Origin of the sequence: uncultured Abiotrophia sp., assembly GCF_963520105.1 — a bacterium.
In the GTDB taxonomy this organism is placed as follows: Bacteria; Bacillota; Bacilli; order Lactobacillales; family Aerococcaceae; genus Abiotrophia.
In genome coordinates this window covers 1-57671 of the sequence record NZ_CAUQPN010000004.1, presented here as the reverse complement: position 1 = coordinate 57671, position 57671 = coordinate 1, and the positions used below count along the sequence as shown (strand labels likewise).

General features: G+C 45.0%; 53 protein-coding genes (1 of these 53 running past the window's edge). 10 read left to right on the top strand and 43 right to left on the bottom strand.

Features of this window, described 5'->3' with window-relative positions:
* The 8 genes from RWO08_RS05635 to RWO08_RS05600 form a co-directional block, all read right to left on the bottom strand.
* Window positions 1-517 carry the 5' portion of a DUF624 domain-containing protein gene (locus RWO08_RS05635; protein ID WP_314211463.1) on the bottom strand. The gene continues 110 nt to the left of window position 1, outside the view, so only the first 517 of its 627 coding nucleotides appear in the window; its start codon is at window positions 515-517; its stop codon lies beyond the left edge, outside the window.
* Window positions 507-2789, bottom strand: a complete 2283-nt coding sequence (locus tag RWO08_RS05630) for a GH92 family glycosyl hydrolase (protein WP_314211462.1) — start codon at window positions 2787-2789, stop codon at window positions 507-509. The genes RWO08_RS05635 and RWO08_RS05630 overlap by 11 nt, the downstream gene beginning before the upstream one ends.
* 148 nt (window positions 2790-2937) lie before the next feature.
* A complete protein-coding gene (locus tag RWO08_RS05625; protein ID WP_291454054.1) occupies window positions 2938-4392 on the bottom strand; it encodes an ABC transporter substrate-binding protein in 1455 nt (484 codons plus the stop codon).
* Window positions 4393-4451: 59 nt separating this feature from the next.
* Window positions 4452-5372 carry a carbohydrate ABC transporter permease gene (locus RWO08_RS05620; protein ID WP_023391290.1) on the bottom strand — a complete coding sequence of 307 codons (921 nt, stop codon included), beginning with the start codon at window positions 5370-5372 and terminating at the stop codon, window positions 4452-4454.
* Between the two features lie 11 nt (window positions 5373-5383).
* Entirely contained in the window at window positions 5384-6340 is a 957-nt protein-coding gene (locus tag RWO08_RS05615) for an ABC transporter permease (protein ID WP_399495840.1), read from the bottom strand.
* Window positions 6341-6658: 318 nt separating this feature from the next.
* The gene (locus tag RWO08_RS05610; RefSeq protein ID WP_314211461.1) at window positions 6659-7519 is read right to left on the bottom strand and encodes an ROK family protein; all 861 of its coding nucleotides are present in this window, start codon (window positions 7517-7519) and stop codon (window positions 6659-6661) included.
* Window positions 7516-8925, bottom strand: coding sequence for a glycoside hydrolase family 1 protein (locus RWO08_RS05605; protein ID WP_314211460.1), 1410 nt, complete (start codon window positions 8923-8925; stop codon window positions 7516-7518). The genes RWO08_RS05610 and RWO08_RS05605 overlap by 4 nt, the downstream gene beginning before the upstream one ends.
* Window positions 8926-9134: 209 nt before the next feature.
* A complete protein-coding gene (locus tag RWO08_RS05600; RefSeq protein ID WP_070756232.1) occupies window positions 9135-9560 on the bottom strand; it encodes a MarR family winged helix-turn-helix transcriptional regulator in 426 nt (141 codons plus the stop codon).
* A 148-nt stretch (window positions 9561-9708) separates the two neighbouring features.
* Here RWO08_RS05600 and RWO08_RS05595 point away from each other — a divergent pair, with 148 nt between their 5' ends.
* Together RWO08_RS05595 and metA are read left to right on the top strand one after the other, a co-directional pair.
* Complete coding sequence (locus RWO08_RS05595) at window positions 9709-10047, top strand: helix-turn-helix domain-containing protein (RefSeq protein WP_070756231.1); 339 nt, start codon at window positions 9709-9711, stop codon at window positions 10045-10047.
* Window positions 10048-11106: 1059 nt separating this feature from the next.
* Complete coding sequence (metA, locus tag RWO08_RS05590; protein WP_314211459.1) at window positions 11107-12036, top strand: homoserine O-succinyltransferase; 930 nt, start codon at window positions 11107-11109, stop codon at window positions 12034-12036.
* A gap of 54 nt (window positions 12037-12090) precedes the next feature.
* Here the strand turns inward: metA and RWO08_RS05585 are convergent, their stop codons facing one another.
* The 3 genes from RWO08_RS05585 to RWO08_RS05575 all read right to left on the bottom strand — a co-directional run bounded on the left by RWO08_RS05585 (window position 12091) and on the right by RWO08_RS05575 (window position 15683).
* On the bottom strand, window positions 12091-13446 hold the full coding sequence (locus tag RWO08_RS05585; RefSeq protein WP_314211458.1) for a hypothetical protein: 1356 nt from the start codon (window positions 13444-13446) through the stop codon (window positions 12091-12093).
* Window positions 13447-13606: 160 nt separating this feature from the next.
* Window positions 13607-14734 carry a phosphotransferase gene (locus RWO08_RS05580; protein WP_314211457.1) on the bottom strand — a complete coding sequence of 376 codons (1128 nt, stop codon included), beginning with the start codon at window positions 14732-14734 and terminating at the stop codon, window positions 13607-13609.
* Between the two features lie 25 nt (window positions 14735-14759).
* Window positions 14760-15683 carry a sugar phosphate nucleotidyltransferase gene (locus RWO08_RS05575; RefSeq protein ID WP_314211456.1) on the bottom strand — a complete coding sequence of 308 codons (924 nt, stop codon included), beginning with the start codon at window positions 15681-15683 and terminating at the stop codon, window positions 14760-14762.
* 249 nt (window positions 15684-15932) lie between these two features.
* Between RWO08_RS05575 and RWO08_RS05570 the strand changes: the two genes are divergently transcribed.
* The gene (locus tag RWO08_RS05570; RefSeq protein WP_291427358.1) at window positions 15933-16880 is read left to right on the top strand and encodes a glycosyltransferase family 2 protein; all 948 of its coding nucleotides are present in this window, start codon (window positions 15933-15935) and stop codon (window positions 16878-16880) included.
* 30 nt (window positions 16881-16910) lie between these two features.
* Here RWO08_RS05570 and pcp read toward each other — a convergent pair whose 3' ends face one another.
* The 4 genes from pcp to RWO08_RS05550 form a co-directional block, all read right to left on the bottom strand.
* Window positions 16911-17558 carry a pyroglutamyl-peptidase I gene (gene pcp / locus RWO08_RS05565; RefSeq protein WP_306486189.1) on the bottom strand — a complete coding sequence of 216 codons (648 nt, stop codon included), beginning with the start codon at window positions 17556-17558 and terminating at the stop codon, window positions 16911-16913.
* A gap of 16 nt (window positions 17559-17574) precedes the next feature.
* Window positions 17575-18498 (bottom strand): DUF979 domain-containing protein, encoded by a 924-nt coding sequence (locus tag RWO08_RS05560; protein WP_143227688.1) that lies wholly within the window; start codon window positions 18496-18498, stop codon window positions 17575-17577.
* Between the two features lie 5 nt (window positions 18499-18503).
* On the bottom strand, window positions 18504-19178 hold the full coding sequence (locus RWO08_RS05555; RefSeq protein ID WP_070756223.1) for a 5-oxoproline transporter, DUF969 family subunit: 675 nt from the start codon (window positions 19176-19178) through the stop codon (window positions 18504-18506).
* Window positions 19179-19349: 171 nt separating this feature from the next.
* Complete coding sequence (locus RWO08_RS05550) at window positions 19350-20459, bottom strand: hypothetical protein (RefSeq protein WP_314211455.1); 1110 nt, start codon at window positions 20457-20459, stop codon at window positions 19350-19352.
* A 481-nt stretch (window positions 20460-20940) separates the two neighbouring features.
* Here RWO08_RS05550 and RWO08_RS05545 point away from each other — a divergent pair, with 481 nt between their 5' ends.
* Complete coding sequence (locus RWO08_RS05545) at window positions 20941-22026, top strand: aminotransferase class I/II-fold pyridoxal phosphate-dependent enzyme (RefSeq protein ID WP_298077901.1); 1086 nt, start codon at window positions 20941-20943, stop codon at window positions 22024-22026.
* Between the two features lie 36 nt (window positions 22027-22062).
* Here the strand turns inward: RWO08_RS05545 and RWO08_RS05540 are convergent, their stop codons facing one another.
* The 17 genes from RWO08_RS05540 to RWO08_RS05460 all read right to left on the bottom strand — a co-directional run bounded on the left by RWO08_RS05540 (window position 22063) and on the right by RWO08_RS05460 (window position 38922).
* The gene (locus RWO08_RS05540) at window positions 22063-23223 is read right to left on the bottom strand and encodes a low temperature requirement protein A (RefSeq protein ID WP_314211454.1); all 1161 of its coding nucleotides are present in this window, start codon (window positions 23221-23223) and stop codon (window positions 22063-22065) included.
* Window positions 23224-23296: 73 nt separating this feature from the next.
* Window positions 23297-24385 carry a D-alanine--D-alanine ligase gene (locus RWO08_RS05535; protein WP_314211453.1) on the bottom strand — a complete coding sequence of 363 codons (1089 nt, stop codon included), beginning with the start codon at window positions 24383-24385 and terminating at the stop codon, window positions 23297-23299.
* 20 nt (window positions 24386-24405) lie between these two features.
* Complete coding sequence (locus tag RWO08_RS05530) at window positions 24406-25155, bottom strand: hypothetical protein (protein WP_070756218.1); 750 nt, start codon at window positions 25153-25155, stop codon at window positions 24406-24408.
* Between the two features lie 60 nt (window positions 25156-25215).
* Window positions 25216-25788 carry a LemA family protein gene (locus RWO08_RS05525; RefSeq protein ID WP_070756217.1) on the bottom strand — a complete coding sequence of 191 codons (573 nt, stop codon included), beginning with the start codon at window positions 25786-25788 and terminating at the stop codon, window positions 25216-25218.
* A gap of 142 nt (window positions 25789-25930) precedes the next feature.
* Window positions 25931-26179: a type B 50S ribosomal protein L31 gene (locus tag RWO08_RS05520; RefSeq protein WP_023391311.1), complete on the bottom strand. Its 249-nt coding sequence runs from the start codon at window positions 26177-26179 to the stop codon at window positions 25931-25933.
* Window positions 26180-26333: 154 nt separating this feature from the next.
* Window positions 26334-26852 carry an acyl-CoA thioesterase gene (locus RWO08_RS05515; protein ID WP_314211452.1) on the bottom strand — a complete coding sequence of 173 codons (519 nt, stop codon included), beginning with the start codon at window positions 26850-26852 and terminating at the stop codon, window positions 26334-26336.
* Between the two features lie 17 nt (window positions 26853-26869).
* A complete protein-coding gene (proS, locus tag RWO08_RS05510; protein WP_314211451.1) occupies window positions 26870-28309 on the bottom strand; it encodes a proline--tRNA ligase in 1440 nt (479 codons plus the stop codon).
* A 337-nt stretch (window positions 28310-28646) separates the two neighbouring features.
* Window positions 28647-29249: a signal peptidase I gene (gene lepB / locus RWO08_RS05505; protein ID WP_311467381.1), complete on the bottom strand. Its 603-nt coding sequence runs from the start codon at window positions 29247-29249 to the stop codon at window positions 28647-28649.
* Window positions 29250-29385: 136 nt separating this feature from the next.
* Window positions 29386-30294 (bottom strand): hypothetical protein, encoded by a 909-nt coding sequence (locus tag RWO08_RS05500; RefSeq protein ID WP_311467382.1) that lies wholly within the window; start codon window positions 30292-30294, stop codon window positions 29386-29388.
* A gap of 202 nt (window positions 30295-30496) precedes the next feature.
* The gene (locus RWO08_RS05495) at window positions 30497-31369 is read right to left on the bottom strand and encodes a hypothetical protein (RefSeq protein ID WP_314211450.1); all 873 of its coding nucleotides are present in this window, start codon (window positions 31367-31369) and stop codon (window positions 30497-30499) included.
* A gap of 219 nt (window positions 31370-31588) precedes the next feature.
* Entirely contained in the window at window positions 31589-32566 is a 978-nt protein-coding gene (locus tag RWO08_RS05490; RefSeq protein WP_314211449.1) for a hypothetical protein, read from the bottom strand.
* 30 nt (window positions 32567-32596) lie between these two features.
* A complete protein-coding gene (locus RWO08_RS05485) occupies window positions 32597-33592 on the bottom strand; it encodes a ribose-phosphate diphosphokinase (RefSeq protein ID WP_291427367.1) in 996 nt (331 codons plus the stop codon).
* A gap of 18 nt (window positions 33593-33610) precedes the next feature.
* Complete coding sequence (glmU, locus tag RWO08_RS05480) at window positions 33611-34981, bottom strand: bifunctional UDP-N-acetylglucosamine diphosphorylase/glucosamine-1-phosphate N-acetyltransferase GlmU (RefSeq protein WP_314211448.1); 1371 nt, start codon at window positions 34979-34981, stop codon at window positions 33611-33613.
* A gap of 126 nt (window positions 34982-35107) precedes the next feature.
* Window positions 35108-35986, bottom strand: coding sequence for a pur operon repressor (gene purR / locus RWO08_RS05475; protein WP_314211447.1), 879 nt, complete (start codon window positions 35984-35986; stop codon window positions 35108-35110).
* A gap of 302 nt (window positions 35987-36288) precedes the next feature.
* The gene (locus tag RWO08_RS05470; RefSeq protein WP_291453719.1) at window positions 36289-37110 is read right to left on the bottom strand and encodes a metal ABC transporter permease; all 822 of its coding nucleotides are present in this window, start codon (window positions 37108-37110) and stop codon (window positions 36289-36291) included.
* Window positions 37068-37763 (bottom strand): metal ABC transporter ATP-binding protein, encoded by a 696-nt coding sequence (locus tag RWO08_RS05465; RefSeq protein WP_023391323.1) that lies wholly within the window; start codon window positions 37761-37763, stop codon window positions 37068-37070. Before RWO08_RS05465 ends, RWO08_RS05470 begins: the two co-directional genes overlap by 43 nt.
* A gap of 193 nt (window positions 37764-37956) precedes the next feature.
* The gene (locus RWO08_RS05460) at window positions 37957-38922 is read right to left on the bottom strand and encodes a metal ABC transporter solute-binding protein, Zn/Mn family (protein WP_291427371.1); all 966 of its coding nucleotides are present in this window, start codon (window positions 38920-38922) and stop codon (window positions 37957-37959) included.
* 194 nt (window positions 38923-39116) lie between these two features.
* On the opposite strand from RWO08_RS05460, the gene RWO08_RS05455 reads away from it, so the two are divergent.
* Window positions 39117-40049 carry an ABC transporter ATP-binding protein gene (locus RWO08_RS05455; RefSeq protein ID WP_314211446.1) on the top strand — a complete coding sequence of 311 codons (933 nt, stop codon included), beginning with the start codon at window positions 39117-39119 and terminating at the stop codon, window positions 40047-40049.
* A 1-nt stretch (window position 40050) separates the two neighbouring features.
* Complete coding sequence (locus RWO08_RS05450) at window positions 40051-40866, top strand: ABC transporter permease (protein WP_314211445.1); 816 nt, start codon at window positions 40051-40053, stop codon at window positions 40864-40866.
* A gap of 250 nt (window positions 40867-41116) precedes the next feature.
* Here the strand turns inward: RWO08_RS05450 and RWO08_RS05445 are convergent, their stop codons facing one another.
* From RWO08_RS05445 to RWO08_RS05425, 5 genes are all read right to left on the bottom strand, one after another.
* Complete coding sequence (locus tag RWO08_RS05445; RefSeq protein ID WP_314211444.1) at window positions 41117-42421, bottom strand: RNA polymerase subunit sigma-54; 1305 nt, start codon at window positions 42419-42421, stop codon at window positions 41117-41119.
* Window positions 42422-42555: 134 nt separating this feature from the next.
* On the bottom strand, window positions 42556-43029 hold the full coding sequence (gene ybaK / locus RWO08_RS05440) for a Cys-tRNA(Pro) deacylase (protein ID WP_314211443.1): 474 nt from the start codon (window positions 43027-43029) through the stop codon (window positions 42556-42558).
* Window positions 43030-43062: 33 nt separating this feature from the next.
* Window positions 43063-44340 carry a UDP-N-acetylglucosamine 1-carboxyvinyltransferase gene (locus tag RWO08_RS05435; protein ID WP_070756203.1) on the bottom strand — a complete coding sequence of 426 codons (1278 nt, stop codon included), beginning with the start codon at window positions 44338-44340 and terminating at the stop codon, window positions 43063-43065.
* Between the two features lie 178 nt (window positions 44341-44518).
* Window positions 44519-44866, bottom strand: coding sequence for a hypothetical protein (locus RWO08_RS05430; RefSeq protein ID WP_314211442.1), 348 nt, complete (start codon window positions 44864-44866; stop codon window positions 44519-44521).
* Window positions 44867-45021: 155 nt separating this feature from the next.
* Window positions 45022-45867, bottom strand: coding sequence for an AraC family transcriptional regulator (locus RWO08_RS05425; RefSeq protein ID WP_314211441.1), 846 nt, complete (start codon window positions 45865-45867; stop codon window positions 45022-45024).
* Window positions 45868-46172: 305 nt separating this feature from the next.
* On the opposite strand from RWO08_RS05425, the gene RWO08_RS05420 reads away from it, so the two are divergent.
* On the top strand, window positions 46173-46931 hold the full coding sequence (locus tag RWO08_RS05420) for a DUF4230 domain-containing protein (protein WP_314211440.1): 759 nt from the start codon (window positions 46173-46175) through the stop codon (window positions 46929-46931).
* Window positions 46932-46951: 20 nt separating this feature from the next.
* On the opposite strand, the gene RWO08_RS05415 is transcribed toward RWO08_RS05420, so the two are convergent.
* The gene (locus RWO08_RS05415) at window positions 46952-47263 is read right to left on the bottom strand and encodes a helix-turn-helix domain-containing protein (RefSeq protein WP_291453710.1); all 312 of its coding nucleotides are present in this window, start codon (window positions 47261-47263) and stop codon (window positions 46952-46954) included.
* Window positions 47217-47477 (bottom strand): hypothetical protein, encoded by a 261-nt coding sequence (locus RWO08_RS05410; RefSeq protein ID WP_314211439.1) that lies wholly within the window; start codon window positions 47475-47477, stop codon window positions 47217-47219. Before RWO08_RS05410 ends, RWO08_RS05415 begins: the two co-directional genes overlap by 47 nt.
* Window positions 47478-47727: 250 nt before the next feature.
* Here RWO08_RS05410 and RWO08_RS05405 point away from each other — a divergent pair, with 250 nt between their 5' ends.
* The 3 genes from RWO08_RS05405 to RWO08_RS05395 are packed head-to-tail and all read left to right on the top strand — an operon-like array spanning window position 47728 to window position 50019.
* Window positions 47728-48336, top strand: a complete 609-nt coding sequence (locus RWO08_RS05405; RefSeq protein ID WP_314211438.1) for a TetR/AcrR family transcriptional regulator — start codon at window positions 47728-47730, stop codon at window positions 48334-48336.
* A 4-nt stretch (window positions 48337-48340) separates the two neighbouring features.
* The gene (locus tag RWO08_RS05400) at window positions 48341-49228 is read left to right on the top strand and encodes an ABC transporter ATP-binding protein (RefSeq protein WP_314211437.1); all 888 of its coding nucleotides are present in this window, start codon (window positions 48341-48343) and stop codon (window positions 49226-49228) included.
* On the top strand, window positions 49225-50019 hold the full coding sequence (locus RWO08_RS05395; RefSeq protein WP_314211436.1) for an ABC transporter permease subunit: 795 nt from the start codon (window positions 49225-49227) through the stop codon (window positions 50017-50019). Before RWO08_RS05400 ends, RWO08_RS05395 begins: the two co-directional genes overlap by 4 nt.
* A gap of 114 nt (window positions 50020-50133) precedes the next feature.
* Here RWO08_RS05395 and RWO08_RS05390 read toward each other — a convergent pair whose 3' ends face one another.
* From RWO08_RS05390 to RWO08_RS05375, 4 genes are all read right to left on the bottom strand, one after another.
* Window positions 50134-52287 carry an AAA family ATPase gene (locus tag RWO08_RS05390; protein ID WP_314211435.1) on the bottom strand — a complete coding sequence of 718 codons (2154 nt, stop codon included), beginning with the start codon at window positions 52285-52287 and terminating at the stop codon, window positions 50134-50136.
* A 987-nt stretch (window positions 52288-53274) separates the two neighbouring features.
* Window positions 53275-54183 (bottom strand): hypothetical protein, encoded by a 909-nt coding sequence (locus tag RWO08_RS05385; RefSeq protein WP_314211434.1) that lies wholly within the window; start codon window positions 54181-54183, stop codon window positions 53275-53277.
* Window positions 54173-55768 carry an AAA family ATPase gene (locus tag RWO08_RS05380; RefSeq protein WP_314211433.1) on the bottom strand — a complete coding sequence of 532 codons (1596 nt, stop codon included), beginning with the start codon at window positions 55766-55768 and terminating at the stop codon, window positions 54173-54175. Before RWO08_RS05380 ends, RWO08_RS05385 begins: the two co-directional genes overlap by 11 nt.
* 954 nt (window positions 55769-56722) lie before the next feature.
* Window positions 56723-57670 (bottom strand): AEC family transporter, encoded by a 948-nt coding sequence (locus tag RWO08_RS05375; protein ID WP_314211432.1) that lies wholly within the window; start codon window positions 57668-57670, stop codon window positions 56723-56725.
* Window position 57671: the final 1 nt, after the last annotated feature.

Genomic DNA, 57671 nt, shown 5'->3' with positions numbered 1-57671 from the left:
AGGCCAAGGCTGGGAAGGTCATCACCACCCAGACAATAACCAAACTATAAACCAAGGTCAGAAGATTGGGACGTGGCGTCACCAAGAGTTGGAAGAAGCTAAACTTAATGAATTGGCTAGCTTCCCCCTGGTAGACAACCCGCATTTGACTCTCTGCCACTAAAGCTAGGTTCACTAAGACTAAAACGGTCACTTGGATGACAAGGGCCACCAAGAAAATCATGCCCCGCATTTGAGACGTAATAAAAATTAACCAGCACAGGAAAACAGACAAGAGGGTATAGAAGAGATTAAGGCCCCAGCTATCACGACGGTTGGCCTTATAGCTATCCCAAAAGCCAGAGAAAGTCAGCAGGTCTGCCCGCCACTTAGCGCTTTGGTGGGCTTCAGTTAAGGCCGTCAGACTAGCCATGGTGCCAAAAATGCCCAAGCCAGCCAACCAACCCAACCAGAAAAAGGCAGCTCCCTTCATCCAATAGTAGACTCGCATCATCATCTCAACAAGTTTAGTTTCCATGCGCTTCCTCCTCTATCTTACAATCAAGACTATTATACTCCCTTTGGCCATTTAGTGCTAGAGAAAACGGTCTTAAAGATGCTTCCAATGGCTTAAGAGAAGGCAAGAAACCCAGTTCTTGCTCTAATTGGCCACCCGCCATGATATCCTCATAAGTCAGGAAGTGAGCAGCATAATCTTGGCCATTTAATTGGCGGCTCAAAACCACATTGAGTACCTGGCTAGGATTCAGGGTAGTCCATTGGAAGTCCCGTCCCTCACTTAGGTTGAGACTGGCCTGGTCCCAGATGCTGATCCCTAAGACATATTGATTAGTCCCTGGGGTCACGGCATAAATTCCAAGAGAACTCAAAACAAACCAGGCTGATAAGGAGCCGTTGTCCTCGTCGCCAATATAGCCTTCTTCTTCCAACTTAAAGGCTTCTAGCATGAGCGATTTAAGCAATTGATGGGCCATATGTGGGTAGCCAGCATAGATTGGTAAGTAAGGCAAATGGAAGCTTGGCTGATTGGACAGGGCTAGCTGGCCCCAGTCACGACGGGCCATTTCTAACATTTCATGAATTTCATAGCCATAGCCATCCACCCGGTAGCTGGCCGGTTGATTAACTAAGGCCCGCAGCTGCTCGTAGAAGGCAGCATCTCCGCCATGTAGGGCCACTAAATCAGCCAAATTATGATAGACCGCGAAAGACTGCTGCCAGGCAGAGCCCTCGGTATAAGGGCCACCCCAGGCTTGGCTAACAAAGTCGCCTAAGAATTGGCCAGCTTGATCCTTAGCCCGCATCAGCCCAGTTTCGTCATCGAAAAGATGGCGGTAGTTGAGTGATTGTTGGCGGTAATACTTGGCTCGCTCGGAATCACCTAAAGCCTGAGCTACCTGACTAATACAGAAGTCACTATAGGCGTAGTCCAAACTTTTATTAACCGACTCGCCATAGCTTGCTGGCAAATAGCCCAAGCGACGATAATCGCTAGCTCCCTGGCGGCCTTCCAAGTGGTGAACACTCTCTGTCTCAGCCGTATAAAGCATGGCCTGATAAAGCTCCAGGGCCAAATCTGATGGGACTAGGTCCTTAACGACGGCATCCGCAATGACTGCATCCACCAAGGTCCCTGGCATAAGCCCCCGTTCGTCAGGAGACAACCATTTAGGCAAGAAGCCATCTTCTCGGGCAACTGCTAGAATGCCTTCTAGGAAGAGTGGCACCATTTCAGGCACAATTAAGGCATAGAGTGGGTAATTAGTCCGGAAGGTGTCCCAGTAGCCATTATTGGTCAAGAAGTAGCCAGGCTCCAACTTCCCCGTATAAGGCGATTGATGAATAGGCTCCCCGGTTTCCGACCACTCATAGGCCGCCTGAGGGAAAGTGGCCGTCCGATAGAGACAATGATAAAATCGATCGACAAGCTTGGCCTTTCGATGACTAACTGTCAAACGGCTTAGATAGTCCTCCCACGCTGCCTCTGTCTGTGCGCACTGCTGGTCCCAGGACTGGCCGAAGAAATAGGATTGCCGATAATTAAGCTCCAGCTGGGCTGGGCTAATATAAGAGGTCACCCATTCCAAATGCAAAGACTGGCTTGGGATAGTTTCAATGCCGTCCAAGTCTAGCCAAAGTTGGTGGAGACCCTCTCCCAAATCCACCACCTGGCACAGCTCAAAGGTTACCCCCTCGGGCGCTAGCATCCGGCTATATTGACCATATTGACCGTACTTAGATCCTGCTAGCTGGTTGGTGTAGAAAGTCAGCTGATGACCCTCTAGCTCATACCAACCACTTTGGTCCAAAACCAAGCTCATGACCCAATGCCCCTTAGGATAGCGCCGGTCAGGTGTCACCTTAAGGCTGGCCCCATCCCGCGTTGGACAACAAGCCACCTGCAAACCGTCCCGCAAACGTTGGTAGGACAAAAAGCCTGGTCGAAATTGAGCTAGATCACCGCGATAGCCAGAACTAGCCAATTCTCGACTGCCCTCAGCAGACAGAGGGCTCTTAAGTTGATTCCACTCCTTATCCGTTAGGCAGGCCACCTGCCAAGTCACCCAGGCAAAGTCCCCCATCCAGGGACTGGGTTGGTGGGTCAAACGAATCCCAAAGGCAGTCCCATCTTCCGGATGGAAAAATCGTGACTCTCCAGGCCGGGTTTCCAAAACAAAATGGTTCATGCCAAAGGGCACCCCAGTATAAGGCAGGGTGTTGCCCTGACCTAAGCGGTGACTATTCCGCGTCCCCCAACGGGTATCAATGGTTTGGTAAGGAGCTGACATCTCTTTTCTTCCTTTCTTTCAATCCTCAATCTTTGATACGAGGGAGTGCAAAAGCTCCCGCCTTCTGCTTTCGAGCCGCAAGGATTGAGCCGTCTTTTAACAACAAGAGGCTGGAACTGAGTCCCAGCCTCGCCTCATTCATTAGGCATTAGTTTTTGTTTTTCAAGAATTCGTCGTATTGACGTTGCATTTCTTCCTTGATCTTATCAATCCCTGCGTCTTTCAAAGCTTTGTTGAATTCAGGTAAGACTTTTTCAGGGTCAACTGTACCAGTGTGGAGACCTGCAACATATTCGTTAACGACATTGTTGACGTTAGCAATTTCGTCCGCTACAGGTTCTTGGTTGAAGTTGAAACCTAATAGTGGAGACTCTGTTGCTTCTTTCAAGCCTTTTTCAGAAGCGGCCAATTGTTCTGGTGTGATGCGTTCATCTTTGTAAAGCAAGGCAGCGTTCCCTGTGTTCCATGCAGACATGTGAGTTGCACCTTCGTTGTACTTAGGCAAGAGTTTGATCTTGTCTTCGCCAACTTTTTCCCAGTTCTCGCCTTCTAGACCGTAAACCAAGGTGTTCATGATTTCTGGTTTAGAGTTGATGTAGTTAAGCAATTTAACTGACTCTTCAACGTGATCAGAGTTTTGAGCGATAACGAAGTTAGACATACGTGCTTGAGCGTTAGTCTTGATGATGGTGTCGCCGTGAGGCACGATTTCTAAGTCTTTACCAGAAACAGCGCGGAGTAAGTAGTTACCGTAGTCACGTGGCCCTACTGTTTCACGACGCATGAACCAAGTATCAGCATCTAATGGGTAACCTTGGTCAGAAGTTGCAGCGTCTTTAGGTACGAAGCCTTTCTTGTAGAATTCGTGCATTACCTTGATTTCTGGAATGAAGGCATCTGTTTCTTCATAAGGGTTCACGATTTTGGCAGTATCGCCTTTGAGGTAAACCCCGAGTGGTACAGCATCCCCAATGACATAGTCAAAGTCATGCCCTACACGCCAGCCACGACCTGCAGCTAAAGGTGCTACACCAGGTTCTTTGTCTTTAATGGTTTGTAAGAGAGGTTCTACATCTTTCAGTTCTTTGATACCGTCTAATTTGAGGTCATATTTCTTCAAGAATGTTGGGTTGAAGGTGTAGAACTCTTGCGCATAAACGTTCCCGTTCACTGGGAAAGCATACATCTTGCCGTCAACTGTGTTCCCTTTGATGTAAGCTTCATCTAAGTACTTGAAGGAGTCTTGAGCGTGTTCTTTGATTAGGTCAGTCAAGTCAGCATAAGCGCCTTTTGAAGCATTTTGGATGTAGCCAGAGGCACGTGCGATGTCGTATTTTTCACCTGAGTTGGTCATCACGTTCATCTTGTCATCGTACTCACCCCAACCTAGGTAGCGGATTTCAAGTTTAAGGTTTAAGTCACGAACGAAAGCTTCGTTAACTTTAGCCAAAAGTTGATCCAAGTTATCAGGTGGTGTCCCGATTTGGTACATGGTGATAGTAGTTGGCTCTTCAGCTTTAACAGCTGGAGTGAAGACAGAAGCTACCGATACTGCTGCTAAAGCAGACATAGCCATATTACGTACAAGACGTTTCATTTTCATTGTGGATTCCTCCTAAAATTTTTATATTGTTATTACCTGTAAGAATGGAGTGGTCACGTCTATTCCTTGACGCCACCGATGGTTAAACCAGAAATAAAGTATTTCTGGAAGAAAGGATAGCTTAAGGCGATTGGCAAGGTTGAGATAACCACCATGGCCATACGCGTTGCTTCCCGCGGAATCGAGACGCCCGATACGGCCGAAGCACCTTGGGCAGCATTTTTAACGATATAGTCAATATTGGCTTGGATTTGCATCAAGACATATTGCAGTGGGAAGAGGTTTTGATCATCTAAGTAAAGCAAAGCGCTAAACCAGTCGTTCCAGAAACCAATGGCCGCAAAGAGAGAAATAGTTGCAATCCCTGGAATGGCCAGTGGTAGGACGATTTGGCGGAAAATCCGGAATTCGCCTGCCCCGTCAATACGAGCGGATTCAATGATAGATTCAGGAATAGACTTGCGGAAGAAGGTCCGCATGATGATGACGTTGAATGGGCTCAAGGCCATTGGCAAGATCAAGGCCCAGATAGAGTTTCTTAGCTTGAGTAAGGAAGTCATCACGATATAGCTTGGCACCATCCCAGCCCCTACCAACATGGTCACCAAAATGATGAAGAGGAAGAAGCGGCGGAAGATGAAGTAAGGTCGTGATAAGGCATAGGCATAAGTCGACGTAACTGTTACGTTAATCAAGGTCCCGACCACGGTCACGAAGACCGTCACCATAAAGGCATTGACGATGGTAGAACTTTGCGTAAAGAGATACTCGTAACCTGCTGTAGACCAGGCATCCGGAATCAAGCGATAACCGTTCCGCACAATGGAGTTTTCATCGGTCAGCGATAAGATGATAACAAAGATGAAGGGAAAGACACCCGTCAAACCAACCAAGGTCATCAGAAGACTGAAGAAGAAGTTAGCTTTGGGGCCGAAGGTATCCACCGATACCTTACCCAGTTTTTTCTTGGTCTGAGTCATGGTGGCACCTCCTAGAATAAAGCAGAATCTGGATCAATCTTGCGCACAATCAAGTTAGCTGACAGCAACAAGATGAAACCAACGAAGGACTGATAAAGCCCGGCTGCGGTGGTCATCCCCAGGTTCCCTGCGTTTTTCAAACCATCATAGATATAGGTATCTAAGACGGACGTCACATTCTTAAGTGGACCAGATTGAAGTGGCACTTGGTAGAAGAGACCGAAGTCGGCCCGGAAGATGTTCCCAATCCCCAAGATAACCAGAATAATCATCATTGGTACCAAATGCGGAATCACAACGTGGCGAATTTGGTCCCACTTGCTAGCGCCATCCATTTGGGCGGCTTCATAGTAGGTCCGGTCAATCCCCACAATGGTCGCGAAGTAGATAATGGAGGAATAACCAATCCCTTTCCAAATCCCCATGAAGACAAGGAATGGTGGCCACATGTCAGGCGTTGTATACCAGTTAGTGTCGGCCTTCATGCCCATATCCCCTAACATTTGGTTCAATAGCCCGCGGTCCGTAGACAGGAAGGTCAAGACGAAGATACTGATGATAACCCATGACAAGAAATAAGGTAAGAGCATGGAAGTTTGAATGGTCTTAACCAAAAGCTTGCTGCGTAATTGACTGAGAATAATCGCGAACATGACGGCAAAGATAAGACCAATAACAATGAAGGCTAGGTTATATAAGACGGTGTTGCGAGTGATGAGGTAGGCCTTAGAACTTGAAAATAGGTAGTTAAAGTTGGCGAACCCTACCCATTTACTGTCGAGGATGGACTGAACAAATCCCCCCTTGGAGAAACGGAATTGCTTAAAGGCCACCACGTTCCCTAATACTGGAATATAGTAGAAAAAAATGAGCCAAATCAGCCCCGGTAAAGTCATAATGAGCAAGGGTATATTTTGTTTCCATTTGCGTCGTTTTTTGGAGCTTTTAGCTTTTTTCGCTGCTTCCATTGTCACTCCTCTTTTCTGTTAACGTTTACAGTTTGTATTATACGCCAATTGCCCCTGACTTCCTATCCTCAAATCATAGGTAATTTATTAAAAATTATAGGTATTAAATCATACATTGTGCACTAAACCCGTATAGGAAAATAGTTATTTCGCCCGATACTCTAGCAACTAACTTGTACTTTTTAAGCCCCTCTCTCGCTCTTAAATTAAGCAGATATTTTACTAGACTTTATGGTCGCGTCAGCTCAAAGTAAAAAGGCATGACTTCAGTCATGCCTGAAATATAAGCTAAATGAGTTTGACTCCTTGGAAGCCAGGCTACTCACTAAGTTCAGCAGCTGCCAACCAGGTTACTCCTGCCCCAATCAGATTAGCATCTGCTTGGTGGGCACAAGAACGCACCTGAGGATGGTGGGGGACTTCAGACGCTTCTAAGAAGGTCTTGACCCGCTCTTCTAGTAGCCGACTGAAGGCCTGATTGCCCGACAATGCCCCCCCAATCAAAATAAGCGGCAAATCCATGAAGACGTAGAGATTATGAATTAAGAGGGCCAAATCATCTATCATTTGATCGACGGCTTCCTTAGCTTCTGGATAGCCTTGTGTAGCCAATTCCAAGAGAGCCTTGAAGTCACTCGACCCGTTATAGCGCCGTGCCACATTGACCGGGCTCATGGTTGGGCTGACTCGGCGACTAAAGTCGACCATGCCATAACCAAACTCACCGGCAAAACCTCCTGGGCCACGGTAGAGCTGGCCATTTAAGACCAAGGCGCCCCCAATGCCAGATCCTAAGACTAGGAGGGCGGCGGCTTGGGCTCCCAGAGCAGCTCCTGAATGAACTTCAGCTACCGCCGCACAGTTGGCGTCATTTTCAATGGTGATAGGCACTTGGAAAGCTTGGGTCATTTCTTGAACAAAAGGCCGATGATGGATATAAGGGACGGCACTAATGCCTTCGATAAGGCCCTTGTCTGGCAAGACGGTCCCTGGCACGGAAAAGCCAATTCCCTTGATAGGCAAGTCCAATTCTTGGCGGAGTTTGGCAAGCTCGTACTGGAGTCCCTCCCAAGTTTCTGGCGTGGGAAACTTCCCTTGATGGTTCAAGACTTGCCCATCAAAGATGCCATACTTCACGCTTGTTCCCCCAACATCGCAAACTAGTAGTTGCTCGGTCATGTCATTTCCTCCCATTCAAATCCATGATTAGCAGTTAAATCTTTGAACCACCAGCCGGATTGTTTGACGGTCCGAGTCTGGGTATGAATATCGTTAGAGATTAAGCCATAGCGATTCTTGTAGGCATTGAGCCAGGACCAACCATCGACTGGCGTCCAGACATGGTAACCAAAGCAGTTAGCCCCTTCTTGCATAGCTCGGTTAAGCCAGTAGAGATGTTCGCTGAAGAACTGAATCCGATACTGATCCTGGATAATGCCTGTCTGATCGAGATAGCGCTCCTCACGCGAAACGCCAATCCCATTCTCAGATACGAACCAAGGAATATTATCATAATTATCTTGAAGGTTCTTGGCAATATCATAAAGAGCTTGCGGATAGATTTCCCAGCCCTTATCCACGTTCATACGACGGCCTGGCATTTGATAGTCGTTAAAGTAGCGTTGTGGCAGCCAGTCAACAGTTAAGCTGTTAGGCGAAATCTCGGGAGCCTTAACCCGATGAGGGTGGTAGTAGTTAACCCCGATATAATCCACACGATTGTCGCGGATAATGGCTAGCTCTTCTGGCGTCGCTTCCCATAGCACCCCGTCTTTAGCCAGAATGGCCACTAATTCCTCTGGGAAACGCCCCTTAACCGAGGCATCTAAGAAGAGGCGATTAACAAATAAGTTGGCAAAATGTGCTGCTGCCAAATCTTCTTCAGACTGACTAGCAGGATAAGCCGGCGTCAGGTTAAGGGCAATAGTGACCCGACCTTGCGGATTTTGATTGATTTGGCGGTAGGCTTGTATGGCCTTGGCAGAGGCTAATTGTAGGTTATAGGCCACTTGCACCGCCTTCTTGCCATCTACTAACATAGGATAGTGGAAACCATAGAGATACTGGCCTTCTACGACTACCATAGGCTCATTGAAGGTCATCCAGTCGGTCACACGATCGCCGAAACATTCAAAGGCCCGGCGCGCAAATTTCACAAAAAGCTCTACGACATGTTTGGACTCCCAACCACCGTAACGCTCATAGAGGTCAATTGGCAAGTCAAAGTGATGGAGATTGATAATCGGTCGAATACCGGCTGCCAAGAGGGCATCAATGACCCGGTTGTAGTAAGCTACCCCTTCTGGATTCAAGCTTCCTTCCTCTAAATTATCAATCAAGCGGGTCCATTGAATGGAGGTCCGCAAACTATTAAACCCTAAGTCCTTGAATAGGGCGATATCAGACTCATATAAATGGTAGAAATCGGATGCCACATCCGGCCCTACATAGCGGAAGAAATCTTCCGGCTTGGTATCATAATGATAATCGAATACATTGACATGGGGCTTATGGAATCGCCCTTCATTTTGTGGGCCAGAAGTTGCCCCACCCCACCAAAAATCTACTGGAAATGTTACTTTCATCGTCATCACCTCATCCTTATTATAGCATGACTCTGACTGTACAAAATATAGACCTTTTGCGACAAACTATAGGCTTATGAGTAGCACTCACACGCCCCATCTTTCTGGGTGGGGCATGACTAAGTAAAGCAGTCCTTTCTTGAAATATAAAAGTAGCGCTGTTCTTCTGGCAGAACAGCGCTACTTTATTAAAAACGGATGGAAATCGCCTATGGTAGATCGAAATTTATCTTCTTGAGTAGGGTGCTAAGCCCTTGCAACTCCGCTTCGCTTAAGTTACCAAATACTTTATCAAGTTTGGCTACGTGAACAGGAAAAATCTCTCGCATCAAATCAAAACCTGATGGACTTAGGCCAATATAAGCTACCCGTCTATCCTTAGCATCAATTCTCCGTTGAACAAGCCCCTTTTTTTCTAGCTGATTAATGACATAGGTTGTCGAGGAGGAAGAAATCAGAATCTTCTTAGCAATTTGCTGTACAGGGTACTCTCCTTTAGACCAGAGCAATTCTAAAACACCAAACTCTGTCGAATTAAGTCCGTAACTACTAACGTCATTCTTTAAAAATTGTGTCAGTTGGCCACTGGTCCGCATAAGTCCCACAACCACTTTCAAAGCTAATTCTTGATGCATTGGCCAACCTCCTCCTATTTTTTCTTAAGGTCCCATTATAACAAGTCTTGTTTTTTAAACAAGAGAAATATTTATACTTGACCTTTTAAATATAACTTTATACACTGTATTAAGTATCAAAAATAATTATGTAAAGGACTTAATAGATATGGCACGCTTCAGCAGTGACAAACTCCCTACTTGCCCCTTTGTTGTTACCCAAAAAGTTCTCTCTGGCAAATGGAGTATTCTCATCCTCCACGCCCTCGAGCAAGGTCCTAAACGCTTTAATGTTCTCCACCGTGAATTATCTGGAATCACTCAAGCTACCCTCACTAAACAATTACGTCAGTTGGAAGAAGATGGCATCATTATTCGCAAGGCCTATCCTCAGATTCCACCTAAGGTAGAATATCAACTATCCGCTATCGGCATGGAATTTCGTTTAGTGCTTCAACAATTGGGGGCCTGGGGAAACAAGTATATCCATTTCCTTAAAACTCAATAATAAAGAATAAGCGTGTTGACTTCCCCAAGTCAACACGCTTTTCTCATAATGATAGACGCGTCAAAATAGAAAAGTAATCGGTAAGCCCCTAAACTTCCTATTTGACTGAAGATGCTCCACCCAACTGTACTTTTACCTTCCCCTAAAGGGAAAAGCACTAACTGAGCCATCTATCATCAATAGTAACCAATAATTAAAAAGGTTGCGCTAGCCTGTTGCTAGCTATGGTACCTTGACTATCTGACCAAGATCCCTCAATCTTAGTGGTCTACGATAGGTGCCAAGGCGAGGTATCTTCCGCCTTTTCAAAAGGCAACCTCAGATAATGTGAACAACGGGATAAAGTCTCCACTCCATCCGAATAGTGAGTTCACTATTCATTGCAACTACCAATTAGTGGCTATCACTTGTCCCGCCTCTCTCGCCTACTCACATATTTTGTCACCATTTACAACGCGCCGCAGTTGCTTGACAAAATTAGTTTCTGTTAGCCGATCTCGCCCTCGGGCGAGAAAAAGAACCATAAGTAGCTAAAGATTTAGGTTTCTACCAAACAAGTGATTGAAGTAATTGATATCACCCGTTGTCACACTCATCTTAAATTCGAAATGACTCATAGTAAAAGAACTACTTCCCCTCTGTTCTAAAAGCAGTCGCTTAAAGCACTTAGTTATCTCGAATTCGAAATAATTATATCACGTCAATGACATTTGGTCAATACATTGATTTTCATAATCTTTTCCTAAATAAATAGAGATTCGTTTCACTAAATATTCGGAATAAGCTGAACTTTCTTAGAATATTCTCTAAATGTATTCTTATTTTTTATTTCCAACTTAATAATAGCACCTATTTTATATGTTTTCTTTCGCCTTTTATAAGATAAATAGCTATTTATACCCTATATTTTTTATTTATCCTACATATTTATAGTTAAAAACTATAGATACTCCTATAAAATCAATATAGCCAGATGATTGACCCTGGCCCGCTTTAGCCCTTACAATAAGAGAAAAGCTCCTTTACTTGATAGGAGTTATCGCGTAAGGAGGTTGCCCTTTGCCTATTCGTATTGCTGATGGCCTACCCGCCAAACAAGAATTACTTCATGAAGGTATCCAGGTCATGGAAGAGCAGACAGCACAGCGCCAGGATATTCGCCCGCTTAAAATTTTGCTCCTCAATCTCATGCCCAAAAAAGAAGAAACGGAACTTCAATTTCTACGCCTTTTAGGGAGCCAACCTCTACAAATTGAAGTCGACTTCCTCCAGATGTCGAGTCGCAAGTCTAGCCACACCAACGCCTCACACTTGGAGAAATTCTATTATCAATTTAATCAGATTCAAGACCGCTATTATGACGGGCTAATTGTGACCGGCGCTCCAGTAGAGCACCTTGACTTCGAAGACGTTACCTACTGGTCGGAACTCCAAAGCATCTTCGACTGGTCTAAAAACCATGTCTTTTCTTGCCTCCATATCTGCTGGGGTGCGCAAGCGCGACTCTATACCGACTATGGCATAGCTAAGCATACCCTACCTATTAAGCTTTTTGGTATTTTTAGTCATGACTTGACCCAGCGCCACCATCCTCTAACGCGTGGTCTAGACGACACTTTCTTAGCGCCACAATCGCGCCACACGGGTATCGATGAAGCTAGGCTGGCCCAGCACCCAGAGCTAGATGTGTTGGCTACCGCGCCTGAAACGGGGACCCTATTGGCCGCTTCCAAGGACAATCGGCAAGTTTTTGTCACGGGGCACATGGAATACGATGCCTTGACTTTAGATCAGGAATATCGTCGGGATCTAGGTTCTAATCCTCAAGTCTGCCTGCCTCTGAACTACTATCCTCAAGATCAAGCAGATTTACCACCCCAACATCGTTGGCGATCTAGCGCTTATCTTTTCTTCCATAATTGGCTGAACTTGGTTTATCAACAAACACCTTATGATTTAACCACGCTTGATGACCAAGCAAAAAAATAAGACCTCCAAACACAGCAAGAGCCCTCCCCTAAGTGGGAGGGCTACTTTTTGTGCTTATTTAAGGACAGTCCCGTCTGCTAAGGTGATGGTGTGGCCATTGAAGTTGATCGTGCCGTTGTTGGTTAAGCTAGTCAAGGTGACATCCCCAGTTAAGTTCCAAGTCGCCCCTTCTTCTACTGTGACCACTGCATTATCCGCAACTGCCGTACCCCCATCTGCGTTATCGACGATTTTGATGGTGCCAGTAAAGTTGCTGCCTTTGCCTAAGGTCAAATTCAAGGTAGAGATGGTATCGACCTCAATTGCGCCTTCCAAAGTTTGATTTTGGGTTGTCATGGTAACGTTAGCGCCATTGGCGCCGGCGGTCCCCCAACCATGGCTAGCATCATTCCCTAAGACAGCTAAGAGTCGACCTTCTGTATCCAGGTTTTTGATGGTGACATTGCTTAAGTTAATGTCAGCATGCGTGTTGGTGACATAGATTAAATCGCCATTGTTGCTAATCAAGTTCCCATCCGTCATGGTGAAGGTCGCTTTACCGACTTCCGCATCCCCAGACATAGACTGGTAAATCATGACATTGTGGACATTGGTATCAGAGCTGCTACCTTTGGTATCACTCATATTGCCTTCAACTGTCGCATTCTCTAAGGTAATCGAGTTTTGCCCTTCGATTACGAGGGCTTCAGAGTTCTGAGCTGTGAAGGTCCCATTTTTAGCTGTAATATTGGCCGTTGAGTAAATGGCTGGTGAGTTGTAACCTTTAGAAGTATAGGTCCCGCCATCAACTACTACAGTACCACCACCCCGGTCTGACCGGACAGCTGCTGCTGAGTTCCCGCCTGTCTCGACGGTCAAGTTGGTCGCATTCATAGTCGCGCCCCCTGTCGTCTGAATCCCTCCAGAGTTATCGGCTGTGGTTGTAATGGTCGTATCCGCTACATTCACCGTCGTGCCTTGACCATAGGAGAAAATCCCATTACCGTTTTGAGCGCTGGTATTAACGGTCGCATCTTTGATGGTCACGGTGGCACCGTCTGTTGCTAGTAAGCCAGCATTCATCCCGTAGAAGTCACCGTCTTCTGTGTTAGAGGTAGCTCCTGCTGTCTTATCCACTTTGATACCTGTTAAGGTCACTTTGGCATTGGTTACTCTGAGGGCATTTTCATCATCACCAGTAGAGCTATACTGAGTATCGGTCACAGTGCCGTCCTCGGTAATCTCAGTAGCAGTCGTCCCTTGATTAACGGTGCCAGATCCACCAAATCCTCCGACTCCACCTGGAGGTGCTTGAGGTGGTGCCGCCTGAACTTGAACAAGTGGGGTATTAAGCGTCAGCGTCATGAGACTGGCTTGCGCTAAGATAAAAGCAGAACTAGTGAGTGCGGCAATTTTATGTAGTTTTTTCATCTTAATCATCCTTTCGTCAACTCTTTTGTTTTAGTTGATAGCTTAAGTATAGGATGCTTACTTAAAATCTACTTAAAGCCACAAAAACTTTTTTTGACTTATTCAATGCCAAGCAAAAATGCCGACTAAGTCGGCATTTTCGAGTCTCATTTATTTGTTATTAGCGACTTTGAGCCGCGCGCGCTACAATGGCTTTGAGTTCAGGCCATTGAGCTTCCATCTGAGCCACTAAGGTCAACTGGGTAGCTGTCCGATCCAAATTCTGGCCTGGACGGCTGGTGCCGTAATAGACGTCGCCATTGAGGTAGTCGGTCAGGAATCGAATCCCCTGCTCTAAGGTAATGACCCGTGCTCCCCAAGGCAGCAATTCAATTTCTAAGGTGGTGAGGCGATCCCCCATCCCCTTCAAAAAGCCTCGCGTATAGACTTCAAATAAATGGGCATCAAATTGGACCTTGCTCAAATCTGCCTCGTCTTCCGCATTATGGTTGGCCCCAAAGCGAATGGCATCCCCATAATCGAAGAGCACCAAACCTGGCATAATGGTATCCAAGTCTACGATACAGAGGGCCTGGCCAGTGCTAGCATCCATGAGAATATTATTGAGTTTGGTATCATTGTGGGTCACGCGCAGAGGCAATTGGCCTGCATCTAACAAGTCATAGAGCAGGTAGCAATCAGATTTGCGGGCTCGTACAAAATCAATCCATTCCTGAACCTCCGCCACACGTCCCACACGGTCTTGGGCGACGGCTTCTTCAAACTGAGCATAGCGATGACGCGTATCATGGAATTTGGGAATGACTTCCGTCAGTTGGCTAGCATCAAAATCATCTAAATCAGCGGCAAAAGCCCCAAAGGCTTGGCCAGCCCGATAGAACTCGTCCTCATTGGTGACTTGTTCAATGCTGAAGCTGTTCTTAATAAACTCATAGATGCGCCAATAGGTCCCATCTTCCAAGCGCATATATGGTAAGCCCTCACGATTAAGCACAACCGTCAAGGTTTCCCGCTCGGGGTCGCCACCGCGGCGACTGATAATTCCCTTCATGTAATCTGTCACGGCCAAGATATTCTGCATAAGCCCAGGAACATCTGGGAAGATAGACTGGTTGATTTCTTGGAGGACATACTCCCCTTGCCAGCCTTGATCATCCCCTTGTTGGATGCGGTAGGTTTTATTAATTAGGCCGTTGCCTAAGGGTTCTAGGGCAAGCAGGTTCCCTGGTAAATCATAAGCTTGATAGGCCAAGTAGGCCGGCGAATCGGTCGCTAGAACGGTTGACATATGCTTCACTCCTTTTGCTACTATCCTAAACTTCTGGCCACAAGGGGCTTGGGTAAACGCCTGACTGAGTCAAACTTTCAATGGCTTCTACCACTAAAGGTTTGTCTTCTTGATAGGTGACCCCAAACCACTGGGATTGGGTTTCTAAAATCTTGACTCTGGCTTGGTCAGACTTAATTTGCTTGCGAACTACGCTTGGTAGGTAGTACTCACATTTATCAGGCTTAGTCCGAAGGCCCTTCTCCAAGAACTCTGGTAGATAGCCTTCAATAACTTGGATGAAAGCTTCGGGGAAGCCCCAGAGGTTCATGGACACAATGGTTTCTGGGTCTACATCCACCCAGTTTAAGCCGTCTTGCGTATAGTGAATCCCTTCTGGATAGGCTTCAATCTGAGTCTGCTCTTCGATTTCAACTAAGTAGCCTAACTCATTGAGCTGGCAAAGGCCACGCGAGACCGCCCCGTTAGCCGAGATCGTTTTCTTGAGTGGATAGCCCACCATACTATAACGCGGATTACGATAGGTCTGCATTTTCATCAAATAATTATAGACCGATTGGAAGGCATGCCGGCCATAGAAATCATCGGCATTAATAACCGCAAAAGGCGCATCAATCAGGTCTCGCGCACACCAAACCGCATGGGCAGTTCCCCAAGGCTTGGTTCGGCTAGTTGGCACGGCAAAACCCGCCGGTAAATCTTCTAATTTCTGATAGGCATATTCTACTGTCATATATTGTGCTATACGGTCGCCAACTTGGGCCTTAAAACGCTCGGCCATGTCGGGTTTAATGATAAAAATAACCTTCTTAAAGCCCGCTTCTTTCGCATCATAGAGCGAATAATCCAGCATAACCTCCCCTCTTGGTCCGACTGAATCAAGCTGTTTGAGGCCACCATAACGACTGCCCATTCCGGCTGCCATGATGACCAGGATTGGTTCTTTCATCTGTAAGACTCCCCTAACACCCCTAGTGGGGCGATATTCTATTCGCTATCCATCATCGAATGGATGCCAACTTTATTTTAGCATATTTTGAACTGTTTGTAAGCTATTTCATTTGAGCTAAGATAATTTCTCCTCAGGCATTTTTGTCATCACTTGATACAAGGACCAGGCGCTGGCTTTCGCCACAAACCTCGCATTAGTAAGGTCTCTGTGCTATAATAATCACGAGATAGGATAGGAGGAATCAGCATGTTATCTATTATTGTGCCCTGCTACAACGAAGCAGATGCCATCCCATATTTCTTTGCTGCGACCGAAGAAGTGATCACAGGCCTTGGCTGCCAAACAGAATATATTTTTGTTAACGACGGCTCAAAGGATGAGACCCTAACTGTCCTACGTAACTTACATCAAAAGCATCCTGACAGAGTGAGATACCTCTCCTTTTCTCGTAATTTCGGTAAAGAAGCCGCCATTTTTGCTGGACTCAAAGCCTGTCGTGGTGACTACATCACCTTAATGGATGCTGACCTACAAGATCCACCGGAGCTACTTCCACAGATGTTTGAACTTATCCAAAGCAAAGAGGTAGACTGCGTTGGGACTAGACGAACTACCCGCAAGGGTGAGCCACCCATTCGTAGTTTTTTCGCCCGTCTCTTCTACAAAATCATCAATCGCATTAGCCAGACCGAAATCGTAGATGGGGCCCGCGACTATCGCCTAATGACTCGCCAAATGGTCGATGCCATCTTGGAGTTATCCGAGTACAATCGCTTCTCCAAAGGCTTGTTCAGCTGGGTAGGCTTCGATACGGTCTACCTAGAATTTGAGAACCGCGACCGGGTAGCGGGTCAAACTAGTTGGAACTTCTTCCAATTGCTACGTTACTCCATTGATGGCATTATTAACTTCTCCGATGCCCCTCTGACCTTAGCCTCCATTATGGGGACCATCACCTGCCTAATTTCAGCCTTTTTCTTAGTTGTTATTATCGTACGAGCCCTTCTCTTCGGCGACCGAGTGGCTGGTTGGCCTTCGATTGTCTCCATCATCCTCTTCTTCTCAGGTATCCAACTCCTGTCTTTAGGGATTATCGGTAACTATATCGGTAAAATCTTTATGGAAACCAAACGGCGTCCAATTTATATCATTAAGGAAACAGAAGCAAGTTCAGACAAAAAAACTGAAGCCTAACCCCTGGTTTGGCTTCAGTTTTATTTGTTATTAATGGGTTTCGCCGCCCACAAGTCGAGCATCCGTCTTGCCCTGGTAGGCCACAAGGGTCTCTAAGCAGACCGTCAAGCCCTTAACAATATCAGCTAAAGCCATAGAGGCTTGCCCCGGCTTGTCTACCACTTGTTCCGTCACATAAGGGACATGAATGAAGCCCCCTTGAGTATTAGGATGATGCTTAGCCAGATAATAGAGATTCTGATACATAATATGGTTGCAGACAAAGGTCCCAGCCGTGTTAGATAAGCTAGCAGGCAAGCCCGCTGCCTTAACTGCCTCTACCATGGCCTTAACCGGCAAGGTCGTAAAGTAGGCTGGCGCCCCGTCAGCTTGAATGACTGTATCCAGAGGTTGTTGGCCCTTGTTATCCGCAATCCGTGCATCATCCACGTTAATGGCCACCCGTTCAGGCGTAATACCAAAGCGGCCACCCGCTTGACCGACGCAGACTACCGCATCAGGCTGCTGCTGTTCTACCGCTTCAAAGAGACGCTTAGCCGAATCACCAAAAACGGTCGGAATCTGAACCGTCACAATCTCAGCACCCTCAATTTCCTTAGGTAAGCGACTAACGGCTTCCCAGGCGGGGTTAATGGCTTCTCCGCCAAAAGGATCGAAACCTGTTACTAAAATTTTCATAAGTTCATCTCCTATTCTAATATGCCATAAAGTAAATCAAGGCAATGTGCAAGACAATCATGACAAGCGCAACAGGAATTTGCTGCTTGATGACGCCATTCGGGTCTTTCATTTCTAAGAGAGAAGCAGGCATAGAGTTAAAATTGGCTGCCATCGGTGTCATCAAGGTCCCACAATAGCCCGCTGTCATAGCTAAGGTGCCGGCTACCACCGGATTAGCTCCCAAAGCGAAAACAAACGGAATCCCAATACCTGCCGTAATTACTGTGAAGGCTGCGAAGGCATTCCCCATAATCATGGTGAAAATTACCATCCCTAAAACATAGGCTACTACACCTAACAAACGATTCTCCGCTGGCACCACTGAGGCTACAGCTGTTGAAATCAAGGTCCCGACTTGCGCCTTGGTAAAGATAACCCCCAGAGCAGCAAGTAATTGAGGCAGAATAATGGTTACTCCCATTTGTAGCGTCATCTGAGTGGTCCCATCATAGACTTCTTTTGGCTTAGGACGTAACATAATCAAAGCAACCGCCAAGGAAATTAAGCCCCCAATTACTAAAGGCGCCTGCCCCCCTAAACCTTTAACATTGTAAACTAACAAGACGGCAACTAAGGCCAAGGTCAGAGAAGGCAAGAAAATCCATAAGCCATAGCGCTTAGCACGTTCCTCCTTCACAGCATCGGACACCGTATGAAGACTAGGAGTAGTCACTTGCTTAGTCACAGTTAAAATCGCCATGACTACTAACAGAACCCCTACTATAAATGGTGGCAAGTAAGACCCAAAGGCAAAAATAACCCCTAAGAGACTCCAGAAGATGGTAGCCCCCAATCGAGTCTTACTATCTGAGCGATAAACATAGAAGGCTGACAGGAAGAAGATTACCCCCGCAATGTAATAAGCGAATTCTAAAATCAGATCACGTACTGCAGTGATTTCCATTATTTTCTCCCCCTTCTATTCAGACTTTGCTGCCAGTATGCCATATAGAGTGCTACCACGATTAAGCTAGCAATCCCTACAGTCAGAGCTGTGTTGGCAACATCTGTTGCCGCCGCATCATAACCTGCTTCAGTTAAAGTAGAAATAATCAGCAAGACCCCTGAAGAACCGACAAAGATATTTTGAGAGTAGAAGTTGGCGATATTTTCTACGGCCGCACATTTACCCTTAATAGCGTCAACCTCCTCATCGCTTAAATCATCGCCGCATTTTTCTCGCACAGTGGCGTCGGTCATAGGATAAATCAAGGGGCGAACGAACTGAACATGTCCACCCAGAGGGATATGGAAGGCTAGGGACACCTCACGAATCAAGACATAGGTATAAAGCAAAATAGGTGCCGTCAAGCCCTTGAGCTTACTAATCAGATGCTGGGCTTGTTGACGCAGGCCGAAGCGCTCTACCATAGCAATCATAGGAATTGGAATCAAGAAGATGGTGACCAAACGGTTCTTGACGAAGTTCTCCCCCAAGAGAATTAGCGCCTCTTGCCAGTTAATACCAGCCACCAAGGCTGTGGATAGGGCTGCTACAATTAAGACCGCCATGGTATCCAACTTAAGCGAAAAACCAAGGACAATAATAACAATACCAATTAATATGAACCAGTTCATACTGTCACTCCTTTCAAATTGTTTAATCTAAATATAGCGATTATCCTGCTCAAAGTAAAGCTTTTCCGAACAAAAAGCGCCTACTATATGTAAACGTCCGTTTTTTTAGTCCTGTATTCTGACTTAACCAAAAACCTCAAGAATCGGTTTAGTAGCCGATTCTTGAGGTTCTTAATTATTGCTGGTTTGTTCTGCCTGGATTTTCTCTTCCAGGTAATCAATAATGCGAGCTTCCTGCTCCTGGGCTCTAAGATTATGGGCACGAGGTAGTCGTTTCTTAGCTTGCGCCAAATGCTCCAGAGCCGTTACCACATCACCCTTGACCCGCCAGTGATAGGCGGCCTGGGCCGTTGAATTTTCTGGTCGCTTGGTTTTCAGCATGGCCACTAAGAGTGGATCTTCCAGTAAGGTCGTAATCAGGGGGTCTTCCGGATGTTGCAGGCTAGCCGCAAAAAGTAAGAGACGCAAGATTTCCTGACGATAGGGCGTCACCATATCCTCCCGTTCCTGGTAGATTTTCTTAGCCAGGATATAGACTTCTTCGAACTGACCCTGATCCACTAGTTGCTCTAAGTCATAAAAAATCGTAGCATCAGTCAAGAAGTTCGTCTCATTAATAGTAACACGCCGTAGATAGCGATATTTCTCATCATAAGACTTACCACGATTGGCCCAGTAATTATCTTCTAACATTAGGAAGAAGACCAGTCGGTTTAATTCACTTTTGCTCAATAAAAGTAAGTTTTTGCCATCATTAAAACTCATGGGAATGGCGTTAGTCAGGCCCATTAAAACCCCTAGACTAGCAAAGACAAAGACATAGATATTAGGCCAGAGCCAATAGGCCAAGACACTAGTCAAAATATTGGCCAGAAATCCACCCGCTAAGTAGAGCCTAAAGGGAAAATGTTGACTTTGATAGCGTGGTGGGCGCATCAAACACTGGCCACCTGTTCCGGCCACATGTTGCCAGCGAAACTTAAAGCCACCTGACTCTGTTTTTTCTAATTTTAAATCCATGACCCGGAAACTAACAAATTTATAACCCGTCAGCAGGCCACCAAGCAAGTGGCCCCCTTCATGAATAATAATATGTAAAATCGTGCTCACTATAAAGGTCGCCAGCAAATAGGTAATGGACACATGACGTATCTGATTGGCCAGTGAAGAACCGAAGAAGTGCCCAATCAGCAAGCCAACTGCAGCGCCGACTAAAAGACACAAGACTAAATAGCCTAGCTGAAGCAAAACCCAAGATTTTTTTGTATTTTTTTGCGCCATTATAGTTCCTCCCTTTCAGTCCAATTGGTCACCAATATAGTCTCTATTATACTGGATAGCCCCTAGTGGTTCAAGGTCAAGAATTGCCACCGAGAGGTAATAATATGATTAAAGCCCATGACAGTCATATTAGTCGACTCAGGACAAAATGGCTCTGTTGACAGGCTTCTGCTTTCGTGTTACACTGAGGCAAATACTACTTCGATGACGAGATGAGTAAGTCAAGCCACGGTCTATAGAGAGCCCTAGTTGCTGCAAAGGGGTGGCCACCTTGACCCAAGATGACCTCTGAGAATTTCACTGTTTTTCAGCCAGTGAGACGTTCGCAACGTTACTGCCAAGTCTTAGACTTACCAAGGTGCTTGCTGTGAGGCAAGTACAAAATCGGGTGGTACCACGAAGATTCGTCCCGGCGCGCAGGCCTTTTCCTGTGCGTCGGGCTTTTTCTTTGACCTATTAATCCATAAAGGAGTTGACCCTGATGACCCATCGTGACACTCAACTAGCCCAACTGGGCAACCGACAAGACCAACAGACTGGCGCAGTCTCCCTGCCTATTCACCTGTCTACCGCCTACGCCCATCCAGGTTTGGGCCAAAGTACAGGCTTTGACTATACCCGAACCAAAAACCCCACTCGTACGGTCTTAGAAGAAGGCCTGGCTGCCCTTGAAGGTGGCGCCCAAGCAGTGGTGACCTCTTCTGGTATGAGTGCCATCCAGCTAGTCCTGGGCCTCTTCCCAGCTGGCAGTCAATTCCTGGTAACACGAGACGTATATGGGGGCAGCTTCCGCTACTTCGATAAGCTCCAAGCGCAAGGCTTCTATCAATTTACTTATTTCCAAGATTTTGAAGACTTGACCTCCTTAATTAGCGATCAAGTAGCTGCTGTCTTCGTCGAGACACCTACCAACCCGCTAATGCAGGAAATTGATTTGGCGGCTGTGGCCCAACTCTGTCAACACCACCAAACACGCCTTATCGTGGACAACACCTTCTTGACGCCCCTACGTCAACGTCCCCTAGAATTAGGGGCTGACCTAGTCATTCATTCAGGCACCAAATACCTGACTGGCCATAACGACATCTTGGCTGGTGTGGTGGTGACCAAGGATGCTAGCTTGGGCGAGCAACTAGTCTGGTTGTCCAACACAACAGGCCCAACCTTGTCACCTTTTGACTGTTGGCTCTTTATCCGCTCACTTAAAACCCTGTCCCTGCGACTAGACCGGCAAGAAGCCAATGCTCAGGCCCTAGCCCAAGCCCTAAGCCAACACCCTCAAATCAAAGAAGTCCTCTACCCTGGTCGCGGCGCCATGATGTCCATTAAGATTCAAGATGCCAGCAAGGTAGACAGCTTCTTACGCGCTCTCAAAGTCTTTACCTTCGCCGAAAGCCTGGGAGGTGTCGAGAGCTTCATCACCTACCCAACCACCCAAACCCATGCTGACATCCCGCAAGACATCCGCGAGTCTTATGGTTTAACAGCTGACTTATTACGGGTATCCGTAGGGATTGAAGACCCGCAAGATTTAATCGCAGACATTATTCAGGCCCTCAATGCCTAAGAAAAAGCGAAGTGCTTCTGCACTTCGCTTTTCTCATTAGAATTTGAGGTTTTGACGAATCCAGTCTCGTCTATGAAGATAACCCACACGCATCATGGCATACTCCATAAGGGCAATAACAGAGAAGAAGATCCAAATGCTGTCCCGGAAGTACCAAGCCAAGCCTACGCCTAGAGCCAATAACCCTACATATTGTAATAGCAAGCGCCGGGTCAAACGCAGCTCTTCTTTGTTATAGCGAGCGGTTAAGAGTAGGCAAAGATGATAAATCACCAGGCCTAGCAAGACTAAGAAGGGGCTAGTCAAATAGGCTAAATCACTTGTTGTTAGCTCAATTCCAACCGTAAACATATTGAGTCCCATTAAGAGTACTAGATGAGCAGAAATTAAAAGGGTTGGACTATTCTTTTGGTTATGTTCCAAGGAAATGGCCGTTTGTGAGACATAATTAATAAAGGCTGCCCCCAGACAGGCAAAGGTCACAAGCGCTAGCCAGACATTCTGACTCAGAGGGAAAGTTCGAATTACACTAATAACAGCTTCCCCAAAGGTCAGAATCGTAATCAGCTGCATCCGCTCAACCAAATGGGGAAAGTTCATGGCATCATGATTGTTATAGCGCTCAATCCATAGAGGCACCCCTACAATCAAGAGATAGGCTAGCCCATAAACATAGACTCCCATCTCAACAGGAAGCACTGCGATAAGCGGCAAAGTCAATAAGAGAATGACGATTACGAAGACTATCAGACGCATTTGCATTGCCATATCTGGCGTGCAAGCCTTATAGCGGCGACCATGCAGCCAGTACTGAAGCAAAATAATGGCATAAGCTAGGATTAATAAGCCATTAAATACAAAATATGTTGGGAGACTCAGCCCATTAAAATTAAGGATAGTCGTGCGCCATTCAGCATGCAAGTTGATGGCCAGATTACCGATGACTAACATGGACAGAATCAGGGAGTAAATATCATTACGGTCCCTGCGACTGTACTTATTCATATAGATATTTTGAGTAAACCATAGGCTCCAGAAACTAATGTTGACCACCACAAATTGGATGATATCTAAAGCTCCAATAGGCGAGTGCTCCCCAACGTGATGGAACATGCCCACCATAGACGAAGTGGCCATGACAAAGACCAAGTCATAAAATAACTCGTAGTTGGAAACGCGTTTGGCAGTGACTGACACAGCTAACTTCCTTTCTGATAAAGTTTTTGTGCGACAAAGAAAACCACACGGCATCTGCCATGTGGTTTTGTCTTTAACGACTTACTTGTTTATAAGCTTGCTTATCTTCGAAACTCTTAAGCGCTAACTGCAAGAGTTCTTCAATCAGATCGCGGGTATTAAGCCCAGTCGCTTCCCAAAGACAAGGATACATACTGTAAGGCGTAAAGCCTGGCATGGTGTTGATTTCGTTGATATAGATATCGTGGCTAGCCGTCACAAAGAAGTCAACCCGTGACAAGCCCTTGCCATCCAATGCGCGGTAGGCACGTAGGGCATATTCTTGAATCTTGTCACTAATGGCGTCTGGCAATTGAGCCGGAATCTCCATTTCAACTGTGTTGTTGACATACTTTTCATCGTAGTCATAGAAATCAGCAGTCTTGACCAGACGGCCGACCACACTAGCATGCGCATCATCGTTGCCTAGAACTGCTACTTCGCATTCTTGGGCAGAAATCCCTTGTTCCACCACGATACGGCGGTCAAATTGCAGGGCTTTTTCTACGGCTGCACGTAACTCTTCGGTCGTGGTAGCCTTAGAAATCCCCACGCTGGAGCCCATATTAGCAGGCTTTACAAAGAGTGGATAGAGCAAGTTGCCCTCACAGCGATTCATCCATTCCTCAGGCGCCTGAGCCCATTCGCGAGAATCGAAGGCCACGTATGGCACTTGTGGTAAGCCAGCTTGGTGGAAAAGTTGTTTGGAAATGACCTTGTCCATACCGCAGGCGCTAGCAGTCACGCCAGCCCCGACATAAGGCATACCCAAGACTTCCAAGAAGCCTTGGATGGTCCCATCTTCACCGTTAGGACCATGTAAGACAGGAAAGACAATGGTGTCTGCTTCCCTAATGTCGCCTGGTTGAATTAAGGTCCCGACTGATTGACCCTCTGGCCCCTCAGCCCAACGTGCTTGCGGACCAGCACTTAGGGCAAGTTGATTAGAGTGGCTAAGCGGACCTGATAAAGGCGCCCCCTTGAGCCAGTCTCCTTGCTTGGTAATATAAACTGGTTGTACTTCATAGTAATTGTACATGATGGACTGCATAATATTATGTGCTGAAATCAAGGAAATATCATGTTCAGCACTCTGCCCACCATAGAGTAAGACGATTTTCATGTAAAGTTCCTCCATCAATTTTAGATATTCAATACTAGGCGCCAATGGCTGGCACTAGTATCATAGACAATCTCCCCAATCTGCTCAGCCAAATTCTGATTCTGGGAGAGCAAGGTCAATTCATCTTCAATGACAAATAGGGGAACTAACCATTTTCCATTTAGGTAGTGAGCTTGCACAAAGTCTACTTTAATACCATTAGCAAATAAGGGAGCCAATTCCTCAGCTACGTGCGCAGGCAAAAGAGATACGGTCTGACGCTTAGAGAAGAAAAGATTCTTATTCTCATTGACTAGCTCCGTCATGCGTTCGGTCATATTCCGAGCGAAGCGCGGGTAGAAGTCTTGAATATGCCGATAGAAGAGCTTGTTGAGCCCATTAGGTAAAGTGAGATAGACAAAGTTGTTCTGCAACTTATAGAAGAAAGCTGAGCGCAGGACATTGGAAGAGTGGAAGAGGTAAAGCAATTCCGCAATTTCCTGAGGAGTCAATTGATGCATGAGTTCAATGGATTCGAAGTCAATCCAGTTAGACATCCGCAGCTTCTGGGCTTGGACTGTCTCCATATACCGTAAGACTTCTGACCGTCCCCGCAAAATCTTGAAGTTGGTCTGCACATCAAAGCGACCAAAATTAGCCGGTGCTTCTGCCAAAATCAAGTTATTAGGTAAATTCTGTGCACTAAAGTCGTCACTAGTCAGACTTAGGGCCCGGGTCATCATATAGTTGGTAACCGAGTCATAATGCACATAGAGGTTAACCCGTTTCATCTCATGCCTCCTTTCCATGCTAGCTAGTAAGTCAATAATATAATGGGAGCAAGTTTAGACTTAGAAGCTTACTTTTGGTGCTTCTTTCGCTTCAGCTGGTGCTTGTAGGTAAGCCTTTGGTGCAAAGCCACTTAAGCCAGCTACCAAGCTGTTAGGGAAGGTTTGGATCCCAGTATTGTATTGGCCAATGCTTGAGTTGTAGATTTGACGTGCTTTGGCAATCAAGTCTTCGGTTTCTTCCAAGCTGCGTTGTAAGTCTAAGTAGTTTTGGTTAGCTTTGAGCTCAGGATAAGCTTCTGCTACAGCCAATAAACGTGATAAAGCGCCTGTCAATTGGTTTGATAATTCGTTCTTTTGCTCAGGTGTTGCATCCATTGGCAAGTTGACGATTTGTTGACGTGCCTTCACTACGGCATCTAAGGTTTCACTCTCGTGTTTAGAGTAACCTTTGACTGTTTCCACTAAGTTTGGAATTAAGTCGTTACGACGTTGGAGTTGCACGTCTACTTGGCTGAAGCTCTCTTCAGACCAGTTACGTAAACGAACTAAACGGTTGTAGACAGATGCCCAGAAGACTACTAATAGGACCACAATCCCAGCAATAATCCCTAAAACAGTCCATAATGTACTCATAAAAAAACATCCTTTCGAATTTTAGTCTCGTCCTCTATTATAAGCCAAAAACCTTGTCTTGTCACGCTTTGCGAAAGATTGTTAAGTAAAATCAAAAAAGAGCCCCGAGGGGCTCTTAGTCTTCTGTGGATAGAATAGTGGCTTATTTGTTGAAGCCGTACTTCTTGTTGAAGCGGTCCACACGACCATCTGCTTGGGTGAATTTTTGACGCCCAGTGTAGAATGGATGTGAATCAGACGAAATTTCCACGCGGATTAATGGGTAAGTGTTGCCATCTTCCCACTCAACCGTTTCGTTAGAAGTTTTCGTTGAACCTGACAAGAATTTGTAACCAGTAGTAGTGTCCATGAAGACAACTGGTTGGTAGTTTGGATGAATATCTGGTCTCATTTATGAACTTCCTTTCTGCCCTAGGCTATTTGCTAGTCTAGAGTTATTTGTCTGCACTCGGTGCAACACTAATATCATACCTAATTCTCTGCCAAATGTAAAGAATAAATTTGGTCCTTAGCTAGAAAAGCTAGCACCTGGCGTCAGACAGGCCTTAGTGGATATCCCAGGGAAAATCCAAGTTGAGGCCTGACTGGAATTGAGCCGATGCTTGGCGTTCGGCCATGCGTTTGGCCTGGCGTTCAGGGTAACCGGCGCAGACGAAGATTTCCTCTGAAACCTCTGGCTGAATAGGGGCGACCTCAACCGAAGCCCCCGTCTCATCGATGGCCACAAAGGTCAAGAAGGCCGTCGCTGCTAAATAACGTTCCCCCGTCTCAAGTCGTTCCCCTACTACCTTGGCAAAGACTTCGACCGAGGTACGGCCGGTACCTGTGACAATGGTTTCCACACAGACGGAGTCAGACAAGTGCAGAGGCCGGATAAAGTTGAGCTGGTCCATTGAGGCCGTCACGCAGAGACTACGCGTATGGCGAGACACTGTGATACTGGCACAGTTATCAATGAATTCCATGAGCTGACCGCCATAAAGAGTCTGGTGCATATTACAATGGAAAGGTAGGATACGGTGGGTTTGCACCGCTCGCGATTCGCGGCAAAACTTAGCCTCCATCTTAGCTTCCTTCTTTCTTAGTAGGCCCGCGCCAACCATACGGTGTGTTTAGCCGGTTGGCCTGTCACGATACAGGTTGCTTTCTCTGGTACTTGACCTGCAAATGGAATGTTACGCGTGGTGAAGCCTGTTTCTTCCTTAATCTTGGCTTCGCTCTCTTCGGTGCCGTCCCAACCTGCTAACACCCAACCAGGCACTTGGCCAGCTGCTCGCTTGCTTTCGATGTGGGCCTTGAGCTCGTCTAAGCTATTGATGTCTGTATAGTAGTTGGCTTGGTTCATTTGGCGCGCCTTTTCTAAGAGTCGCCCTTGCATGCCAGCCAATTCCGCTTGAACGCTAGCCAAGAAGTTGTCAAATGGTACGGCTACTTTGTCATCTAAGTCGCGAGCCTTCATCATGACTTGCGCATTTTCTAAGTCGCGTGGACCACACTCAATCCGAACTGGCACCCCACGAAGTTCCCATTCATTGAATTTGAAACCTGGCGAGTTGTTGCTGTCGTCTAGGCGGCAACGGATACCTGCTGCTTTAAGTTGTGCCTGTAATTCATGGATTTTGTCCAGAATGGCTGGGTTCTTTTGCCATGGACCTACAGGAACGAAGACTACTTGAGTTGGCGCAACTGCTGGTGGCAAGACCAAGCCCTTGTCGTCGCCGTGAGTCATAATCATAGCCCCAATCAAGCGGGTAGATACACCGAAGGAGCTGGTGCGAGCATAAACGTGCTCGTTATCTGTATTGAGGTAACGAATGTCGAAAGCCTCCGCAAACTTGGTCCCCATGTAGTGGGAAGTCCCGGCTTGAACAGCTTTACCGTCTTGCATCATAGCTTCAATGGAGAAGGTGCTAACAGCCCCGGCAAAGCGCTCAGAAGGTGTTTTCTCACCGTCTACTACTGGCACAGCCAAGACACCTTCCACGACTTCCTTATAGATTTGGAGCATACGCATAGTACGGTCCAAGGCTTCTTGACCGTCGGCGTGGGCTGTATGGCCTTCTTGCCAGAGGAACTCAGAGGTCCGCAAGAATGGTAAGGTCTTCTTCTCCCAACGGAACACGTTAGCCCATTGGTTGATTTCGAGTGGTAGGTCACGGTAGGACTGGATCCAGTTGGAGAAGGCATCCCCAATAATGGTTTCAGAAGTTGGACGTAAGGCCAAACGTTCTTCTAATTTCTCACCGGCTGCTTCCGTTACCCATGGTAATTCTGGGCTAAAGCCTTCGATGTGATCCTTCTCCTTGTTGAAGAAAGACTCAGGAATTAACATTGGGAAGTAGGCGTTACGGATGCCTTCTTCCTTGAAACGAGCATCCATCGCTTTTTGGATATGTTCCCAGATTTCATAGCCGTCTGGCTTAAAAATCATACAGCCCCGCACTGGCGAGTAGTCCATTAAATCCGCTTGTTGAATGGTTTGTAAATACCATTTTGAGAAATCTTCTTGTCTTGTTACCATCTGGTAAACCTCCTTACAAAAAATCGTGACTGTGCTCCATCCTTAATCAAGGACGAAGCACAGTCACTCCGCGGTACCACCTTGTTTGCCGACATAGGCGCCGGCCAACTTATAGCCGATAAGGAGGCCAACCCACTTGTTCTATTCAATAGTAGGTTCCAATCCGCCAGAGGGTATGCATCTTCCAGCCAAGGACGCACTCTCTAAAACCATAGGGACTGTACTAGTCTATTTACAGCTATAAATATACGCATTTTTAGGTCCTTTGTCAAGCTGTCTTCGACTGGCTTCTGGCATCAAAAAAGGTCCGGGACTGGCGTCCCTGGACCTGACTCACTTAGCGGTTCACAATTTGTCCCGCATCATTTAATTTATACTTTTGCAAGAAGCCTAGGCGATTTAAAGGCCAATAGCTGACATCGGCTTCCCCTTCAACCGTGTTGGCATCAATAAAGCCAAAGGAACGACCGTCCAGGGAGTTCTGACGGTTGTCACCTAAGACGAAGTATTTACCTTCTGGCACTGTGCTAGCCCCGGCTACTTGTGCTAGGGTGAAGTTTTGCGTGAAGTTGCCATTTGGATTGGCTGCCTGGTATTCCTTAACCTTCTCGGCTAAGTAAGGCTCGTCAGTAGCGACGCCATTGAGGTAAAGTTTGTCGTCGCGTACTTCAATGGTGTCACCTGGCACGCCAATGACACGCTTGATATAGCGTTTGCTAGGGTCGCTCGGCGCCTTAATAACCACCACGTCGAAGCGTTCAATTTTGGCTAGTTTCCACATAAAGAGGCGTTCATCATGTTGTAAGGTATAGTCCATGGAATGACCATCCACACGAAAAGACTCCACCACAAAATGACGCAAGGCGAAAACCGCCGCTACCATAATGATTAAGTAAACCAAGAATTCTAAGACTTCCTTGGCAATTGCTTTGATATTCATATTATCCCTCCAGGATTCATCTACCCCTTCATTATACCTTAAGGCTTAGAGGACAAGCAATCCTGAGCACTTTTGACGCTAAAATAAATGCTAGACAAGAAAAAAGCTAGGACCAAGTCCTAGCCTTCTAGCTTGCTTATTCTTCAGAAGATGAAGCGGAATTAGCATTGCCAGCCCCTGCTTCAGGTTCCTTGATATCAACTGGTTGGTTGTGGTTGCTTACAGTCACAGAGAAAGTAACATCCACTGTTTGTGGTGCGTCGTCGCCCTCAGCCAATTTAGGATTTACTTGAGCCACGTCTACATGAAGGACAAGGTTGAAAGCTTTGACGAAGTGAGTTTCTTTATCATAGCTTACTACCAAGCTAGGGTTCAATTCGAAGAACTTCTTGAAGTTATCAGCAGTGAAAACCTTGCTGAAGCTATCTTCGCTAACGTTTTGACCTGCTTGTTTAGCTTGGTCTAAAGCCGCTTGTTGTAATTTCTTGAAGAGAGCTTCGTGATCTTGATAGAACTTAGCACCGTCAATGTTTTGTTTGAGGGAAAGTTGATACTCGTCATCCTTTGCCTCTACATTGAATAATTCAGAAAGAGCTGTGTTAAATTCTTTGTCTAACTCAGAATTTGTCTTAGCTACTTCTAAAAACTTGGCATAAGCTTTTTGGAATTCTTGTTTGTTGACGGAAACATCTGATACATGCCAGTCATTGCCTCCTTCACGGAAGAAGGCTTTGGCACCTTTTACCACTGCCTCAAATTGGCCATTGGTGGTTGGTGGCAATTGTAAATCAAGTGAACCTTGGAGCTCAGCATTCTTAACATCCACGTCACCTGTTAGGTTAGCCGTTAAACTACGTGGTGTAGTCTTAGTAGTACCAATAACGGACAGGCTAGATTCCAAGTGGAAAGTCTCCAACTTGAGTGCTGCTTCATTGGCTTGTGTCACCAAATCAACGAAAGATGGGGCGGCATCTTGAGCTGCAGCGAAAGGTAATTGGCTAAAGAAAGCCAAGAGAACAACTAATACTTTGACTAATTTTTTCATTTTCATTCCTCCTCTTAGTCGCAGTTACATTCCAGGTTTTGACTAGGCAAGCACCTGATAATATTATGCTAACACTTTAAGAGCCAGACTTCAAGTCTTTACGCACAAAAAGTTAGACAAAAGTAGAATTCCTTTCGTTTTTTCTTTTTCTGCAGTCAAAAAGCCATTAAAAAAGCACCCCTAAGGGTGCTTTTATGACGGATTAGTGGTTTTCTAATTCGATTGGTTGGTTGTAGTCTTTAGCTTCTAAGTTAGCTTGTACAGATACTTTACCTGGTGCGCCTTGAGCTGATTGAGCTGGCAAGAAGTCAGCAGGGTTCAAGTTTACATCAAGAGTCACCTTAGATACTAAGAAAGTAGATTTGTTGTAACGAACTTCTACTTTAGGGTTTGATGCAAAGAATTTTTCCATGGTTTCTGCACTGAAGAGCTTGTCGTAGGTTGCTTTTTGTTGATCAGATACAGATTGACCGTTCGCTTCTGCTTGTTTCAAGACTTGTTCTTTAAGGCGAGCGAAGGTTTCTTTGTTATCTTCGAAGAATTTCTTCCCGTCGATACCTTGTTTGAGGGCGTAAACATAGTCTTCGCCGTCTTCCTTCACTTCGAAGTATTGACCTAAAGTAGCTTCTTGTTCAGGAGTTAAGTCCTTGTAAGCTGCTTGCAAGCCGTTTTGGATAGCAGTCTTGAATTGGTTACGTTGAGCAGAGAAGTCTGCCTTAGTCCATTCTTTATCACCAGTTTGAGTTGATAAGGTATCATCTTTCACTTGGAAAGCTTGTTTTTGAGCGTTTGGAGACAATTGGCTCGCAACTTCAATTTTACCTTCACCTTGAACGTTTTCTACGTCTAATTCAGTTTCAAAGTTCACGTTAGCAACGTTAACTTTAGTCCCGTTTTGGTCAAAAGCAACAGCTAAGTCACCTTTCAATTCTACGGACTTCACAGTCTTCAAAGCTGCGTCTGCTTTGCTGAAGAGTTCATTCAAACCTACAGCATGAGCAGTAGTAGCAGGGGTAGTAGCGAATACAGTAGCAGCAACAGCTGTTACAGCAAAAAATTTCTTGATGGATTTCATCATCATTCTCCTTTACGTAAAAGATTTTACATGTTCCTATTATAACGCGCTCAGCTTAAATTACAACCAAAAGCCCTCGATTTCATATAAATTTCATACTTTAGACCGAGAAAAAGCCCATTATTCCGAACAAATCCTAGGCTCTAAAGCAGGGAAAGTTCGCCCTTCACTAGCGCCTCACCAAAAAAGCAGCCCCTAGGGGCTGCTAGAAAATTGTCCTTATTCTGAAGCAGAACTTGAAGAGCTGTCTTCACTTGATTCTGTCAAGCGACTTGACTCAGACTCTGAACCAGGTAATTTTTCTTCTGGAACTCTAATCTCGCGGCTCTCGTTGAAGCCGTCGAAGGTCATTTCTGCATTGTAGTAGAAGCTATAGAGACCAAATTGTTCAACTTCTTTGCTATCTAGGAAGTCTGTGAAGCGCAAGGTCACTTCCACCTTATAAGATGTCACCAGGTAGCTATCCTTAGCAAAATGAACTTCATAAACCGGCTTGCTTTCCAAGAACTTGCTTAAGGTTTCAGCACTATAGAAACGGTCAACTTGTGCCTTGTAGCTTGGCGACACTTTTTCGCCACGCTCTTCCATCTCATCATAGATTCGTTGCTTAAATTCATCCAAAGCAGCCTTGTTATCATCGAAGAGTTTCTTGGCATCAATATCATCGCGAAGACTAAGTACATACTCGCTATCTGTCTCAGTGAGCTTGAAAATTTGCTTGATTAGCTCATCATGTTGCGCTAAAGCCTTAACGACTTCGTCTTTAGCAGGGAAGTTGAAACCTTCACGCTCTAAAGTTCTCTTAAAATCAGCTTTTTCCGCGCCAGTATCTTCCACTTGGGCGATGCGATCATCAATTTCATAGAAGGTTTGATTATCCTTCAGACCCCAACGAATATTGCGGAATTGGGGAAGGAAAATTGAATCAATGACCATCTTCAAATCAACGTTTAGATTTTGGATATCGACATAACCATCGACTTGCACTTGGCCTAGGTCCATATGTTGGGTCTGACGATCAATAGCAGCCTTGAGCGTCCCTTGGGTGTGGAAGCTCTTGAGGCCACGGTAGGCTTCATAGCTACGGCCTAAAAGTTCAGAGATTGCTAAATCTTCTGCTTGTACTTTAGGTAAAGAGATGAAAATCAGGGTCAGGGCCATTAAAAGAGCGGCCATTTTTTTGAAGAATTGTTTCATGGGGTTCTTCCTTTCTAGACTGGAATAGGATTAGTCTTCCTTGCTTAAATCTTCCAACTTGAATTTTTCTTGGAAGAGTGGACTTACTGAACGGTTTTCGTGGATACGCTTGATAGCTTCCCCGACTAAGGTGCCGACAGAAATCGTTTGGAGTTTGTCTAAGTGGCGACCTTCTGGTTGTTGGATAGAGTCGGTCACGATGACTTCTTTGATTTCAGATTCATCTAAGCGCTCGACAGCTGGACCAGATAGGACAGCATGGGTACAGCAAGCATAGACGGAATCAGCACCCTTATCTAGGAGGGCGGCTGCCGCTAAGGTAATGGTCCCTGCGGTATCAATCATGTCATCGATAATGATACATTTCTTGCCTGCCACATCCCCGATAATGTTCATGACTTCAGAGACATTAGGACGCGGACGGCGTTTGTCGATAATGGCAATCGGCGACTTGAGGAAGTCGGCCAATTTACGGGCCCGCACTACCCCACCGTGGTCAGGAGAAACAACCACGACATCTTCCCCGAAGAGGCCTTTTTCTAAGAAATAGTCAGCCAAGAGTGGTACCCCAATTAAGTGGTCCACTGGGATATCGAAGAAGCCTTGAATTTGCGGTGCATGCAAGTCTAAGGTTAAGACACGGTCTGCCCCGGCAATAGTAATCATGTTAGCAACTAATTTAGCGGTAATTGGTTCACGCGACTGAGCCTTACGTTCTTGACGCGCATAGCCGTAGTAAGGCATCACCACGTTAATGGTCTTGGCACTTGCCCGACGTAAAGCGTCAATCATAATCAAGAGTTCCATCAAGTTGTCGTTGACTGGGTCAGAAGTCGACTGCACGATGTAGACGTGCGCCCCCCGAATACTTTCTTCCACGTTGACCTTGACTTCACCGTCTGAAAAACGCGAAATACTAATTTTCCCTAGTTCTAGACCAACTGCCTCTGCAATCTTCTCTGCCAAAGGACGGTTTGAACTCAAAGAGAAAATCTTCAACTTCGGATCTTTATAATGTTTACCCACAATGGTTCCTCCTAAAAATTACTTTTTGCTAAATTTTTGCCAATAGTTGGGAATGTTGTCTTGCTTGACACGGGAAATGGCCAAGGCTTGATCTGGCACGTCGCGTGTCACGGTTGTGCCCGCCGCAATAAAGGTTTGGTCGCCAATCTTAACTGGTGAGACAATGTTGGCATTACAGCCGATAAAGGCTTGGTCACCTACGGTCGAACGGTGCTTCTTCTTACCGTCATAGTTGACGAAGATGGTCCCGCAACCGATATTGATATCACGACCTAGGTCAGCATCGCCAATATAGGTTAGGTGGCCTGACTTGACGCCTGCCCCTAAAGTAGAGTTCTTAACCTCGACGAAGTTGCCGATATGAACATCTTGACCTAGGTGGCTATTTGGCCGCAAGTGGGCAAATGGCCCTACGGTCGCGCCAGTGGCGACAGTTGAAGACTCGATGACGGATTGGGTCACAGAGACGCCATCCGCTAATTGGCTGTCATGGATTTCAGTATTAGCCCCGATTTGGCACTGAGCCCCAATACAGGTTTGGCCCTTGAGGCTAACATTGGCTTCCAAAATGGTATCTGAACCAATGACCACATCGGCTTCAATATAGGTTGAAGCTGGATCTATCATGGTCACGCCTTGGCGCATATGATATTCATTAATGCGACGGCGCATAGATTGGGTCGCTTCCGCTAGGGCTACTCGGTCGTTAACCCCAATGGCTTCGGTCTCATCTGCCATAACGTAAGCAGCTACAGTCCGACCTGCTTGACGGGCTAGAGCAATGACATCCGGCAAGTAATATTCGCCTTGGGCGTTGTCGTTGCCGACACGTTTGAGGCAATCAAACAATAATTGATTGTCGAAGACATAGGTCCCCGTGTTGAATTCACGAATCAGCGCCTCTTGCTCTGTGGTATCCTTCTGTTCCACAATCTTCAGAACTTGTCCCTCAGCGTCACGGACAATCCGTCCGTAACCTGTCGCGTCTTCGGTAACAGCGGTCAAAATGGTTGCCCCTGCTCCCTGTGCTTGATGATAGTCAAAAAGGGCCGATAGAGTCTCAGCAGTTAAGAGCGGTGTATCACCACAAATCACCAGAGTGCTGCCCGCTAAATGTCCCAAGGCAGCTTCTGCCTGTAAGACTGCGTGGCCTGTCCCTAGTTGTTCTGCCTGTAAGGCATAGCTAGACTTATCGCCCAAGTAGGCTTGTACAGCTTCCGCTCCATGCCCCACGATGGTGACGATTTGATTGACACCGCTGGCTTCAACCGCTCGCACCACATGGGCTACCATAGGCAAACCACACACGGGGTGTAGCACCTTATAGAGGGAAGATTTCATGCGTGTGCCCTTCCCTGCAGCTAGAATAACTGCCATCCGATTCTCCATTCATCATACTCCTTTGCTTACTACGTACGACATGGCACGTTAATTTCGTAATCTACCGATACTATTATACCGATTTCAGGCGCAGATATCCAATCGAATTATCTTTTTTTATCAATTTGTTATTTTCTAGTGTAGAGACGTTGTGAATGGTTCGAAAGCCTCTCCTTCTGTGAAGAAGCTGCCAGGTTCTGAATAGAGCTCAAAATGTTCGATTTCTGGGTTATAGACCATTTGAATCTTCATCAAGGACTCGTGAGGTGGCAATTTTTGCTTTTCTTGGTCCGTATTCTCCGCAAAGACACAGACACCGGCTAGCTGACACTCAAATTCATCCAGCATAGACAAGAGACCAAAAATAGTCCCCCCATTGCGGAGGAAGTCGTCAACAATCAAAACCTTACTTCTAGGCGCTAAGGCTAGTTTGGATAGTTCCATCTTGTTGACGGTTTGCAGGGAGCCAGATAGATAGCTAATAGAAATAGTTGACCCTTCAGCGTCACGTGAGTCACGACGCACCACCACGTGAGGGACATTGAGATAGCGAGCAACAGCGACTGCCAAGCCAATCCCCTTGGTCTCAATGGTCATAACAGCATCCACGCCACTACGTTGGTAACGAGAGGCAATCAACTTACCTAGACGGTTAAGAATGTCAGAATCTTGCAAGACATCACCCATATATATATAGTTGCCAGGCAGAACCCGTTTGCCGGTCTCCATTTTCTTAGCGACACGCTGAAAAAGATCCTTCAAGTCACGATCTTGAATGGTGGGGTAGAAGATAATGCCGCCGGACACCCCTGCTACAGTCCGAATATCCCCTAAATCATTCTCTTGAAACACGTCGCGTACAAAGTTGATATCTTCACTGATCGAGGACTTGGCAGAATCAAAGTAATCTGCAAAGAAGGACAAGGTGACTAGCTGATTGGGATGTTCCATTAAGTACTGGCATATGAAAACAATCCGATGATTGCGTTTAAATTTCTTGGCTTCTACACCCATGATACACAACTCCTTTTTGGTTTGACTCTATTATATCAGATACTTGAACATTTTCCATAGTTATTTTTCACAATATTCGTCTTGCGTACGAAATTTCTCGATATAGGTCTAGACATTAAGAAAGGCTAAGCATGAGCATCTATATAAAAAATATGCTCATAAAATATCTAAAACACTCACGCCAGTCTCGCAATATATAACTCTCTGTATAGTTTATTGACTGTCAAATCATTGTTGTCTATTTCATCAAAAAACTAAAAATCCGATTGAATCCAACGACTCAATCGGAGTATTAAGTGTAACTAGGTACGATTTCGCCACCAGCCAAGGAAGCCTTGACCTAGAGAAATAACGATAAATAAAATCACGAAGCCTAAGGTAATGGAAGCCCCTGGCGGCGTATTTAGATGGTAAGAGGCCATCAAACCAGCGATAATCCCTACCACATTAATAACAAAGCCAATCAAGATAGTCTGTCTGAAACTTGAGGACAGCTTAATGGCAGTCGCGGCCGGGATTACAATGAGGGCAGAGACCAGTAAGGCCCCCACAATCGGCATCATGACACTAATGGCCACCCCTGTCACGACAGACAGTAGAATGGACATGAACTTGACAGGCAGACCCGCCGTATGCGCCGTCGCTTCATCAAAACTCATAACGTAGAGAGGGCGACGGAAGAGCAGGTAGAGGGCTAGGACAATGCCCGCTAGGACGGCCAAGAGAATTACCTCTTGAGGTGAAATCAAAATAATGGAGCCGAAAAGGAACTGCTCAATCTTAAAGTTAGAGGCGTTGCGATTAAGATTCATCAGCACCAAGGCCACGGACATACCTCCAGCCATCATAATGGCCACCGACACCTCGGAAAAGTCCCGATAAATGAGCCGCAAATATTCTAGTAAGACCGAAGCCACAATGACGACTAGGAGAGTGGTCACCGTTGGACTGACCCGCAAAATCATTCCCAAGGCTACCCCCGCTAAGGAAATATGGGACAGGGTATCGGCCATCATGGATTGGCGCTTCAGAATCAGCAAGAGGCCGATAATAGGCGTAATGCAAGAAATAGCCAGGCCTGCTAGGAGTGCGCGTTGGATGAAGTCAAGCTGAAACATCTCCATGGGGTTCCCTCCTCTCTCACTAGTCGAATTTCTCGGGTATAGAAACCTTCAATTTCTTGGTCGGCATGAGTCACCATGAGGATGGACTTGCCGTGATGTTTACAGGCATGGCGTAAGAGTCGGTAGAAGGCCCGCCGGGACTCAATATCCATGCCGGTGGTTGGCTCATCTAAGACGAAGAAGTCCGGATCAGTGGCGAAGACCCGCGCTAGGCAGATACGTTGCTTCTGACCGCCTGACAATTCTCCGATTTTCTTATGGCGCAAATGGCTCATGCCGACAGCCGATAGAGCCCGATCCACATGTTCCTTGTCATGGGCATCTAGGCGCTTGAACCAACGCCCTTTTGGATAACGACCGGACTCGACAAACTCCTGAACCCGGCTAGGGAAGCCAGCATTAAAAGAGTTGACGTTCTGTGGCACATAGCCAATAGACAAGGGCTTGCCCAGGGCATTGGTCTTGGCAATCGTGACCGTTCCTGAAGCTGGCTTAAGTAGGCCTAGGATATTCTTCAAAAGGGTGGACTTGGCCGCCCCATTTTCCCCGGTCAGAATGACAAACTCGCCCGGGTTGACTTCAAAGTTTACTTCATTAAGAACCTTCTCCCGATCATAGTAGAAGGAGAGGTTTTTGACACTGACTAAGGTCATGATTTGCCTCCTTGGCAGATAATTTGCTGGCTAAAAAGGTCCCTCCTGCTAGTTGGGACAAAAATTGAAGAGTTAGCAATTAATTGGATAGTAATTGCTACACTTGACTCCTCCTATTATAGACCACTTAGGACAAAAAATGCAAGCAGTGGCAATGCCACCGCTTGCTTGAGGTGTCTTAATCTTGACTAGCTTACTTGGTCAAATTAGCTAGGTTTTCGCGCATGAGGCTGAAGTAGTCAGCGCCAGCCGCAATTTCTTCTGCGCTGACAGTTTCCAAGGTACGTAATGGACGGAGCTCAGCACCAGTCGCAGATGCCACAGTCTTAGCGATGGCATCATCCAAGGCTGGGTCAACGAAGATGACCTTGGTCTTGTGTTCCTTAACAAATTCTTGCATCTTAGCTAGGGCAGCCGCACTTGGTTCTGCCGTAGAAGAGATACCCGTAATGGCATGTTGTTCTAAGCCATAAGCGTGGGCTAGGTAGCCAAAGGCAGCATGTTGTACCACAAAGTTCTTGTCGCTCAGCTTAGCGGTGCCTTCTTTAAATTCTTGGTCTAATTTCTTAAGGTCTTCTGTTAAGCTAGCGGCATTGGCTTCATAGGTAGACGCATTTTCAGGGTCTAAGGCAACCAAAGCCTTCTTCACATTTTCAGCTTGTTTAGCGTAAGTCATTGGGTCCATCCAAGTATGTGGGTCAAATTCATGGTGATGGCCTTCTTCGCCCTCTTCATGATGCTCTTCCCCAGATTGACCAGATTCCGCTTCATGGTCGTGGTCTTCATGGTCGGCATCACCCTTGAGAAGTTCAATGCCTTCGGTTGTCTTTTGAACCTTGGTCTTGTCAGTATCCAAGAGTTTGGTTAAGTCTTCAACAAAGTGCTCCATCTCATCATCTTGGTAGATAAAGAGGTCACTAGTTTGAACCTTGGCTGCGTCGCGGGCGCTCATTTCGTAGTCATGGGCATCTTGGTTGCCTTCTAAGAGCATGGAAACCTCTGCCTTATCCCCGGCAATGCGTTGAGCTAAGTAGTAAACTGGATAGAAAGTGGTCATGACCTTCTTCTTGCCAGCGGCAGAGACTGTGCTTGCCAATGGTGCTAATAAGCCAAGCACCAATACAAGGCTTGCTAAAAGTGCAGATAATTTACGTTTCATTCGATCTTCCTCCTATGAAAATATGTAATGGTTACTTTTTCCATAATTTATTATACGCCTTTCTGACTGGATGTCAACCGTAATCTTTATCTTTTCGATTCAGACGCACCCCTCTACTACCCGTCTGGCTTGGAATCAAGAGGCATCCTTGCTATACTATAGATAGCGATTCCCTTTAAGAAAGGAAGATTTACATGACCGAATCCGTCTTAGAGTCTGTCTTGGAAGTAAGCCAGCTGACTAAGATTTATAAGAAGCAACGGGCCCTAGATTCCTTCGACCTCTCCGTCTCGCGCGGTGAAATCGTCGGCATCATCGGACCCAACGGGGCTGGTAAATCCACCCTGCTACGTAGCATCGTGGGCTTAACCCCTGCATCTGAGAAGAACATTCAGCTCTTTGGCTCGGTGGACTACGAGGCCCTCTTAACCAACCGTCACTTCGTCGGCGCCTTGATTGAAGCTCCTGCCTTCGTCGACAACCTCAGCGCCAAGAAGAATATGATTCATTATGCCCTGCAACGCAAGGTCAAAGACCGCGGCGCCCGTATCAACGAAGTTTTGGCCTTGGTTGGCTTAGACAAGACCGGCAATAAGAAAGTCAAAAACTTCTCCCTGGGGATGAAGCAACGTTTGGCCATTGCCTTAACCCTCTTACATGATCCCGACCTCTTAATTCTAGACGAGCCTATTAACGGCTTGGATCCTGCTGGGATTATCCATGTGCGGGAGCTACTCTTGAAACTCAACCGGGAAAAGAACATGACCATCTTGATTTCTTCCCATATCCTGTCGGAATTGGAGCACTTGGCAAGTCGCTTCGTCTTCGTTAACAAAGGCCGCAAGGTAGCCGACATTAGCTCTCAAGAACTCGCCCATCAAGCTAGCACCTATTATCAGGTTCAAACAACCGACAATGCCAAGGCACTGGACTTCCTCAGTCAATGGCTGGGCCAAGATAAGGTGGCAGCAGATGGCAAGGATCTAATTGCCATCTATGACTTGGAAGTGCCCCTACCTGAAATTGCCAAACGCCTAGTAAATGAAGGCTTCGAACTTCTCTTCCTGGGTAGCCACAAGAATGACCTAGAATCCGTCTTCTTGAATCTTACAGAAGGAGGCAACTAAGATGTTCCAGCTATTACGCGCAGAATTCTATCAAATCCGTCATCGGGTGGCGCCTTTTACTATGTTGCTGCTCAGCTTCTTGGCAACACTCGGTATTGCTTCACTAGCTTCCATGATTCTCTTCGGGGAAAAAAGCGGGGCTAGTACTAGCGCACTAACTAAGGCTCTTGTGGGCAATCAAGTTTTGAGTATCTATACCATTGGCCTCAAGGAAATGCCTCTGCTTCTTTGTTTCGTGGCTCAGATTCTGACCTTTAACAACGAGACTAAGAACCGGACCTTGATTAACACCATCAGCTATGGCCACCGCCGTCGCTCTGTGGTCCTCAGCAAAATCCTGGTAGGACTCTTTTACCTCTTACTGGCTTCATGCTTGAGCTTAGCCGGTCTCTTAATCGGGGGCGGCATGTCGGGCGCTACTTTCAAGGGTAATGAAATCCTCGAATTTTTCACTAGCTATTTGATTCCTAGCATTCCCCTCTTCCTAGGCTACATCGCCCTCTTAAGCATTCCTGCCTTCCTCTTCGCTGGCCAGGGACCACTAATCTTCACTTACCTCCTGCTCAGCTTCATTAACCCAATCCTGACCGGTGTTTATTCATTCTTAACCACTAACACCGCCAACATGGGAAATGTGGTTCAAAAATTCATGAGTGCGGATAAGGCTTTCGCCTTCTTCTTCACCTTCCTAAAGGTAGGCAAGCCTCTGACCTGGGGCAACTTAAACTTGGACTTGACACCCGTCGTAGCCTTTGCCTACTTCCTACTCTTCTTCTGGATTGCAGTTAAACTCTTCAACCGTGCAGAAGTTAAATAGTAACTTAGTAAAATCCCCCGGACTCCTCGAAGGAATTCGGGGGATTCTTTTTGTCTAAAATGTAATATTCTCAATAATAAAATGAGTCCCTATCTTATTTTGACGGCATTTACAGGAGCAACTATCACTTTCTTGTTGCGTCAGGATTTTAGGGTGAGTTGTGGTTAACCCGAACTCACCCTAAAATCTTGCTTTTCAATTTAACATAAAATACCCGCTCAAGCGTCAAGGCTAGAGCGGGTGTTTACTTTTAATGTCCTAGTGCTTGGCGATAGTTACGCACCATAAAAGGACTAATCATAATCTTACGTTCTTCTAGGCGTTCCACTAGCTCCTCATCGCTTAAATCAGCTGGCGCAACATGTAGAATCTCATGAATAATTTGCTTAATCTTCTCAGCGGAGAAGCCATCTCGGTCTTCTCGTGTCGCCACTGTGATAAAGTCCGTCATTGGCAGGACATATTGGCCAAAGCCCATGTTCTTGTTAGACACCAAGAGGTTGACGACTGGTTCAGGCAAGCCGGTAATCTCTGCCACCTGCTTGAGCAAGAGTGGCACCTTAGAATCTGAAAGTTGGCTAAAGTAATCGTGCTGAACCGCTGCAATGGCTTGCGCGACTTTCAGAATCAATTGCTCCCGCACCCGCAAGTTACGTGCTAGACGATCATACATGAGTTTCTGCGGCTTGGAGAAGGCGACGACCTCAGGATCTTGGGTCGCTAACATCTCTTGATAGTAGGGCTCATTGAAGATTATTTTTGGATAGTAGTGGGCGTTATAGCGTACCTTCATGCCTTCCTGGTCTTGAAGAACGGTCACGTCATCCAGGAGACCTTCCTCTTCTTCCACTTGGAAGAGGTCGGCTGGACTGGTCCGCAAGGTTTGATAGTAGCTAACGCAGGCCAGGACATCTGCTAGTGGCAGGCCAGTAGCCGTCACGATGGCTTGATAATCTTCTGCCTTGAGTTGGTCAAAATATTCTTCTAAGAGGTAGTAGGCCACATTAGGGGCATGAGCATCTTGCTCGGTCTGCAACATCAAGCATTCGCGCAAGTCATAGGCCCCAATCCCGGCAGGTTCCAATTGTTGGAAGAGGGTAATGGCATCTAAGGCAATAATGGGTTCGATGCCTAGTTGTTTGGCCACTTCCTGGTAGCTGTATGGCAGATAACCTTGAGGATTTAATAAATCAATCAAGCGCACCATGGCGTCCCGAATGATGGTATGGCGGTACATCATAATCTGTTCGAAGAGAAACATAGGCAGATTACGCGGTGCTTCCGGCATCTGCGGATCCACCCCAATAATGGCACTGTGTTCTTGTAGGGTAACCGATGCTTGCTGGGGCTTGGTCTTAGGATAGTCTAGTTCAATGAAGGGATTCTCTAGAATTTCATCTTCTAGGAAATAAGTAAGTTGGGCCGCACTCAAGCCGAGCATCTGCCACAATTGACTATCCCCTTCAATGGTTTCAATAGGAATACTTTCAAATTCGCTTTGCCCATTAGCTTGAATGACGGTCACCACATGTTGTTGCTTGTTTAAGTCTGACATGTTGACCCCTCCTGCTATGTATACGTTTTCTTAATCCTATTATAGCGCAAGTCGCCCCTTGCGTCTATGCTAAAGCAAGGTTTTTTTTGAAAATCAAAAGCAGCAAGCCCCTGAGGACTGCTGCTTACCATGACTTATTCAATTAAATCATCCGCGCTCAGAGCTAGGACAGAAGCCAAATCCCGAACATCTAGCTCTAACTGCAGGCCAATCTTGCCAGCCGAAACCATGATTGAGGGATAGTCCCAGGCGCTAACATGAACATGGGTTGGGAAGGTCTTCTTCATGCCTAGCGGCGAGCAACCGCCGTGAACATAACCCGTTAGGGGCAAGAGATCGCGTTCCTTAATCATGGCGACATGCTTCTCGCCTACGGCACGCGCGGCCTTCTTCAAATCCAGGCTAGCCACCACGGGAATGACAAAGACATAATGGCCACCCGATTTACCTACCGTCACTAGGGTCTTGAAGACCTGGTCAGGATTCTGGCCCAAGGTTTCTGCTACTTCCAAGCCTGATAAGGCGCCCGTCTTACTGTAGTCTCGTACTTGATAGGTCACCTTGTGTTGGTCTAGTAGCCGCATGGCATTGGTTTTATGTATTTTCATGGCTAAGAGCCTCCACTAAACAGCAAAAGGCCCTTAGGCCTCTTGCATCTCGCTTACTTCAATCATTTCAATATCGGCACCCAAATCGCGCAATTTGCCTACGATATTAGAGTAGCCACGTAAGATATGGTCGACGCCAGTAATCTCGGTTACGCCATCCGCCACCAAGCCGGCAATGACTAGGCAGGCCCCTGCCCGTAGGTCACTGGCCTTAACTTGTGCCCCGCTCAGCTGAGCTGGTCCATTGACCCGAATCATGGCCCCTTCGACCTTGATATCGGCCCCCATGCGGTTGAGTTCCGGAATATGCTTGACACGGGCTGGGTAGATAGTGTCAATGATGGTCCCGTTACCTGCCGCAATCGCCAAGAGTGGCGTCAGCGGTTGTTGCAAGTCAGTGGCAAAACCTGGATAAGGCTGAGTCTTGACGCTGACCATACGGAGGTTTGGACTTGGATGAACGTAGATGGAATCTTCACCAATCTCCAATTGCGCGCCCATTTCTTCAATCTTAGCAATGAAACCTTCGATGTGTTCGAAAATAACGTTGTTGACGCGGACCCCTTGGCCTGCTGCCACGGCAGCCGTAATATAGGTCCCTGCTTCAATCCGGTCCGGAATGATGGTGTGGGTACAGCCATGCAGATGCTCAACGCCCTCTACCCGGATGACGCTAGTCCCGGCACCGCGAATCTTAGCCCCCATCTTGTTGAGGAGGTTAACGACATCAATAATTTCCGGTTCGCGAGCGGCATTCTCAATAATGGTCTTGCCCTTGGCCTTAACGGCCGCCAGGATACAGTTGATGGTCGCCCCAACACTGACCACGTCCATGTAAATACGCGCCCCTACTAGGCCTTCTTGGTCGGTCGTCAGAGTCACAACACCGAAGTCGTCCTCTACCTTGGCCCCTAAGGAACGGAAGGCCTTGAGGTGTTGGTCGATAGGGCGAGGGCCTAAGAAGCAGCCCCCAGGCAAGCCAATGACCCCTTCACCAAAGCGCGACAAAGTCGCCCCCATAAAGTAATAAGAGGCACGTAGGCTCTGAATTTTCCCACTTGGCATTGGAATGGATTTAATATCACTTGGATCAATGGTTAAGACATTATCCTTAAAAGAGGCCTTAACATTGAAATCTTCCAAAATATCGATTAAAGAATAGACGTCAGCAATATCTGGCACGCCTTCTAGAACAACTTCTGAATCAGCCAAAATAGCAGCTGGAATTAAGGCAACTGTAGAGTTCTTGGCCCCGTTAATGGTAATTTCACCTGTGAGGGGCTTGCCTCCGCGGATGACTAGTTTCTTCATTATATATAACTCCTAATTTCAATCTTCGATGATTCTTTGCATATCACTTATAGTGTACCATAAGTCGCCCCAAATATACATAGCAAATGATTATTTGGCCCTTTTGTTGCAGGGTAACAAAAGGCATTTCAAAAGGCCCCATCACTCGAAAATGACGGGGCCTTGAGACAGCAAACTATTATTGACGTCCGCAAACAAAATAGAGATAAATGAAACCAATCAAGCCAATTGGCACCGCCAAGAACCAGATAATGATAAAACGGAAAATCTTCCAGGCTAGCATTAAGAACCCGCCAATCAAGAAGACATTGTCACCCACAATCAGGTTGATGAGACTCTCATAGACAAACATGGCGAAGGGATAAAGGAGAGCACAAAGCAAGAAGAATAAAAGTTTCGTCTCGAATTTTCCCGTTTGGCTAATAGATGTAAAGACGAAAAAGGCATAAAAGGCAAAAGCAAAGAGATAATGACGGATTAACCAGTCACGGTCTAGGGATCGGAACATTTGCTTCAGTCTATTCATAGGATCACCTCTCTAAATAAATGTTGCTACCTATTATAGACCACTTAGCCCCTCCTGTCCAAAATGCACAGGAAAGAACAGATTACTTATAGGTAAGAAGACGAGCCCCTATTCTTAAAGTGCCCGTCCTCTTATCTCTCTTAACTCAACTTAGCTCAGTCCACCTTGATAATCGGCACCCAGAGTTCCATACGGTAGTCTTGCGCCCCCATATTGCCTTCACGATAGACTTCGAAGTCAGGCGCGCCCGAATGTTGGAAACCTTGCTCAGGGAAGAAGACTTCCATGAGGTAGCGCCAACCTGCATGAATACAATCCGGCACTGGCCCATTCAATTCCACCACCGCGTATTCAGCCGCTGTTACCTCCAAGATATCGAGCCCCATAGCCTCAGCCTTAGCCCGGTCCGTTATCTCATAGCCAGCCATATAGTTGAGGCGTTCTGGTGTGTCGATGTCGTGGCAAACTCCCAGGCTTTGGCCCCTACCTAAGCTAGCTAAGTCCTCATGGGAGAATTTGCTATAGAGGTCTTGCCAGATCTGAGGGCACTGGCTGTTGGGGATTTGGTTGGCATTAATCCCTGCCACCGTCAAGGCAGGCTTGTTCTGGATATTGATTTTCATGCTATCTCCTCCTTGCAGGGTCAGCCGTAGCTGTAGTCGCCCGACTAGGCGCAAGGGCGCCCCCTGTCTAATTTGTGTCGGAGTTGCCCCATGAAATTTCTTGAAAGCTGCCCCGAAGGCGTCGGCTGATTCATAACCATATTGGATGGCGATGTCGATGATTCGGGCTTCAGACTGGCGCAGGGCCAGCGCTGCCTCTGTCAAGCGACGTTCCCGCAAATACTCTGACAGTGATGTCCCCGTCAGCATGGAGAAGAGCCGGCTGAACATGGCATAAGGATAGCCCGACAGTCGCGCCACCCGCAACTCATCTAGCTCCCTGTCCAGGGTCGACTCCAGATAGTCTAGCGTCCGGTTAAAAGCTTCCATCATATTCATGTGTATGACCTCCTGACAAGTTGAGTATAGCTGAAATTTTAGGGGAAAGTCCTAGAATTGGGGGGCGAGAAATCTAGGGTGTTTGAACTACCCCTATATATAAAATTATTCCCTCACAATCCAACTCAAGCGCTTGTATTTATTTTATTTTTGATTATAATAAGTGATAGCATAAGAGCTGTATGCGTCAATAAGCTATATGACGCCTATCTATTCTCCAGCCCATTCATTCTCTAGCATCCGAATGTGAAAGGATAGCACTTGCTCTTTGTGATGAAATCATTATTTCTTAGGGGGAATTTTACATGTCTAGCAAGCAGACCATTACATTGCCGGATTGGCTTGGTGATTCTGTCGTCTATTTTAAAAAACCTTTTGGTCGGCGTCTCCTACGCTTTGTACTTTTGATTATAATTTTTATTTCTGGCTTTGTAGCTGGTGGAAACTGGAACAAACAGCCCGTACCTACGCCACAACCGGCTCCTGTAGAAAATGCTAAGAAGCCAATCATCACTAGTCAAATTGTAAGTTCTCGCATTGAAAAAGCGAAAGAGCTAACAACTGAAAAGTACTTCTATACCAATGCCGGTTTGTTCAAGAACAATCACGTGGCTTGGGGTGTAGGTATTCCTTTCACAGAAAAATCATTCATTATGAAGTATAACGGGATTATCCACGCTGGTGTTGACCTCGATTCTATGCAGTCTGTCGTTATTGATGATACCATTTATATTCGCTTACCTGACGCAAAAGTACTATCTCATGAAGTAGATCATAATTCTGTCGAGACCTTAGATGAACGTGCTGGACTATTTAATCCAATCAAAATTACTGATATCTCAGGGTTCATGGCGACTCAGGAAACTAACATTGAACAGCTTATTTATGATCGTCAAATACTAAGTTATGCAAAAGATACAGCCAAGACAGTTATCCAGGAACTCCTAGAAATGGACCCCGACATCAAAGATCACTATAAAATTGAATTCGTGGACGAACTACCGGAAGTTCCCTCTGATTCTAGTGCACTATCGAATGAAAGCTCTGAATCTAGCTCCTTATAATTTTCAATTCATGTAACACGCTAATTACTATTAGCGTGTTTTTTGTGATTACTGTTTCCTTCTTCCACAGACAATTTAAGTTTACACGCTAGAGCTTCCGCTATCCTCCCCAACATCCCCACTGTCGGATTGGCTTGGCCACTCTCTAGCCTTGACAGGTTGGCTTGGCGTAGGCCTAGTTTTTCAGCCATTTGCGCTTGGCTTAAGCCTCGCTCTAGGCGCAGCTCCACCAATTTCAGGGCAACTTCCTGCCGCGCGCCTTCCTCCGCCAAATCTAAAGTGAAATCAGGATATTGGGATGCTAAGCGATTCTTTAAGGACTCGAGTGACATGCTCTTCACCCTCCTTTCTTGTTTTGGTCTCTCCCAAAGAAATAACCAGTGTCTTGACCTGACCTTTGCCTCGGCCCCATTTTTCAATCACAGCGGGTGTCAGCCCTTCTCGTTCAATGATTTCTAAGGCTGCCACTGCCTTGACTGCTTGCTGGTAGAGCAGGCCTTCTACCAGGACCAGAATGTCTTCTGGAATCTTGTAATGTGCGTCCATGACACGCACCTCCTTTTTCCCATTATATCATATATGATATAATGGGAAAATCGCTTTCAACAGCTAAACCCTCTATATATCAAGCCTTTCTTCATTTTGTTATCATCTCACCACGTAATTTTGCCTGCCTTGCACCCTATCTACTAGTAGAACTAGTAGATAGGGTAAAGCAAATTCTGACCCCCTTCCCAAAAACGGTCAACGGGTCTATAATGAAGTTAACTTCTTAATGAAAGGAGCCAAGAAAGCAATGAATCCTAAATTTTATGCCCTGCCCCAAGCCAAGCAGGAAGCCATTATCCAAGCCGGCTACCGAGTCTTCGGCCAGCACGCCTATAAGAAGGCGCCCATGAGCGCCATTGCGGACGCGGCGGGGATTTCCAAACCTTTGCTTTTCCATTATTTCCATAATAAGAAGGAACTCTACTTCTTCCTCTTCGACCTCTTAGTCCAGCAGACCGATGATTTCCTAAAAGAAGGCGGCTGCTACGAGACCCTGGACTTCTTCGAGCTCTTCAAGAGCGTGACCCAGACTAAGGTGCAACTAGCCCGGCTCAATCCCGATTGGCTGGCCTTTAGCCTTAAGACCTACTACGAGCAGGATCCCGAGATTATGCCAGAATTGGCCCAACGCATGAAACAAGTCAAGGCGAAACAGGTCCAGCTCATGGACAAGCTAGATATGAGCTGCTTTCGGCCCGATATCGACTTTCAGCTCATGTATAAGGATATGACCTGGGCCGCCCAGGGTTATCTCTGGGAGCATGTCCAGCGAGGGGCCGTTGATCCCGAAACCATCGAGGCGGAATTCAACCAACTGATTGACTTCTGGAAGTCTCTCTATCTTAGAAAGGAGTGATCCCATGTACGCTATTCAAACGCATCAACTGACCAAATCCTACGGCAAGCACCGAGGCATCGAGAATCTTAACTTGACCGTCCAACAGGGCGAGCTCTTTGGCTTTATCGGGCCTAACGGGGCCGGCAAATCTACCACTATCCGCACCCTACTGGGGCTGATTAAGCCTACCAGCGGCAGTGCCCAGGTCCTAGGCTTAGAAGTCGGCCGCCAACAAGGCCAAATCCTACGCCGGGTGGGCTACCTGCCGTCCGAAACCCAATTCTATGCCGGCATGACCGCCCGCGACCTACTCAAACTATCTGCTGATCTGAGAGGCCTGCACTGCCAGGCCGAATGCCGCCGCCTCAGCGACCGGCTGCAACTGGACCTGGGGATTGCGGCGGATCAACTGTCCCTGGGTAACCGTAAGAAGGTGGGCATTGTGGCCGCCCTCCAGCACCAACCTGACCTCTTGATTCTGGACGAGCCTACCAGTGGCTTGGACCCCCTGATCCAAGAAGAATTCTTCGCCCTACTAGAGGAACGCCGCCAAGCCGGTGGGACTGTCTTCCTATCCAGCCATGTCCTGTCCGAAGTCCAAAACCACTGCGACCGAGCAGCCATTATCCGACAAGGGCAAATCGTGGCCACTGAAGATGTCGCCAGCCTCATGAAACACCAAGCCAAACGCGTCAGCTTGTCCGGCCAAGTACCTGGCCTGGCAGACCTAGCAGGCGTCTCCAACTGGCAAGCCAAGGGCAAGGACCAAGCCAGCTTCCTCTATCAAGGAGACCTCAATGCCTTACTAGCCTGTCTGGCAGGCGGCCAAGTCCGCGACTTCAGTCTGGCCGAGCCAAGTCTGGAAGAAATCTTCCGCCACTACTACCAAGAAGGAGGCGATTTGTCATGATTCTATTCCGCCACGAATTACGCCAAGGTTGGCGTAGCCTAATCCTGTGGACGGCGGCCATTGCGGGTTTTATGGCCCTGATTTCCCTGCTCTTCCCTCAAGTCAAGGACCAGATGGCTAGTATCAACGGCCTGATTAGCACCATGGGCGCCTTCTCAGACGCCTTCGGCCTGGGCAAGCTCAACATGGGGACCTTCATCGGCTTCTATACCGTTGAATGTCAGAGCGTCCTGGGCCTTGGTGGCGCCCTCTATGCCGCCATTCTGGCCAGCAATTCCCTAGCCAAAGAAGAGCAAGCCGGCACCGCCGAATTCCTGCTGACCCATCCCCTCAGTCGGGCTTCGGTCGTCACCAGCAAGGCCTTGGCCCTGGTCAGCCAGCTTCTGATTCTCAACCTGGTGACCCTGGCAGTTGTTCTGTTAAGTCTGACCCTGATGGGTGAGTCCGCGCCTATGGGCCAACTCCTACTCTTGCACTTGGCCTATCTAATCTTACACCTCGAGTTCATCGCCCTCTGTCTAAGCCTGTCGGCCTTATCCGGCAAACGTCGCGGCACCGGTCTAGGCGCCGGCATCGGTCTGGTACTTGCCTTCTACCTAGCCAACCTAGTCGCCAATATTGCCCCCGGCCTAGGTGGCCTCAAATGGCTCACGCCCTTCGCTTACGTGGACGGCGCCGAAATCATCCCTAACGGCAGCCTAAACCTAGGCTATGTCGGAGTCGGGTTGATCTTGTCAGCCTGCTCGCTGGGCGTGGCTTATTGGTGGTTTGGGCGGAAGGATGTAGGGTAGTTTAATAGATAACACCTCCCCCAGAAAGCGCATAAGCTTGCTAGGGGAGGTGTTGTCTATAACATTATGATAACCTATCCCAGGAAATAGAATTGCATTTAATTAAAAGCAATTCTATTTTTTAGAACTTTTCCAATGCAATTCAAAATGATTCTTTGCATCATTAGAATTAAAACATTCTTTCATTAAATTTATAATTTGATCTTTTGTCTTACCGTTTAGTTCTGCTTCTAAATCGTCGATAGAGTGGGAGTTAACATTAAATAATTTTTGCGCTTCTTTATTATCACCGTAAAAGTTATTATTACGGTTAAATTTGGTATAGGTTTCTATAATTCTTCTGATAGAGTTAAGCATTAAATCAGGCTTGTCATTATCATATAAAAACCTTAATTCTTTCCACAATAATTCGTAGCTTGTGGAAAAATCTTGCCCCTCTGAATCCAAAACTTTTATCATTGTTCTCGAATCCTTTTTTTGCAACCTTATAAATCTATCACCTATTTTATCGGAACCAAATCTATCTTTGCCATCCTCATAAAGCCTATTATATTTCACATTAATATAGAAGTGCAAATTGTGAGTCAGTATTACTAAACTATCTGACATTCGCTTCTTTTCAATGCGTTTCATTAACTCTTGAATTTCAGTAACAATAATATACTGCATCATATCATCATTAGAGTCCATTGGGTCATCAAACACAATAATTTTATCACGCGATGCATCTTGATACTCATTTAATTTCTCAACAAAGTACAGAAAACCTAGAATGTTTTTTTCACCCTCTGAGAGGGTATGAATTTCCCTATACTTCGGTTTCAAAGACCCTTTATTTCTAATTCTATAATGTCCTTGATGGGAGCTCTCTGTTGCTTCCATGTGCTCTAATTCAAAAGCTACATACATTCCTAATTTCTTATTAATATTATTTGCTAACTTGCTTTCCGATTTAGTTTTATTATTTTCTTCTTGAATACTATTTCGCTTAGCGCATATTTTTTCATCAAATTCTGATTTCTGTTTTTCAAGCTCCTCCTTTTCTCTATTAAACTTCTCTATTTCTTTCTTAGATATTTCTAGGCTTTTATCTTTATCATCGTATTCGAATTTCTGTATAGCTTGCCAAATCAGATGAAACCTTAGAAGATCTTGAGAATACTTTTTAATCCTAGCAACATCTTCAGCATTATTTTTCTGAACAATATCCGCATAGTCCTTAAATACTTGACTAGAAGATTCGGGTATTTCCAAATCAATAACAGCAGATTTTGAAAACATCTGGGTTAATTTACTTTCTAACGCTGCTTTTACCTTCCTTAAAAAGGATTCTTGTTCTTTAGCTAAAATGCCCCATATTTTAGCTAGTTCCTCTATTTCATTATGATAGCTATTGTAGAAATTCATTTTATCAAAATCAATCTTATTGATAGCGTTGATTTCTGATTCTATCCTATCTATTAGTTTGTGTAATTCATCTTCAAATTCTTTTATTTTTGACTCTGAGAAAAATTTTTCTAATTCATTGAACGCGTTATCTGATATGCTATTGCCGCAGAAAGTGCAAATGTCTCCTTTTGAATGTATTTCGAATCCAGTTTTAGCAAAATTAATTTTCTGATTAGTGTCAAGACGGACTATCTGAGTCTCTTCTTCCACAGAAGACTCTAACATTCTATTTGTCTCATCTAGTATTTTCTTAAAATCAATATTAATATCTACTAAATTTGTCGCTATCCTTTCTTCAAGTTTAATGTTATCTTTACACTCTTTTTCTTCATATTCAATTAATTTATGGGCATACCTTAATTCCTCTTCGAACAGTTTACTGTTATAAGTAGTGATTGCTATATGTAGCGGATTATTCTTAATGCCCCTAGCCGATTTAGTATAAAAGTCTTTAATTTCCTTTTCTTGTCTTCCTTTTTTTTCACTTACCTTATCAATCTTACTTTGCAATTCCTCTAGCTGTTTAACCACCTTTTGTTTCTCTTGTGAAATTCCTTCTATTTCTTCATTAAGCCTTTTAATGTTATTTTGTGCTGATACATTTTCTTCACCGAGAATTACAGTATTTAACTTTCCGTCTATAGATACACTTTCCACACCTTGATAAACTCTTACATCTTTTTCGGTATTCTGATCTTTTATTAACTGACAAAGTGTGCTCTTTCCTGTCCCGTTTTTCCCAAAAATAAAGTTGATTGGCTTATCAAGACAAAGAGTATCACAATCAAATAAAGCTACCTTGCTTAAATCTAATTCCATATACATCACCCAGTATAATTTTATTTTAAATCTATGGACATTTTACTATAAAGACGAACAAGTAAATACTTGATTTACTACACAATAAGGCTACCTCTTTTCTAAAAATATAGAATGCTCGGACATCGCACTTCCAGTGATAAATTCTAATGGAAACTGCGCTCAAAAGACAATGTTGCTCTCGAAGTCAAACTCAGGACTTTATTCTCATATCAAATCAAACTGTATGTGAATAAGTTTAGACAGAGACTCAAATTTATGTGCCACTGGACATTTTATTGAAATCCACCTTCATATGGTGCTCGTGGAACAATCTAGATACTTCTCCATCAAGTATCTAGCGGTTATATATACATAGATAGAAAATCCCTATTCTCACACGACACAAGAAGGACCTGTGGAACGCAATAATTGAGCAAAAATAAGATTGAGAATTAGATGTTGCTACAGTTAAATGCAAAAAGCCCCACCTTACAACTTTGCCATGTTGATATTCTATTTTCCTAAACTCCATAAAATAGCAATTTAGAAAAGCAGTATAGTTGTATCTTCCCTAATGAACTTATAATATCAATAGTCGATTAAAAGAAATTACAACCTCAACTTGAGAGAAGAGATTCTTCCCTTTATTAAGAAATAGCTACTTGGTTAATTAGACTACTCCATTCCCCTGATTTCAAAGCACTTTAACATTTAGCAGCAAGTAAAAATGCGAAAGGGGGATTCTTGGAAAAGTTTCAGAAGGAGAATTATTAAATAAGTGATGATAAGCTTATTATTTAGCAATAAACAGATACGCTTAACTTCAAGCCTACTATAATGTTTCAATAGGAAAACGCCACATAAAATATTCTACAGGATAAACCGCAAACTTAACGTAACAATTCAATACGAGTATACCCTCATTCTTATTCCATTTATTCACTCTTTACTATACTATTTTCTATGCTCCAATCTCTATACAAATATAGCTTTGCTAGCCCAACATTAAATATCCCAATTACATTTCTTAAAGAGATTTCTAAAATTATCGTCTTCCTTAATAACTGACAGCAAAGCTTCAAATAAACTCACGTTAACAGAGTTTATCGTATACGAACCGCTCTTCATATTCGACTTCAAAATTCTATCCAAGTGTTTCACTAGCGCATCTTCTCCTTCTTCCTCAAGCGTACTTACCCAATTATCAATATTTTCATCGATTATCTCAGTCGCCATATCCGCATATCTATCTTCTAATCTTAGTCCATCAAAAGCGTTTTTTGTCCGTTCATTCATTGTATTAGATAAGTTAAAGCTTGGCTGAAAGCGGAAAGAAGGAATCAAGTTATATTTACCTTGGCAATCGCATTCAATAACGAGTTTGCATTTGACAAGACTCTCAGAGTTGATCTCAGAAAAATAGGGATGATAAAATTCCTTTACGTATTCTTTTTTTATTCCATTACATGTGCTACAAATTGGCATCAAATTTATTGGAGTAATGGTAAATAAATCATATTTTGTCTGAGGCAAAAAATGATCTATAGCATCTGCACCAGTCCTTTTTTGGCAAAAAATGCATTTACGTTTCGTTTTTGTTTTAATTTCTTTTATGTAGTTTGTAATAACTTCTTTTTTACTATCGCGAAATTTAGAAAACAGTTCTTTATAGTCCTCATTAGTGAGTAGTTCATTTTTACCCTCATATACATCAGGGGGCATTGCGTACAATGAGTCATTACATGCATGTATATAATATTGGTTTTCAGCATCAATGAAATCATTTTTCGACTTAATTGATTCAGCCTTTAAAGAACTACGCTTGTCAGAGGCTTTGGTGTTCGTGCGAATCCCCCTAGTAAGTTCATCAAAGAAATCATTAATTCTGAAGCTAGGTGGATTCTCACTCCTCATATTTTTTGGCCTCTCTATATGTCTTAGTTACTAATAATCTATAACCTAAACTCCCCAACCTGTCACCATATAATTGATATATTTCTTCAAATGATTTACCTTCTGATACACTTTCCTCAATAATTCTGATAAATCCAGACTCTGCTGCTTCAAGTCCAAACACCTCAGCCATTAAAGTACTAATGTTTTGAGCAAATGTCCTTGTCTCAGGCCTAGCAGCTATAAATATAGGACCTTCTCTGTCTAATTTGTACACACAGTTATCAGGAATTTCTTGTAATACAACTGGCGAATGTGTAGCTAAGATTACTACACCATTTCTACTTTTCATTAGCTTTGATAAACATCTAATATAGCTACTTAAAAGTGGTGGATGCAAATATAATTCAGGTTCATCGATAATTACAAGAACTTTCTCATCTATTACTTCAATAATTTTAGTAAGCGATAGCATCACTATTTTATGTCCTGAGCTCAGTTTCTCAAAATAGAGACCCATCTGTTTAAGATAATCTTGATTGTTTTTTGTATCCTCATTATTTTTATAATTCAAACGGTTTTTCTCATACAGAGTTAATAGCCCTTCCCAATTATGCCTAGCGAAAACAGGGTCAGTATTTAGTTCTTTCAATGTGTCTTTCCATAAAATCGGTTTTTTATCAAAACATAGTAATGTACTATCCATAAATACTCCTAGCCAATTATTTTTTTTTAGCTTCACTGACATGTTCTGATTGTAAGCTAACTCTTTCACTCTACACTTATAGAATTCATTGCTACTTTTTCCATATATTTCCTTGAGATTTGTTTTATTATTTAACGTTATAAACGGCACGTCCCTTTTAGTACTTTCTAACTCACTTGGTACATCATCAAATACACTGAAATTCATATAAACAATTTTCTTAAAAAAATCTGCAATACGTTTTTGATTCTTTCCATCGGAAACGGATACCTTTTCCCCATCATGATTAAAAACAGCGTGAAGGAAGTCTTTAATTAATCTCGATTTTCCCACTCCATTCCTACCAATTATTGCATGAATATTGGTTGGTAAAGCGTCATTTTCATTATCTACATAGAAAGAAATCTCGTCGTCATTTTTTGCGTTTAATTTATACTTGAATGAATAGGATATTGGCTTTGACTCTCCATGCGCCAGTCTACGAAACCGTTGCTCAATGATTGCCATCGACTGATCCCTCAGTAACGATTTTTGAAATGCCGGTTCTTCCTTATACTTTGCTAGTAAACTACTATTGTATGCGACATCTTTCAAATTTTTCAGAATGCTATTTCGCTCTCTATCACTTGCTACAATTTTATTTAGTTCCACATAAAAAGACGAATCTGTACCTAATGAGTAACATCCTTCGGGTAATTCTGTATATAGCCCCTTTAAATCAGGGCTTCGCCCCATATTTTCTTGCCCTATTTTTATTGAACCAATACGAGTTATATTAGAACTTCTTACATAATAAACTGTATATAGCGTTTGATATGTAAACCAATCGTCCCAATCAGTTAGGTTTAAATAAATTCCTGGATAGATAATATCAATTTCCTCATTCACATAGATATTCATCAATACACCTACTTCTACTGAATTTCTTTGTTACATACTTCAGTATACAAAAATTTATAGGCAAATTCCACACTTTGTTGAGGAATGTGATTATTTTATAAGTAGATATAGTTTTCTATTTGTTGGAGCGGTACCATTCACGCTAGCTCATCTCATTTTTCAGCAATCGACTCCCCTTACATATTTTAGCAAGAGGCAAATTTTAGACAAGTTTGCCTGAACCCTATAATTTTAAAGCTAACATTCTGCTGATAGGACTAGTCAAGGTCCTCTGCACATAAAAATCTCACACAATGTGTGGGACGATTCAGCAACCATTTATATAGCTGTATTGACTAAACTATTTAAACTAGCTAACTTTACCAACATCCTTAAGGTCCAGTTTGATAGGATTTTATTCCACTACATGCAAGAAAACCTTTATGACAAGCCCTTCTTACTTTTCTAATCATATTCGATAGTGCGCTCCCCCAAGAAAAATCAGAAGAGCTACTACTTTCAGCGGAACACGTATTTTGCCTTTTTTTAGGCTGAAGCCCTAAAAACATATTCCGTAGGGACTCTTTCTTATCAAGCCTCGCTTCCTAGTACTCTTTCCTCTGGCTTTTTAGATAGAGGAGATAAGCCCCTTCTTTAATCGGTTCGAAGAAAGCATAAGTAAGTCAAACGGTAAGTCATTCCCTATTTTTAAGCACAAAAAACACCCCACACAGAGTGTAGGGTGTTCCACAAACGTTGATATATCAATGATAATTAACGTTTTGAGAATTGAGAAGCTTTACGAGATTTTTTCAAGCCTGGTTTGAAAAGTACGAGCTTTAAGACATCTCAAAATCGCTTAATAACAACCTTTAGAGGATTTTCTTCCGATTTTGATTTCAAGAAATAAGAATAGATGTATCTAACATAGGGAAATTTCTTAACTCGGAACTTTCAATCCTATCCTCTTCCTTCTTATCCTAATAAAGTTTGTAATATTGGAATAACAACGATAAATAGAACCGTACTTAGAGTCACCACATTCGTAGAGAATTCCACATCTCCTTTTCCCTGATTAGCAAGGATTGGGAGAACAGCTAGAGCTGGTGTAGCAGACTGAATCATAAAGGTCTTAAATTCTACTGTCGCCATATTTGGGGCAAAGAACTTCAAAACAAGAAGCATGATGAGAGGAGCTAGGATAAAGCGTCCCACCAAGGTGATAATTGTATCTTTGTCAAAAGCAATGGTATTCAAGCCTGCCTTTGCAAGGACGATACCAATATAAATCAGAGATAAGGGAGTGACGATATTCCCGACATAGGTTAAGGTATTCGTTACGAAATCTGGAATAGAGATTCGGAGAATCAAAAATAGTAGAGCGACAAGAAAGCCTACAAGCGGTGCTGGTAGCAATTTCTTCCAGTCAAATTTAGTTGTCTCCTTGCTTTGACCCGATTTACTGTCGCTCGTCATCAAATACACGCCCAATGTCCAGGTCGAAATCGTATTGGTGATATAGTAAATTAAGAAATAAGGAAGAGCATGCTCTCCAAAAAGAGCAATGTTTAGTGGCAACCCGATAAAAATAGTATTGGCATTAACAAAGGTATTAATCGTGGTTCCTCGCCGTCCTGGACGAACCTTGAAAACCACAACTGCAATATAAGCTACGATATAGCCCAATTTAAATGCCACAAAAGTATAAAGGAGGCCTCCAGAAAGACTGATTAGTTTATCTAATGTTAGGTATTTCATCACCGACACAAAAATCGACGCTGGCAAGGCTACATTCATGATCAAACGAGACAGGTTGGGACCAAAGCTATCTCCAAACCATCCCCTAACCTGAAGAATATACCCCAAAACAATAATAGCGATAATCGGAATGATACTCGTAATCGAGGTTAAAAAGAGTGACATA

Coding starts and splice junctions, on each gene's coding strand:
- RWO08_RS05615 (WP_399495840.1), bottom strand. CDS start 6,340: ATGGAAGCAGCGAAAAAAGCTAAAAGCTCCAAAAAACGACGCAAATGG.
- RWO08_RS05400 (WP_314211437.1), top strand. CDS start 48,341: ATGTACGCTATTCAAACGCATCAACTGACCAAATCCTACGGCAAGCAC.
- RWO08_RS05430 (WP_314211442.1), bottom strand. CDS start 44,866: ATGAATAGACTGAAGCAAATGTTCCGATCCCTAGACCGTGACTGGTTA.
- RWO08_RS05465 (WP_023391323.1), bottom strand. CDS start 37,763: ATGACCTTAGTCAGTGTCAAAAACCTCTCCTTCTACTATGATCGGGAG.
- RWO08_RS05435 (WP_070756203.1), bottom strand. CDS start 44,340: ATGAAGAAACTAGTCATCCGCGGAGGCAAGCCCCTCACAGGTGAAATT.
- RWO08_RS05595 (WP_070756231.1), top strand. CDS start 9,709: ATGGCACGCTTCAGCAGTGACAAACTCCCTACTTGCCCCTTTGTTGTT.
- RWO08_RS05535 (WP_314211453.1), bottom strand. CDS start 24,385: ATGAAAATCGTCTTACTCTATGGTGGGCAGAGTGCTGAACATGATATT.
- RWO08_RS05405 (WP_314211438.1), top strand. CDS start 47,728: ATGAATCCTAAATTTTATGCCCTGCCCCAAGCCAAGCAGGAAGCCATT.
- RWO08_RS05575 (WP_314211456.1), bottom strand. CDS start 15,683: ATGAAAGAACCAATCCTGGTCATCATGGCAGCCGGAATGGGCAGTCGT.
- RWO08_RS05500 (WP_311467382.1), bottom strand. CDS start 30,294: ATGAAAAAATTAGTCAAAGTATTAGTTGTTCTCTTGGCTTTCTTTAGC.
- RWO08_RS05425 (WP_314211441.1), bottom strand. CDS start 45,867: ATGAATATGATGGAAGCTTTTAACCGGACGCTAGACTATCTGGAGTCG.
- RWO08_RS05385 (WP_314211434.1), bottom strand. CDS start 54,183: ATGAGGAGTGAGAATCCACCTAGCTTCAGAATTAATGATTTCTTTGAT.
- RWO08_RS05620 (WP_023391290.1), bottom strand. CDS start 5,372: ATGACTCAGACCAAGAAAAAACTGGGTAAGGTATCGGTGGATACCTTC.
- lepB (WP_311467381.1), bottom strand. CDS start 29,249: ATGAATATCAAAGCAATTGCCAAGGAAGTCTTAGAATTCTTGGTTTAC.
- RWO08_RS05460 (WP_291427371.1), bottom strand. CDS start 38,922: ATGAAACGTAAATTATCTGCACTTTTAGCAAGCCTTGTATTGGTGCTT.
- RWO08_RS05420 (WP_314211440.1), top strand. CDS start 46,173: ATGTCTAGCAAGCAGACCATTACATTGCCGGATTGGCTTGGTGATTCT.
- RWO08_RS05395 (WP_314211436.1), top strand. CDS start 49,225: ATGATTCTATTCCGCCACGAATTACGCCAAGGTTGGCGTAGCCTAATC.
- RWO08_RS05545 (WP_298077901.1), top strand. CDS start 20,941: ATGACCCATCGTGACACTCAACTAGCCCAACTGGGCAACCGACAAGAC.
- RWO08_RS05580 (WP_314211457.1), bottom strand. CDS start 14,734: ATGTCAACCGTTCTAGCGACCGATTCGCCGGCCTACTTGGCCTATCAA.
- RWO08_RS05555 (WP_070756223.1), bottom strand. CDS start 19,178: ATGAACTGGTTCATATTAATTGGTATTGTTATTATTGTCCTTGGTTTT.
- RWO08_RS05585 (WP_314211458.1), bottom strand. CDS start 13,446: ATGAAAAAACTACATAAAATTGCCGCACTCACTAGTTCTGCTTTTATC.
- RWO08_RS05520 (WP_023391311.1), bottom strand. CDS start 26,179: ATGAGACCAGATATTCATCCAAACTACCAACCAGTTGTCTTCATGGAC.
- RWO08_RS05445 (WP_314211444.1), bottom strand. CDS start 42,421: ATGTCAGACTTAAACAAGCAACAACATGTGGTGACCGTCATTCAAGCT.
- RWO08_RS05600 (WP_070756232.1), bottom strand. CDS start 9,560: ATGCATCAAGAATTAGCTTTGAAAGTGGTTGTGGGACTTATGCGGACC.
- RWO08_RS05515 (WP_314211452.1), bottom strand. CDS start 26,852: ATGGAGGCTAAGTTTTGCCGCGAATCGCGAGCGGTGCAAACCCACCGT.
- RWO08_RS05630 (WP_314211462.1), bottom strand. CDS start 2,789: ATGTCAGCTCCTTACCAAACCATTGATACCCGTTGGGGGACGCGGAAT.
- RWO08_RS05490 (WP_314211449.1), bottom strand. CDS start 32,566: ATGAAACAATTCTTCAAAAAAATGGCCGCTCTTTTAATGGCCCTGACC.
- RWO08_RS05525 (WP_070756217.1), bottom strand. CDS start 25,788: ATGAGTACATTATGGACTGTTTTAGGGATTATTGCTGGGATTGTGGTC.
- RWO08_RS05470 (WP_291453719.1), bottom strand. CDS start 37,110: ATGGAGATGTTTCAGCTTGACTTCATCCAACGCGCACTCCTAGCAGGC.
- RWO08_RS05455 (WP_314211446.1), top strand. CDS start 39,117: ATGACCGAATCCGTCTTAGAGTCTGTCTTGGAAGTAAGCCAGCTGACT.
- RWO08_RS05550 (WP_314211455.1), bottom strand. CDS start 20,459: ATGGCGCAAAAAAATACAAAAAAATCTTGGGTTTTGCTTCAGCTAGGC.
- RWO08_RS05495 (WP_314211450.1), bottom strand. CDS start 31,369: ATGAAATCCATCAAGAAATTTTTTGCTGTAACAGCTGTTGCTGCTACT.
- proS (WP_314211451.1), bottom strand. CDS start 28,309: ATGGTAACAAGACAAGAAGATTTCTCAAAATGGTATTTACAAACCATT.
- RWO08_RS05410 (WP_314211439.1), bottom strand. CDS start 47,477: ATGGACGCACATTACAAGATTCCAGAAGACATTCTGGTCCTGGTAGAA.
- RWO08_RS05450 (WP_314211445.1), top strand. CDS start 40,051: ATGTTCCAGCTATTACGCGCAGAATTCTATCAAATCCGTCATCGGGTG.
- ybaK (WP_314211443.1), bottom strand. CDS start 43,029: ATGAAAATACATAAAACCAATGCCATGCGGCTACTAGACCAACACAAG.
- glmU (WP_314211448.1), bottom strand. CDS start 34,981: ATGGAGAATCGGATGGCAGTTATTCTAGCTGCAGGGAAGGGCACACGC.
- RWO08_RS05380 (WP_314211433.1), bottom strand. CDS start 55,768: ATGAATATCTATGTGAATGAGGAAATTGATATTATCTATCCAGGAATT.
- RWO08_RS05605 (WP_314211460.1), bottom strand. CDS start 8,925: ATGAAAGTAACATTTCCAGTAGATTTTTGGTGGGGTGGGGCAACTTCT.
- RWO08_RS05610 (WP_314211461.1), bottom strand. CDS start 7,519: ATGACCGAGCAACTACTAGTTTGCGATGTTGGGGGAACAAGCGTGAAG.
- RWO08_RS05625 (WP_291454054.1), bottom strand. CDS start 4,392: ATGAAAATGAAACGTCTTGTACGTAATATGGCTATGTCTGCTTTAGCA.
- RWO08_RS05570 (WP_291427358.1), top strand. CDS start 15,933: ATGTTATCTATTATTGTGCCCTGCTACAACGAAGCAGATGCCATCCCA.
- RWO08_RS05375 (WP_314211432.1), bottom strand. CDS start 57,670: ATGTCACTCTTTTTAACCTCGATTACGAGTATCATTCCGATTATCGCT.
- pcp (WP_306486189.1), bottom strand. CDS start 17,558: ATGAAAATTTTAGTAACAGGTTTCGATCCTTTTGGCGGAGAAGCCATT.
- purR (WP_314211447.1), bottom strand. CDS start 35,986: ATGGGTGTAGAAGCCAAGAAATTTAAACGCAATCATCGGATTGTTTTC.
- RWO08_RS05390 (WP_314211435.1), bottom strand. CDS start 52,287: ATGGAATTAGATTTAAGCAAGGTAGCTTTATTTGATTGTGATACTCTT.
- RWO08_RS05530 (WP_070756218.1), bottom strand. CDS start 25,155: ATGAAACGGGTTAACCTCTATGTGCATTATGACTCGGTTACCAACTAT.
- RWO08_RS05415 (WP_291453710.1), bottom strand. CDS start 47,263: ATGTCACTCGAGTCCTTAAAGAATCGCTTAGCATCCCAATATCCTGAT.